Consider the following 57671-nt stretch of genomic DNA (forward strand, 5'->3'; position numbering starts at 1 on the left):
GGCTCTGGCTCTGGCTCTGGCTCTGGCTCTGGCTCTGGCTCTGGCTCTGGCTCTGGCTCTGGCTCTGGCTCTGGCTCTGGCTCTGGCTCTGCAGCAGTGTCATCAGCGTCTGCTACAGGCTCAAGTAAATCTTCCAGTGAACTGGGTTGTGAGACAGGTTCGGCTTGGGCCGTATCATCCGTTTCATGTTCGCCGCGCCCTTCGAGTTCGGCCAACAACTCATCAGCCAACGCATCCACTTCTTCGGGCTGATAATGTTCATATTCACTATCGGCGGCTTGAGGCATGTCTGCCGATGGCGGTGTGACATCGTCACTTTGCTCAGCTTCTTCTGCATCTTCCGTGTCGGCCTGTTCTGGCTTTAATTCTGGCTCTGCCTCAGGCGCTAGCTCTGATTCCTGCTCTGATTCTGCCTCGGGCGCTAGCTCAGGTTCTTGCTCAAGCTCTAGCTCTGGTTCTATCTCCGGCTCAACTTGCTCTTCCACTTCGGCAAACGCTTCATCTTCTTCAAGCGCTGGAGCGGCGTCGAAACGGTCTTCGGCTTCGGCTTCGGCTTCGGCTTCGGCTTCGGCTTCGGCTTCGGCTTCGGCTTCGGCTTCGGCTTCGGCTTCGGCTTCGGCTTCGGCTTCGTAGTCAGTATTCTCCTCGGTAACCGGCGAATCAACCTCTTCGGCTACCAATTCATCTTGTTTCTCTTCAGGCGCTTCAGATGCCAGTGCGTCGAGCTCATCCTCTGGTTCAACGTCATTTTCTGGTGTCGCGGTAGGCTCTTCCGCTGCGGCTTCAATTTCCGCCATCAATGCATCTGCATCTAATGATGTGTCTTCAGCTAGCGCTTCATCTTCATCGGAATCCGCTACCGAATCACTTTCAGATTCATCCGTTTCTACAGCGAGCGCTTCGGTATCACTTCCAAGTTCATTTTCATCGAACTCATCTTCATCGAACTCGACTTCGTCGGTCTCACCGGTGTCTAAATCGTCTGTATCGCCTTCGAGTTCTGCCAATAGTTCGTTGGTAAGATCATCGTCAAGCTCGGCGTTGAAATCTTCTTCATCGTCGCTGGATTCCAGCGCATCCGTGTCGGCGTTGATGTCATCATCAGCCGATTCTTCGGCTTCAAGTTCAGCGAGCAGTTCGTCAGACAACGAGTCCATTTCGTCATCTTCTAATTCAGCTAATAGCTCGTCTGAAAGATCGTCTGAGAGGTCGTTAGTAAGTTCGTCAGAGTCATCGAGGTCAGTTAACCCGTCCTCTTCTGCGGTCTCACCTTGTAATTCCGAGATTAATTCGTCTGAAAGTGGATCGGTGAATTCATCCGCATTTTCCATATACTCAACATCGATTTCGTCCAAATCTTCGCTAAAGGCGTCTAAATCCTGGATGGCCTGAGGCGACGGTGTGGTCTGCGTTTCAATTTCCTCTTCGGAAGCCTCATCGTCACCTAACATGTCAGCCATCTGGTCGAGCTGATCCATCTCGTTGATAATGTTGTCTGTGAGACGGTCGAGCTCCTGATTCTGATCGTTGATTTCGCGATCAAGCTTTTCGAGCATTTCCTCATCTACGCTGCCATCGGATGAGGTAATGTCTTGACCTGGCTGGTTATCCTCTAGAAGATCATCAATGTCTATTTCAGGTTTTTCGTCTTCATCGGCAGTCGCGGCACTGAATTCAGAGAGAATATCGTCAGGGTCAACCATCTGATCTTCTTCAACAATGGCATCCGCCTGAGCGCTTTCTCCGGCTTCATTTTCACCATCACCCAAATCAGCTGCATTGGCGTCTAGCAACGCATCTACGTCGAAATCATCGTCGTCCGCACTTGCAGCAGGTTCGTCAGGCTCAGGCGCGTTTCCTGCCAGCAATGCATCGATGTCGTCATCACTGACAACATCAGACGTCGCTTCGGGTTCAGGGGCTTCGGTTTGCGTTTCTTCAGTTTGCGGTTCAGGTGTTTCTTCATCGCCGGATAAGTCGATGCCATCCATTTCATCGGTTTCTGGCACCAACGAATCATCGGCTAACAAATCATCGTCAAACAGGCTGTCGAGTTCGTCCTGCCCTAATTCGGAATTTCCGTCTTCAAACGCAAAGTCCTCTTCAGGCACCAGCATGTCATCGTCAAGATCGGCAAAACTCTCTAAATCGTCATCGAGCGACTCTTCCAATTCGTTAGAGAGCACGTCATCGAGGAGTTCATCATCATTGAAAAGCTCATCGTCGGACAATTCTGGCGTGTCATCCAGATCAGGAATGATGGCAGCTGAAGCGGCTGCCGCGGCAACAGGTGCGGTATCCGCAGGCGAAACCTGGGCAACAGGTTGCACCGGTTCCACATCGTTGTTTTTATTGCCACGCTTTAAGAACCAGGCAACTAAACCGCCCACTAGCAACAAGGTAAGTACGCCTGAACCAATGATCAACGACATGGGTTGCATCAGGGTATTCATGAACGAAGCATCTTTTTCAGCCTGTCTTTCGGCTTGTTCCTGCTTCATCATGTCCAGCACTTGCATCAATTGGCTGGTTTGCGTGTCCATTTTACTCTGAACATCACCTTCGACCTGATTTCGCAAAGAGGCCAGATCTTCATTCACTTGTTCGACACGATCGTACAGCTTGCGGTTTTCATCCAGAATCGCCTGCACACTATCGAGGGAGGCTGCAAATTGTTGACGAAGCTCATCAAACTGCTCAGTTTGCTGACTGTCAAGGCGGGTGATCTTATCTTCAATCGCACTGCGGGTGGTGGTGAGGTCTTCTTGATTAACCAGTGGTACCGGCGGTTTGATGTTATTCGTACTGCTGCCCGGGCGATTTTCCATGCGGGCAAAATTGTCGTCATCTTGCTCGGCACGCATTTTCGCGCGCTCAGGGTCGATGCGGGCAATATAACGCTCTGATGGTAATTGCAGCATGGCGCCATTTACCAGCAGATTGAGATTTTGCTGTTCGAAGGCATCGGGATTAAGTTCATAAATCCCAATCATCACCTGGTAGACAGAGAGGTTCTTGTTTTGTTTGTAGCGGTTGGCAATACGCCACAGCGTATCGTTATCATCGATGGGGCCATACACATTGCCGGAATACTGACTGGTGGCATTTTTTGGCCCACGGATCGGCATTTGCCGTTCCTGCGCGTCACTGAATCCCGGCGCGGCTGCCAGTAACAATAAAAAAATTAGCAAGCCCGTAACATGCGATTTCATAGCGTTCCTATATGCCCTCAAGCGTACACCGGAAGAGATATTCCAGTTGGCCAGGCCAGGTGGTGTAACCAGTACACGGACAAGCCGGCACACCGCTGCCTGTTATTCTTATAATGTCAGAGCTCGTTTGCTCGTAACGTGCCAGTCCGACTGGCGAGTCAGAAAACCGTCACTATCAGAAATATTCCTGTAGATTCACGGTTTTATGCAAACTTCAATCCATGATGATAATTTGCACTTAACAGTTACCAAAACTATAAACCAGTTAACGGTAACTATCTAGAAAAACGCAAATTTCAGTGCAGACACGTTAATTTGCTTTAGAAAGGTTATCGGCAGGCCGGCGCAGAAGTTTACCCCTGCGCCGGTTTGACTTACAGGTAGTCTTTTATAAGGGTTTCAGCAATTTGCACGCTGTTAGTGGCAGCACCTTTGCGCACATTGTCCGATACCACCCACAGGTTCAGTCCGTTGGGGTGAGAAATATCATCGCGAATGCGCCCTACGTGCACCCAGTCGTTGCCGCTGGCACTGCTTACCTGAGTCGGAAATTCTTCACGGGCATCGTACACCTTCACGCCAGGGGCATCGGCAAGCAACTGCTTCACCTGCAGCGCATCTACTGGCATACGTGTTTCTAAATGAATGGCTTCTCCGTGGCCATAAAATACCGGCACGCGCACTGCCGTGGCATTGACCAACACGTCACTGTCACCCAGGATTTTCTGGGTTTCCCACACCATTTTCATTTCTTCTTTGGTGTAGTCGTTGTCCATGAAGGCATCGATTTGCGGTATGGCGTTAAATGCGATCTGGCGGCTGAAGGCTTCCGGCGTGATAGGACGGGTATTCAGCAGATTGGCCGTTTGGAGTGCCAGTTCTTCCATGGCTTTCTTGCCACCACCCGATACCGACTGATAAGTACACACGTTAATGCGCTCGATACCAGCCACATCATGAACTGGCTTCAGTGCCACCACCATCTGAATGGTTGAGCAGTTTGGGTTAGCGATGATGTTGCGATTACGAAAATCAGCCAGCGCCTGCGGATTCACTTCAGGTACAACTAGCGGTACATCGGGTTCGTAGCGGAAGTGCGAGGTATTGTCGATAACAATACATCCCGCTTCAGCAGCTATTGGCGCGATACGGGCCGAGACATCCCCACCAGCAGAGAAGAAACCAAACTGCACCAACGTCCAGTCGAAGTCATCCACGTTTTGCACTTCAATTTCTTCGCCTTTGAAATTAATTGTGCTGCCGGCAGAACGTTCACTGGCCAGCGCGTACAGCGTGCCTATGGGGAATTTTCGCTCTTCGAGCATTTCAATCATCGCCTGGCCAACTAACCCCGTTGCGCCCAGTACGGCTACATCAAAAACCTGTGACATGTTCTGTCCTCTTACTTACTCTGTTGTCACTGAAAATGGCTATCGCCATTTCAGCGTACAAAATTAAATTGAAATCCTAAACCCGACAATTGCTCAACAATCCCCTCGGATACCGGTGCTGGAATACGAAGAAAATGGGAGCCGCATTCCCGTCTTACTGGATAGTGCTTGCGCATATGCAAAAAACCGTCTCGGGAGGTATCGTGCTTGAACAGTTGATCATCTTTTCTGATGTCGTAAATACTTAACAATAATGTTGCCAAACTGTCCCAGTCCAACGCTTCTGCAGTGCGGTCTGATGGCGCAAATGGCAACGCTTCCGGTATTTCAAGGAAGTTATCCATGGCAAGTGTCGGCGACACGTTAATAGCTTCACAAACCTGCTCATACGCCATCTGCGTACCGCGCAGTTTACCTTCCACAGAATGCCCGGCAATGTGCGGTGTCGTCAGCCACACCAGTGGTAACAGCGCCTGATTAATTTCCGGCTCACTGAAAAACACATCGAGCACCACTGTAGGTGCGTCAGGTTGCCCGAGACGATGTAGCAAAGCGGCTTCATCTACCACTTCACCACGGCAGGCGTTAATCAACAACTGGTTCGGTTTAAGCGCGGCAATACGCTTTGCATCTAACAAATGAGCCGTAGCATGCTCCCCGGCTTTCACAAATGGAACATGCAGGGTAATCACATCACACGCCATGATTTCATCCATAGCTACAAAATGGCGGTGATCGCCGGCTTGTTGCAATGGTGGATCGCAAAGTTTGTAGGCAATATTCAGCGCATGCAGACGCTCGGCAAGTGCCGTTCCCACGTGACCCGCACCGACAATGCCTACGGTTATGCGACTGAGGTTGAGCTGCTTATCTTGATAGGCGCTCATAAGTGCACTCACCACGTACTCAGCCACAGCCACGGCATTACAACCACCGGCTGATCGCCATGCAATACCGGCTGCATCCAATGCAGATTTATCCATATGATTGGTACCGGCCGTAGCGGTGGTAACCAACTTCAACTTGTCGGCTTTTGCCAGCAGAGACGGAGTTACCGCCGTGGTAGAGCGCACCGCCAGATAATCTACATCACCGAGTTGCTCTGGCGCTAACGAAGGACCATTAAATGACGTGGCGTCGCCAAGCGTAGAAAAATATGCTTCGCCTTGAGGGATACTTTCTTCAAAAAAGATGCGAGTCATGTGTCAGTGTTCAGCCGTTTTGTCCGGGGGGCGGTATGATACTGGAATCGAATAGATTAAACAAAACGCCCGCGCCGACAGAGCCGGAACGGGCGTTTTATCAAGGCTGCATCACAGCCACGGCAATTGCGTATTAGCCGTTGTAGCGCTGCATTACCAGTGTTGCATTGGTACCGCCAAAGCCGAAGCTGTTTGACATTACCGTATTCAGTACCGCTTCACGGGGTGAAGTCACGATATCCAGGCCAGCAGCCGCTTCGTCCAACTGTTCTACGTTAATAGATGGCGCAATGAAGTTATGCTTCATCATCAGCAGGCTGTAAATCGCTTCGTTAACACCAGCGGCACCCAGGGCGTGACCGGTCAGAGACTTAGTCGCACTGATAGGCACACCTGACTGACCAAATACTTCTTGAATTGCAGCCAGTTCTTTCACATCACCTACTGGTGTTGATGTACCGTGGGTGTTGAGGTAGTCGATTCCGCCTTCAACGTTCTGCATAGCCATCTTCATACAACGCACCGCGCCTTCACCAGATGGCGCTACCATGTCGTACCCGTCTGAGGTTGCACCGTAACCAACAACTTCACCGTAGATCGTTGCGCCACGTGCCAGAGCATGTTCCAGTTCTTCAACCACAACCATACCGCCACCACCAGAGCTAACAAAGCCGTCACGATTCGCATCGTAGGTACGAGAAGCAACAGAAGGATTGTCGTTAAACTTAGAAGACAGCGCGCCCATGGCGTCGAACTGGCTCGACAGCGACCAGTGAAGTTCTTCACCGCCACCAGCAAATACCACGTCTTGCTTGCCTAACTGAATAAGCTCTAACGCATTGCCGATACAGTGTGCGCTGGTCGCACAGGCAGAAGCGATTGAGTAGTTTACACCTTTAATTTTGAACGGCGTTGCCAGACAGGCTGAAACTGTTGACGCCATGCAGCGTGGCACCATGTATGGTCCTACGCGTTTTACGCCTTTTTCACGCAGAATATCTGCCGACAACACTTGGTTCAGTGACGATGCACCGCCCGAGCCAGCAATGATACCGGTACGTTCATTTGAAATATCTTTCTCTTCCAGACCTGAGTCTGCAATAGCCTGCTGCATTGCGACATAAGCGAATGCAGCGGCGTCACCCATAAAGCGCATTGCTTTACGGTCAATATGTTCGGACAGCTCGATATCCGGCTTACCCCAAACCTGGCTACGCAGGCCCATTTCGGCAAACTGTTCAGAAAAAGTGATACCAGACTTGCCCGCTTTCAGCGATGCCAGTACTTCATCCTGATTTACACCGATGCTGGATACGATGCCCAGACCGGTAATAACTGCTCTTCTCATAACTAACCCTTTATTTTGATGGGGCATATGGTAACGATTTTCGTCGGTAAACTGGTCTGCTCTTTTTAGTTAACCATTATTATGAGCAGAACCAAATCTGTTCCCGGCCATACCGGGAACGCATATTCACAGGCTTCGAGTGCTGAATGTGGCAAACGTTCAGCTTTTAATCGAGGAACTTAGCGAAACCTTTTTTCAATGTAGCATGCAAGGTATCATCGCCCCAACGTTTGTATGCATGAATTTTGTTTGATGAAATCCCAGTCAGCTCAGGTCCATTTCAATGATAGCGGCACCCCAGTCGCCGATCACTTTGATGATGTTTATTTTTCTAACGACAGCGGTATCGACGAAACCCTGCATGTCTTTATCGGAGGCAATGATCTGAGTGAGCGCTGGCAGTCACATAATCGCCGAGACTTTGTCATTGCAGAAACCGGATTTGGCACAGGTTTGAATTGTCTGGTTGCCATGCAGGCTTTCAAGCAGTTCCGCGACGCCAACCCCGCGCACCCGCTAAAACACCTTTTTATACTCACCACTGAAAAATTCCCACTGAAAAAAGCAGACCTGCGGCAGGCATTAAACGCCTTCCCAGCATTAACTCAGGCAGCCGATGCATTGACCGAGCAGTACCCCATTGCTTTGCAAGGGTGTCACCGCATGCATTTCAGTGACTTTTCCTGCACGCTGGATTTGTGGATGGGCGACGTACATGAACTGCTCCCCCAATGGCATTGTTCTCGTAGCGGTTTGATTGATGCGTGGTTCCTCGACGGGTTTGCACCAAGTAAGAACCCGGAGATGTGGACCGATGCGCTGTTTTCGCAAATGACGAGATTAACCCGCCAAGGTGGCACGTTTGGCACTTTTACCGCAGCAGGCATTGTTAAACGAGGCCTGAGAGATGCTGGCTTCGTGGTGGAAAAGCGAAAAGGTTTCGGCCGTAAGCGAGACATGCTAGCGGGCTATTTTGACAGTGAAAAAGGCAAACAACCTGCGCCTCCCTACTCCCGCTATAACAATGCGTCACTAGGAGATGGTGAACGAATCGCGATTGTGGGCGGTGGTTTGGCCGCAGCCACGTTTGCCCATGCCCTGGCAGAGCAAGGCGTGGCCTCGAGCGTTTTTTGCGCCGATGAAACACTGGCTACCGGAGCCTCGGGAAATCGTCAGGGAGGATTTTATCCGCAGCTTCATAGTGAAGCCAGTATTGCCAGTCAAATTCAGGCACACAGTTTTCTGTACGCCAGGCGCTATTACAATGCCTTACCGGCAAATGATTATCGTCATCAATGGTGCGGAGTGCTGCAACTGGGATTCAGTGATGCGGTGATAGATCGTCAACAAAAACTGGCCGATGGTGAAGTATGGCCTGATGAACTTGTTCGCCCCGTAAGTGCCGAAGAAGCCACTTCTATTTCTGGGTTACCCTTGTCTGACAACGGCTTATTCATTTCCCTCGGCGGTTGGCTAAGCCCGCCGGATTTGGTACACGCCTTGATTAAGGCATGCGGTGATAAAGTGGCACTGCACCTAAATGCGAAAGTCTGCAACATCAGCGAGACATCCACAGGCGTCACGTTTTCTGTGAACGGCGAGAGCCACACCTTCGACCGCATCATTATGGCGACTGGCGCCGGTAGCGTATTGATTGACACGATGAATGCGTTGCCATTACGCCCTGTGCGCGGGCAGGTGGAAGCAATAGCAACCCAAGCGCCTATTAACCAACTCAACACCGTACTTTGCCACAAAGGTTACATGACCCCTCAAATGGATAGTCGTCATGCGCTGGGCTCTACGTATGGCAAAGGCGATACCGCAACGGATGTACGTGAAGCCGACACCCAGACTAATTTGGCAACCCACCAGAAGGCGCTAAGTAACGAAAGCTGGATAAGTGAACTGGAGCATGATGGCGATGCCCGCGCATCTGTGCGCCTGTCGCTACCGGATCATCAACCTGCCAGTGGTCAGCTCACGAGAGTAAACGTGCTTTGGGAACGTTATCAGGATCTCACCAACGGCAAACCCATAGACGGACAGGCTGAATTGCCTGAAGGCAGAATTTTTACTTTAACCGGATTAGGTTCAAGAGGATTAACCACGGCACCACTGATGGCGCAGGTTTTAGCATCGCAATTACTGCATCAGCCAATGCCGATGCCTGAGAAATTACTTCAAGCTGTAGCGCCGCAACGCTTCATGATTAGAAATTGTATTCGAGGGGAAGCGCCCTGAACCATCAATAGCATTATGGAGATGGTATAACACAATGCCATCCAGGCCCAGGGCAGCAAGCGTTATACAGAATATCCCTTATCCTGAATTTATCAAATAATATAATGCATTTGGATTGATTTACTTGTCAAAATCAACCATTTCGCTCAAAAATCATACTACCCGATTACACTCACACGGTCAAAGATCTTATTTACCCTTAGTGATTGTTCAGTCTTGCTACCATAAACGCTGGCACTACTAATGTAGAACTGCCCACTACGCGACCGGTTTTTACCGACACAATTCGCGCATTAACACGCACGCCACGGGGCTCTTCAATTAACGTTCCCGTGAGAATATGGTCCATTTCCATTTGTCTTGAAAGGGCTTCACCATTGCGAGTCATTGCCAAATCGCCATGAGGAGTAACCGTTAGTCCGCCGGCCATTTTAAAGTCGACGATACTCATACCCGCGCCTTGCAGTTCTGCAATCAATAACTCCGACAATTGATTTCCCATTATGGTGGTGTCTTGTAGACTGGTATTTAATCTCACAAAACTGGCTACACCAATTAAATCATTAGTGCTCAGCGTTTTTGCAGAACGCATTAATTTCATTGCCAGTTGAGCGGCGTAATCGTTTAACGCTTTGTGTGTACTATCGGGTTGATAACCGGTAATGAGCGGGTCTTGCCACACTCGGCCTGTGGTGGTTTCTGTGGAAGCCTCTTGCGCAGCCAGGTATTCGTCACGAGAATCGGGATGATACTCCCAGTCCCCCGTTTTAGCTGGCGTTGATGTGTTAATCGCCTGACTGGTGGTTGCTTTAAGCGCTATGCCGTCTATGGGAGCGTATTTAACAGGTTCACGCTGGGTTTCTGCCTGTTTATCCTGCGCTACAAGCCCAGCCTCAGGCATTCCTTCACCTTGAGTGGCATCATCAGCCTTCATGAGTTCGGGATCGTGCTCATGTTTGTCGGTAAACGCGTGGTACTGGTTATCCAAAGCAGTACAGCCAGACATCACCGAAACAGTCACGAGACAAGCCAGCGAAAGTGATTGCGAACAAATCGAACGAGACACGGCTTATCCTCGGGTTAGTTTAACGCCATCTCGAATACCACTTTTCCCGTTGCTATCGCTCGGGATAAGGGCATCCACTACATAGAATGGAATTAGTAACTGGGCAGAAGCTACTACCGCGCGGCTTTCAATCCCAAGAATACGCGCATTAACCAGCACGCCCCCCTGGTGTTTGGCCATGGTGCCAGTTAACACATAGTCCACTGGCAGGCTGCTGCTTAAATCAAGGTAATCCCGACTCAGCAGAAAATCGCCGTCGTCAGTCACGCGAATGTAGTCTGTGGCTTTGAAATCCACGACTGGAATGCGGTATTTATGCAGTTCGTGCATAAACGATTCCGCCATCTGGTGACCCAGTAAATTGGTATGCTGCAAGTCTGAATCCAGCAGTGCAAAGTTAGTCACTGCAACGGGGGTTTTGTTGCTGACGTACTCCATATTAGACACCAGATCCTGGGCCATATTGCGGACATAATCCCCGACATGATGAGTGAGCGGCCGGCCCTGATAGGCGCCCTGCACACTGCTATAAAGCTGTGGCTGCCCTACCGCGCCGAAGCTGTCTGTGCTGTCTGCGTCGGCTTCATTGGCCGCGGGTGAAGGCGCGCGATCTTCGGCGCGCACATCAATGACATTCATCACCGGCAGTGACGGAGTATTTTCTGCAGTTTCGGTTTGTTCATCGCTTAGCAAGGAACAGCCTGACAAACAGGAAAGCAGCACCGCAGTGGCGGTGAGGTTACGGCGGAAAGTCATTGGTGTTACCCCTTATCTTCGTTTCTGTACAGCCGCCCATTTCGGGTGGTCACCTTTTCTTCATCCCAGAATAGACCTTCCGGGAAAAAACGAGTGGCGGCTGCAACAACATCTTTGGTGCGCGCGTTGATAACCCGGGCATTTACCATGGCGCCTGATTGTTGGCGGATCACCGTGCCAGTGATATAAAAATCGACCCGCTCAATGCCTGGCAATAAATCAACATCACGGGTTAGCACGCGGTCTGCACGCTCTCCCATTATTATATCGTCCGTGAGTTTGAACTCTTGAGTGGTATAGCCCCGTTTTGTGGCTTCCGTGATTAACCCTTCTTCCAGTTGATGACTCAGCATCATCAGCGGATCTTGATTATTCGGGTTGTATTCCATTGAATCAGCAGGCACGAAACCCACAACGGCGTACTTGGCCTGCCGCGATGGACGGAGGTTAGCAAACAGTTCATTTGCCAGTACGTAGGTGTGGTATTCCATGTTGCCCAGTGCCGGCACGGCCATATTTTCTTCCTGCAGCACGGTGGCACTGTTTTCACTGGCGCAACCACCTAGCAATAGGGCTGATAATGCTGCCAGCATGGTAAGCCGGCGGGCATGAGGGATTACCTTCATAGTCAAATACCTGTCAGAGACGACGTTCTTATCCGACTGTTCGCAATATTCGTACCATAAAGCTAGGTCAGAGACATGACGCTGGAAACACGCAGAAAATGACGTTTTGCCATTATTGATGAGGGTAATACCGATAAGAAAAAGATAACGAAAGCGGCAAGGCCCTGCCGCTTTCGGATGATTGAAGACCTTAGTTGGCCGATTGAGATTGGTGTAGCAAGCGTTGCCATAAGGCTAAGACTTTTTCCTGATCGCCATCGTCCAGTTCTTTATTGTCGAACGCAGCCTGAAGGCTACCTTGCATCGCATCATCTAACGATGACAACGTTGCGTCTGATTCCATTTCCTGCCGACGGGCGATGACAGCAAAATGCCCTTGTAAATAACTGGCAATAAACAGTTCATCATCGTCACCATGGTCTACCACACCGTCTAGTGCTTGTTCAATTTGTCCGATTTGTTCAATAAACGCGGTGGAAGCCGCTGCCGGATACTGCATTTCTGCTCCTGTTATAAAATTCGCTGATAAGTCATTCTGCCGGATAAAGTACTTTGTCCCGGTAACCGGTGATCACAGAGAAATATCCTGCAAGACTGCTGTCGAGTTCACCGTCGCCGGTATCAAGACGCAGCGGGCGCCCTTCCAATGACTGTAATTTCGTTTTTGTGGCACAAATTAACATGTTTTCTTTGCTCATTTTGCGCAGGAAAGCCGGAGATAGCTGCTGATTGCCGCGGCCAAATATGTGGCCTTGCCCGCCAATCACGGTGATCACAAGTTTTACCGGCTCACCGTCAGTGAGTGAAAGAAGTTGCGAAGCCGTGACATCCGAAGCCACAAGCGCGCCGCCTTTGACGATATCCACCCCTAGCAAGGTGTTATTCAGACCGAGTCTTTCCATGATGTAGGCAACGGTGGAACCTGAGCCCATGACGAAACAGGTTTCTGGCTCGTCATCCATCATTTCACTGACTTCTGCGGCAATATCTTCAAGGACTAACTCATCGCTTTCTTTGCCGCCCATTTTCACCGCCTGTACATAGGTCAGTGCATCTGGCACCCGCATTTCACCAAAATGTTTAGCCAATACTTTGCCGTTTCGAAAGGCATCTTCATCGATGTCGCGGACTTCTGCGTCGGTTTCGCTCACCAGTTCACCACGCACCATCATCGCCACCACTTCCCCCGCCGCCACTGGGGTAACCGCATAAACGCCGGAATGGATTTTACAGCCTGCTGGCACACCAAGCACTGGTACTCGCTGCTGCGCAATACCACACACATTGCGTGCGGTGCCATCACCACCGGCAAACAATAGCAGGTCGATACCCGATGCCAGCATCGCATTCACCGCGGCTTCGGTGTCTTCGGCTTCTGTTTGTGGATTTTCTGGTGTGAACACCACGGTGGTGTTCAGTCCGGCCTGCTGACAAATATCTTCGCCCATTTCACCTGCTGCCGTTACCACTTGCACGTGTTCGGCAAGTGGCTCCACAAGCTTCAGCGCACGGGCCATTTTAGCGCCAGCAAGTTTCTCTGCACCGGCTGACAACGCTTGCTCACGGATTTCCTTGCCGTCGCTTCCTTTAAGTGCCAATGCACCGCCAATACCGGCGTAAGGATTTATCAAAACGCCAAGGTGAAAATATTTACTCATCGTAAGTTCCTCACCAATTCTGCGTTAACGGGGGCGGTGTTAAAGTGCAATTGTAACGCTTTCATCAAAGTCACTGCCCGTGGCGGGAAACCAGTTTCGGCGTACTGGCAAAGCTGCGCATAGACCGCCTCGGTAAACCCTTCACGATCAGGCTCTGCGCCATTCAGGTTGTCGGTACTCACGCGAAAACGGCGCCCTGCACTTAACGTTAGCGCCCATTCCACGGCTTGGGGTTTAATTTCCACCTGTTCAAACGCTTTCTGCTGAGACTCGTCCCGTCCATCGGGACAGTACCAGTAGCCGTAATCTTCCAGTAAGCGTCGCTTTTCCCCCGCGATGCACCAATGGGCAATTTCGTGCAGGGCACTGGAAAAAAAACCATGAGCAAATACGATTCGGTGGTAAGGCGTGTCTTTATCTGCAGGCAGATATATCGGCTCATCTTCACCGCGGATCAGGCGAGTATTGAAGGTGTCGGCGAAGGTATTGTCGAACAACGCAATGAGTTCATCGACCTGTGGGTCGAAATCTTCATCAAGCGTGGAAACCGTGTTGTTCGCTTGAGCATTGGCGACAAATATCTGCTGCATATATCCTGATAGTAACCGGGTGACTGAAAGGTGGCGAATAGTACCAAAAGCCACACGTTCCGCCAAATGGTGAGACAAATCACTGTTCCCCACGTATGGTATGCTTATCCACATTGAGTGAAACTAACAGGGGACTATTTTGGCGGCCACTCAAGACATTGTCGGGCACATACATCGGGTAAACGCACTTAAAAATCTCGCGGAAAAAATGGGCCAAATGCCTGCAATTCATCAACTGCAACAGTGGCAGTGCGAACGATTGCTGGTGACCCACAACGACCTGGCGCAGCAACCCGCCTATCAACAAGCGATGGCATTTTTCGTAGAAGAATTGTATGGCCCCAAAGATTTTAGCCAGCGTGATGCCGACATTGCCAGAGTGGTGCCCAAGCTTGCAAAGGTACTCCCCAGTACCGCCATGAATGCGCTAAACGATGCCTTAGCACTCAATGCATTGTCCTTCGAGCTAGACCAAAAAATGGTTAGCGCGCTGGAGGGAAAGTCGCTTAATGATGAGCCCCGAAATAACGACATATACGCCATGGCGTACCGACAAGTAGGTGAACAGGAAGCCAGAGAACGGCAGATAGCCATCATTCGCGACCTGGGTCACCAATTGGCAGACGTGATTGATATTCGCGGTATCGGTATGCTGATATCCCTCTCTCGTCGTCCAGCAAAACTAGCGGGGTTATTGTCGTTACATGAGTTTTTGCAACGTGGCTACGAGACGTTTAAGAAACTGGGAGACGTGAACAGCTTTATCGACCCGGTTATTGCCCGGGAAGAGCAAATAATGCTACAACTGTTCCAAACCGACTTTGAACTAGAAAGCGATAACCCGATCCCTTATGTCCCAACGTTGTGAAACTACCGTCAGCTGGTTGCTGCCCTCGCCTTTCGTGCAAACCTGGAAGATAGAGCCGCAACACATCGATCATTATAATCACGTTAATAATGTGGCTTATCTTAGCCGGTTAGAATCGCTCGCCTGGGCCCACTCGAATCACTTAGGCCTTAAGTTTGCCGACTATCAGGATGTGGGCAAAGGGATGGTTATTCGCCGTCATGAACTGGATTATTTACAACCCAGTCATTTGAATGACGAGCTCTTGTGCGCCACCTGGATTAAAGAATGCGATGGCAAAATTACCCTAACCCGACAGTTTCAGTTTGTTTGCCCACGTCGCAGTAAAACAGTATTCCAGGCGAGAACACAGTTTGTGTGCGTTAACATGCAAACCGGCGCGCCCGCTCGCATGCCCGCTTTGTTTCGCGATATCTATACCACTGCCGCGGTAAACGCATGAAGAAATGGCTGACAGGTGCGTTATTTGTTTCTCTGTCATTGAATGGGGCGCTGCTATGGTTTATCACTCAGACACGTCCTTCCAACGAACTCACCGAATTGACGTTTACGTCGTCGGCAAAGAAGCCAAAAACAGAGCCTGTTGCAAGCGCCCCTTCATCAGCGGCAGTGTATTCCCGACCCACTTCGGCATCTGTTAGCCCAATTCCCCATCTTAGACAATTGTTTTCCGACAACGACCCGAATTTTTATCCGGCGCTTAGTGCTGCATTACGGGCAGAGCCTGACAACTGGGAGCTGCTGATGCTGGAAGCAGAATGGGTAAAACAGGAAAAACCGCTGAGCGACGCCATCATTCACTACTATGGCCTGCTTGAGCGCAATCCACCCGCTGAAATCGACAGAGAAATACGCAGTATCATTCCGCCGCTTGTCGATGACGCGCTGGACAAGCTTCGTCTGGCCGGTCAGTGGGATACGCTTGCCCAGTTTATTGAGCCGTTGTTTCAGTATGCGCCGCAGAACCGCACATTTATCATGCAGCTGGCAGAAGCTTACGGTCGTCAGAACAAGCTGACACTGATGGAAAATGTGCTGGCTTCGGTGCTGCCCGACGATCCCCAGGCGGAAGCCATCCGCGCATCGGTTTATAAAAAACTGGCTACCCGGCAGGAAAACGATAAGCCAGTGTCTTCCCGGGGCGCTGCTGTTTCCGAACACGCTTTTGTGATGGATCTTGAACAGACTGGTGATCATTATCTTGCTCCGGTTAAACTCAACGGACGTCATTCCCGACTGCTCGTGGACACCGGCGCGTCGATAACGACTATAACTTCAGACGTTTTCAGTCAGCTACGACAGCGGGGGCACTATCGTGATCTCGGCAAGTTTGCCCTGAATACCGCCGGAGGGCGGGTAGAAGCCCGCATGGTTACTCTCGAAAAAGTGGAATTCGGGCCGTTCAGACTGAGTAACGTAACCCTGATGGTGTTGCCGGAGGATACCCTCACCGGTGCTGAAGGACTGCTGGGCATGAATATTCTCAAGCGATTTGAGTTTCGCATCGACCAGTATCAGAGCGCGCTGTTGCTGGATCCCATTCACTGATATCTCGAATATCAGTCACTTCGTATTAATTCAATACGCCTTAAAAACTGAAAATTCATGGATTGCGTATCTACGCCATGAAATCCAAAAACAGGGACTACGCCATGAGCCATCGTCCAATCAATGAAACCCAGCTCAGAAAGCTCATCACCAGCACGCCGGTAGAAGGCTCACCGGAAGCCATGCGTAAAGCGTTTGCACACATTGCCGGATTACATGACACCAGCGACGTGGAAGAAATTGACCGCGGCGGTGTTCGATGTCTTGCAATTGGAGTAGGCCCAGAACTTATCTGGTTCCATGGAGGCGGCTATGTATTTGGCAGCCCGGAAACCCACCTGACTCTGGCTCGTGAACTGGCAAGTTATGGATTAAGGATTATATTACCCGCCTACAGAGTGGCGCCCGAATACCACTGGCCAGCGCCGCTGGAGGATGCCGTTGCTGTTGCAGAAGACACTATTGCCACCACAGGCTCGCTCAACTTAGGTGGTGACAGCGCCGGCGGACACTTAGCGATTTGTGTTGCACTCAGACAGCAGGCTGACTGTCTTGCGCTCGTGGCGCCAAACACCGACCGGTCGGGAAAAAGCACTACCCGTAGACGAACTACCGACATCATGAACGAAGACAGTGCCGATGCTGCGCTGGCATCGATGATCATGCCGAATGTTAACCCGACTCACCCAGACGCATCACCGCTGCTGGGCGACCTTAGCAAGCTGCCGGCTATGCACCTTGAAGTCGCTGCCACTGAAGTACTACTGGATGACAGTTTACTGCTGGCACGGCAAGCAGCCCTTGCTGGCGTGGCAACATCGTTAAATGTCACACCAGGACACTTTCACATGTTTCCACTTTGGCCAGATTGCCTGCCAGAGGGCGCGCAAGCCCTGCAACGACTCGCGCATTTTGTGCTGGCTCACGGCGATGAACTGAAAGCTGGCTAGATGAAGCCTCGCTATCGGGGCATTTACAGCGACGCTGCCACCTTTGTGCCCTGTTCAATAGCCCGCTTCGCATCAAGCTCCCGGGCTTCATCGGCACCACCAATCAAGTGACAAGGCTTTTTCAGGCCCTCCTGAAGTGCGCGCAGCGGCTCCTGACCGGCACAAACAATCACGTTGTCTACCTCTAACACGGTGGATTCACCATCGATAATGCAGTGGATACCGTCGTCGTCAATGCGTTGGTATTGCACACCGGGGATCATTTTCACCCCTTTCATCATCAGATTAGCACGGTGTGACCAGCCAGTGGTTTTTCCGAGACCTGCACCAATTTTTGAGGATTTACGCTGCAGCAGAAAAATTTCCCGTGGCGATGGCTCCGGCTGTGGTTTCACACCTTCCACACCGGCGCGAGCCGTCATGGTCATGTCAATGCCCCATTCTTTCATGAAGAGCGGAATATTCAGACTTGGGGAGTCTTTACCGTGAGACAGGTATTCCGCCACGTCGAAACCAATTCCACCAGCACCGATGATAGCAACCTGCTTACCCACGGGCTTTTTCGCTTTTATCACATCGAGGTAAGTCATTACGCTGGGGTGGTCGATACCGTCGATGTCCGGCACCCGTGGCTCAATACCTGTAGCAAGCAGTACGCTGTCGGCTGACGAGTCGTTCAGCATTTCAGCCGTCACTTCAACACCCAGTTTTACTTCTACACCGTAAATCTCAAGCTGCTTGCTGAAGTAGCGTAGCGTTTCACTGAATTCTTCTTTACCCGGGATCTGGCGCGCTATATTGAACTGACCGCCAATCTCGCTGGCTTTGTCGTACAGGGTGACACGATGCCCACGGCGGGCTGCCGTTACTGCTGCGGCTAATCCGGCTGGCCCCGCGCCGACGATGGCAATATGTTGCGGCGCATCTGTGGGAGCAATCTGCAGTTGCAGCTCGTGGCATGCTCTAGGATTGACTAAACAACTGGTGAGCTTGCCGTTAAAGATATTATCCAGACAGGCCTGGTTACAGCCGATACAAGTATTGATTTCATCGCTGCGATTCTGTTCAGCCTTGGCGACAAATTCCGCATCGGCCAGAAACGGCCGCGCCATAGACACCATATCGGCATCGCCCCGGGCAAGCACTTCTTCAGCAACTTCCGGCGTGTTAATTCGGTTCGACGTGATCAGCGGCACGTTCAGCGCGGCTTTAAACTTCGCCGTCACCCAGGTGAACGCGGCGCGGGGAACACGGGTTGAAATTGTGGGAATACGGGCTTCATGCCAGCCGATCCCGGTATTAATAATGGTGGCACCGGCTTTTTCGATTTCTAACCCCAGCGTAACCACTTCATCATAGGTAGAACCGCCTTCGACCAAATCCAGCATGGACAGGCGGAATATAATAATAAACGCGTCTCCCACCGCCTCACGAACACGGCGAACCACTTCCACAGGCAAACGAATACGGTTTTCATAACTGCCGCCCCAGTCATCGGTACGCTGATTGGTTCGCACGGCGATAAACTGATTCAGAAAATACCCTTCAGAACCCATGATTTCGACGCCGTCGTAACCCGCTTTTTGCGCCTGTGTGGCGGCAAATACGAAATCAGTGATCTGCGATGCTATTTCGTCTTCTGTAAGCGCTTTTGGCTTGTACGGATTAATAGGTGCCTGGATAGCGGAAGGAGCCACCAGCTTTTCAGAATACGCATAGCGGCCAGTATGCAGGATCTGCATACAAATTTTCCCACCCTCGGCATGCACCGCATCGGTGACTTCTTTGTGGTGTGCTACCGCTTTATCGGAATCTAAGCGTCGGGTCATCGGGTGAGTAGAGCCTTCTTCATTAGGCCCAATGCCCCCGGTCACGATTAGCCCCACGCCACCGCGCGCGCGTTCTGCGTAGAAGGCGGCCATGTGTTTGTGTCCACCGGGCATTTCTTCCAACCCAGTATGCATAGACCCCATAATGATACGGTTTTTTAACTGAGTGAAGCCCAGTTCCAGTGGACGGAAAAGATGGGGGTAATGTGTGGTGCTCATGACTTGCCCTCTGTATATCCAAACGTTGATATTAGTTTAACAAATTGTTTACTGCACAAACTTGACAGCGTCAAGATAACATCAAAGTTGACAGTGTCAAGATTAAAAAGGACACTTCCCTCACTTTAGCAGCGATACGGTGACTTATGGCTAACAGCTCAAAATATCATCATGGAGATTTGCGTACGGCACTGCTTAATGCCGCCAACGCGATTATTGAAGAGCATGGCATAGATGCCCTTTCACTGCGCAAGCTCGCAGAGGTAGTGGGCGTTTCACGTACTGCCCCTTATCATCATTTCAAAGATAAAAACGCCTTGTTATGCGCTATTGCCGCGAAGGGTTTTGACGATTGGCACACATCAGCAAAAACCATATTTGAGCAGCAGGATAAAGCGCCTGGATTACGCTTTAGAGAATTCATTCACCAGTATGTTGGCTATGCTGCCCGCCACCCGCAAGTGTATGAACTGATGTTTGGTCGAACACTTTGGCATAGTCATCAAGCCACCGACCAATTAAAAGAAGTGGCCTATCCGTGTTTTCAATATCAACTTACGATGACCCGCACTTGGCAGGAATTCGGCTTGCTGCCTGACGATCAAGATGCCTTGCGCTTGGCCCAAGTTACCTGGAGCACCCTCCACGGTATTGCCCGGTTATTGATTGACGGCATTTATGCCGATGCCAGCCATGTGGCAGAAATGTGTGACTGTGCTGCAGAGGTCTTTATGCGTTCTGCCACAAGCCGCGAAGAATAAGATCTGCCATCCGCTCAGCAATCATGACAGTAGGAGCATTGGTATTGCCGCCCACCAGTGTTGGCATTATCGAGGCATCAATGACCCGAAGTCCGTTAACCCCCCGTACCCGACACTGATTGTCTACCACCGCCATAGGGTCATCGTTCTGGCCCATTTTGCAGGTACCCACCGGGTGATAAATACTTTCAGCATGATCACGAATGAACTGCGTAATTTCTTCGTCTGTAGACGAATGTGAAGCCGGCGATACGGATTTTCCTCTCACCGAATCGAATGCGGAACAGGACACAATTTTCTGCGCTTGTCGTACGCCGTCTATTAATACTGTGAGGTCATCGGGATGAGCGAGGTAGTTCGGATCGATGAGAGGATGGTCATCAGGGTGACTACTTTGCAACAGCAGTCGTCCTCTGGATTTTGGGTACAGTGCACATACATGTACGCCAAAACCATAGCCATGCACCATGCGTCGTCCGTGGTCAGCGAGAATGGCAGGCAGAAAATGAAACTGTAAATCTGGTAAACCATTTGAAGCAAGTGACGAACAAGCAAAGCCTCCCGCCTCGGCAATGTTTGAAGAAAACGCCCCGCGACGTCCGGTTAAATATCGCCAGGTGGCACCGGCATACTTTGGTACTGCCGATAGCGCCACACCATAACCGTGATGTCCTTTCGCCCGATACTGCACAATGGCATCCAGGTGATCTTGTAGGTTACAGCCCACGCCAGGTAAATCCACCTGTACGTGAACTCCTTTGTCCGCCAACATTTCACCGGGGCCGATACCAGAAAGCATCAGCAAGTGAGGAGTGTTGATTGCACCGCCGCATAACAGCACTTCCCGGGTAGCAAGAATTCTGCGATTTTTGCGTTTAAACCGCACTTGCACACCCGTCGCGGTGCCGTGATTAAACAAGACTTTTTCTGCACTGGTTTTGGTGTAAACCGTAAGATTCGGTCGGTTCAGCACCGGTTTAAGGTAAGCCTGTGCAGTAGACCACCGACGCCCATTTTTTTGAGTAACATGGTAGTAGCCAAGGCCACAACGCTGCTCGCGATTAAAATCATCCCTCTGCGTATACCCAGCTTCTTCAGCGGCGGCGATAAATCTATCGGAGAGCGGGTCGGTATGCTTTAACGCTTCAACTCGCAGCGGTCCGCCGACACCATGATAGGCATCTGCGCCTCGGAAGAAATCTTCAGCCTTGCGAAACCATGGCAATACATCATGATAGGCCCATCCTTGTGCTCCTTCCTGATGCCAGCGGTCGTAATCCTCTCGCTGCCCTCGAATGTAGCACATGGCGTTAACCGAACTGCTGCCGCCTAGTGTTTTTCCCCGGGGCCAGAACAACTCGCGATGGGATAAAGCCTGCTGCTCTGCAGTAAAATAGCCCCAGCCGATGTTGTCGAACCGACTAAGTAAAGCAAGGCCAAAAGGAATATGAATAAGCGGATTAGTGTCGGCGCCTCCCGCTTCAATCAAACACACTGACAGGGATGGATTTGCTGACAAACGGGCGGCCATGACGGCTCCGGCCGAACCACCACCTACAATTACGTAATCGAATTTCTCTTCATTCATTGTTCAATCCGTCAGCGCCAACTGCTCGTACCAGTTTAACAAATTTAACGCCGTTGTCTGTTTTATTTATGTTACTGTTGAACGGTTAATTTGAAACGCGTCATAAATACACGTCACAGCTAAAGGACAGTCGACACCATGAGCTGGCAGGAGCTAAGCAAAATATGGGTATGTGGTATGCTGATAAAAATTGGCCGACTCACCCATGATGATTTCAGCCGCGACGAACTCAACGCGTTAATTCAGCCCCATTTCCCCCGCCTGTTTCCCATTGATGTGCCCGCCGGCGCCGGTTCAGTGCACGTTACTGAAGCCCGGGTACAATTTAACGCGCAACAACAGCGTTTAGCGTTGGAATGCTTTGCCGAATTAGAGCTGAACGTTCTCGATGCAAAAATTTACCGCGCCCATGTCATCTTGGTGGTAAGTGCAGAGCCGGTTTACGCTCCCGCTGAGGGCATTGTGCGATTAACCGATGTGGATGTTGATGTGATTCAATTGGTTAACGATAATTTTAGTTTTATCAAAGACACACAAGATCTCATTTCACAAATTTTGCCTGGCCTCACGTTAGGGAAAAGTCTTAGTAATCTGCTTGCGCAACCCTTGATCAGCGTTGCCAGTGTGGCAACTACGGGGCGCAGCGATAAAATCGTGAATTACCTGCAACTTTTTCTCAGTGCCGATAAGCAGAAAATTCTCGACCACCATAAACCGGATATCTCCCGCCGGTTACTTTCCCTGCTTGATGAAGATGCCTTGTACTATCAACTTAGCGAAGGGTGGCGTGAGCGTACCTTTTTACGTTGGGGGAAACAGGTCTCAGTAGAAAAAGACAGCCTACGATTTAGCTTTTAGCCGTTAATTGATGACTCCTTAAGTCGCTGACACTTTCTATTCGCTAACGATAGAGGGCGGATAACGGTGAATTTGTTCGCCAATATCATCAATACCCACAGTAGGATCATCGACAGATTGCTCAAGTTTATTCAGCGCTTCCTGGGCATATTTTGCCAGTGGGTTTAAATCTTTCACGTGACGATTACAACACACCAGACCAATGTTTGCTTTGCCGCTGTATGTCATCACCGTAATGTTTACTCCCCCGCCCGGCGTCATGGTCGATACCGGATAGCAGGCTAGCAACTTACTGTCTTTTAAGTACCTGTATTCCACAGGGCCAGGCAGATTTGAGATAAGAATGTTAGCGATGGGTTTTACCCAATCGGACAGACGTAACCACTCAAACACCAGTGATACCGCTTGAATAGCGATTGTATAACCGCTGAAGGCCCTCGGTGTGGCCGACTGAGCAGCATTTTTGACAATTCTGTGGTTCACAATAATCTGCCGTAAACGAAGATACGGATCTCGCTCGCCGTGAGCCAGTTCAATGGGCACAATGGCAATTTTGTTGCCGGTGGTTTTCTCACCCGGCTTGCGAAGATTAATGGGAATGTTGGTGTAAAGTGGTCGGCTAAAGGTTTGCCCGTAATCATGCAGAAATCGATGAACGGCAATATCAAAAATACAGAGCAATATTTCATTGGCCGAAGACCGGGTTCGTTTGGCCAATCCGCGCACACGAATAAAATCAATATCCATGGTCGTTACCGCCCTACCCGGCTTTAACTGACCGGTTAGTGGGGTTTTCGTTCCGGTAAATGGCACAGGCATATAGTGGGTGTTGATGCGCATGATTTTCATCAACAGCCGCACAACGATGCAGCAACATTCCCACGCCGCCTTTAAAAACTGTAGGCTGGCATAAGCGCGGTCGCGCCAACGCACCAGACTTTTACGTTTGTGCCGCAACCGTTTAAGCGCCCACACTGGCACGAAGTCATCGTGGTTTGGCTTCGCCGTATAGCCGGCCTGAAACCAACGTACCAAGGTGGCGCCATCGCCGTACATGTGGTGAACCCGGGCGTAAATCACAAACTGTCGGCTCTTGCTGTCATGCATAAATACGAACTGCCACAGTGGCTTGTTTGGATCTAACCGCGAAGCATGCAGGGTTTCAACAAGCGCATCCAGCTTCTGTCTGTCGTGCACATCTTCAATACGATGGCACTGCACATGGTAATCCATGTCCATCTGTTTAACCGGTTGTAACCCCAGCGGATACGATAGCCACGTTTTTATCCGGCAATTAAACGGCGGGGTAACTTTATCGTGCGCTTTCACTTCCCGAAAAAGTGCATCGACATAGGTCGTCGGGTCTGCGTCGTCAGGCATTGCAAGAATTTGCAGACAACCCACATGTTTAGGGCTGGCGTCAGATTCCGCCAACCAAAAGGATTTATCAAGAAATGACAAAGAACGAGACATCAGACTGACTCGCCCGGTAGTTCGCTTTGCGTATTCTGTAAGTGAGGGCGTCTAAGATTGGCCAAACTATGGCTATCGATGCCTTTTTGCAGAGACCACAACTCTTCTTCCGGTAAACGTAAACGAGGTAGCAGACTGGTAAGCACCAACGATAAACAATGGTAGCGCTGCGCATCCTCGTCGAGCGGGCGGCTCAGCTGATCATATTGGAATGATTGGGTAAGAATGAGTGACAACAGTTCTGTAAGCAGAAGCAATTCGCTTTTACTGGCCAATAATTCATTTCGTTCCGTCATTTGTTGCAGCAGTCTATGCAGCTGTGACTCCAATGCATCTATTACGTTGTTTCTTATTTTGTGACTATGCGGGTATTTCTCTGCCAAATCCCCCGGACTGCGATAGAAAAAACGGAACACATGCATTTTTTCGATAATCAGGTACAGGTAGTAAAAGGCCTCTGCTCCCTCCACTTTGTCGAGCAAATCACGCCGTAATACCTGCAACATCTGGCTTTTATGCAACGCGATCAATTTTTCCACCATCACTTCCTTGCCTTTGTAATGGTAGTATAAATTCCCCGGACTGATATCGAGCTCCAAAGCAATATCGACACTGGTTACACTGTTTTCACCGTGTTCATTAAACAAGCTCAATGCGGTATACAATATGCGCTCTGCGGTTTTCATAATCAGAATGGCGCTCCGAATATCAAGGTTAGCTGGGCAATACCGGCGGCCAACCCTAACAGTGCCCCGGTAACAATGAGTTTCCACTCATCCTGCTTATAAGCCGGCCGCAACACCCCTTCAAATTCTTCGGGCGAAAGCGCCTGCATGCGCAAACATAAATCATCGCCCACCCGTAGCGCACCATGGGCGTAATCGTAGGCATAGAACAAGTACTTATCGGAATTTTCAAAGATGCGCTTCACCGCGAGTGACTTCATGCGGAAATAGTTATCCGACCCCACGCCTAATGCGAAATACGGCTGGGCAACGGCGACATACCGCTCAATAGCATCATTCACATGCAGCTCTATGAGCTCAAGCAACTGCGCCGAACCTGAACCATGCAGGATCACATGAGTAATATTTTGTGGCGTGATCAGTTTTCGCTCTATGATATCGGCATAAACCTTCGACACTTCCTGCTGTCGTTTCAGGAACATGCCCTGCAACGTAAAGGGGCCAATCTTGATAGGACGCTTTGGCTGAAAAATAATCTTGATGGCAATCCAGTTAGTGATATATCCCACCAGCAATCCGCCCAGAGGGAGCAGCCACCAAGCCTGAAAGTAGTGCCACAACAACATGGTAGGTAAGCCAAACAGAAAGCCAAAATAGAACCCCGAACGAACAATGAAAGGGAACTCTTTTTCACCAGCAGTAAGAAAGATTTCATTAATGAGCTCAGGGGATTTCACCAGTTGCTCTACCACCAGCTCCTTAATATCTAAGATTTCGTTGATATTGAGCTGAAAATCGGTGACCAGCTTTTTCACCACGTGAGGCATGTCGTTTTCGATGCGACGATAAACCAGATTTTTGCCTTGCACAGGAATGGCAGCCCATAAATCCGGTGCAGACTCTTCCATGACCTCGTTAACCACGGCCCGTAACACCTGTTTGAGCCTGCGCTCGATAGACAGCGCCAGCACGTCGCCCTCTAAGCGCCCCGCCAATTCCTCAACACTAAGCAGCTTGCCGAGCACCAGCTCGACTTCAATTTCAGCCATTTCCCTGCGCTTGGCCGGGATCAGGCCCTGCCAACCAAAACAAGGGCGGTAACCCACGTACTCGATAGGATAAAACATCATCCTCACGGCAAGGTAGTTTGTTAACCAACCAACTATCGCACTGATCAGCGGGATAGACAGCAAGCTCAGCGTTTCAGCGTTCCATTCCATGCAAGCTATTGTGTTCTGGTTATTTTATCAACATAGGTTCAGGCTAAAGGCAGAACCGCGAATTAGCAAACATTTATCAGCAAAACATGATTTGGATGGCGCAGCGGATAAATCCAGGGGGTGAAATTAGGGTGTAATTTCAAATCAGGCTTTCTACACTCTTAATAATCCTGCTATCAGGCTTGTACTCGTTGCTTGCAAACCGTTACGAAAGTGGCATAGAGGAAGATCATGCGTATGAGCAAAGGCGAGCTTGGGTAGCATCGTTAAAGAGGTAAAGTATGGCCATTTTCCCCCCTGGACTATCTGCAATTGAAAAAGAAATAGCGAATGCTGCAGATTACCCCACTTACCGTGAAGCCAGTCTCGCTCACGACGCGCTGTCTGGCGCTGATGAGTGGAAAAACGAAGACGTAAGTCAGCATTATGATTACCGCCTTATCCGCAAACGGGTAGAAAGAATGCAGGCAGCAAGAAAGCTGCAGGATGTGTACGGCCTGATGTCCATCATTCATGAGGGGCTGCATGGGAACCTTGGGAATATCGCCAATCCCGCTCTGCTCGGCCATTGCCGAATAGGGACGAAAGATCTTATCCAGACTTTTATCGATGAAGTTGTCACCGCCCTTGACACCATTTATGAAGCCGACGAATCATTGGTGGATTTCTATGAGAAAAAACGCTTTTTTGAAGAGACAACGTACGCGTTTGGTCAATCATGTCTGATGCTGTCTGGCGGTGCCGGACTGGGTATTTTTCATGCTGGAGTCGTAAAATCACTGAACCAGCAAAACTTACTGCCCGGCGTGATTTCCGGTGCCAGCGCAGGCGCAATTATCGCCGCCCTTATTGGCACACGAAAACAATCAGAATTAGAAGCGTGTTTAGCCCCGGAATTTATTCTGGAAAAATTCAGATACTGGCGGCACTGGTCGGGATTCGGGAAAAAATCACTGTTCGACAGTCGGGCGCTGGAAAACACGTTAATTGAACTGTTCGACATTATGACCTTTGACGAAGCTTTTGCGCTTTCCGGTAAGCACATAAACGTAAGCGTATCTCCTGCAGATTTACATCAGCAGTCAAGAGTGCTCAATGCAAAAACATCGCCCAGAGCTGTTATTACGCAAGCGGTGCGGGCATCAACCGCCGTGCCGGTATTTTTCAGCCCAGTGCAATTAAAAGCAAAAAATCTTCAGGGCGATATTGTGCCTTACATTCCAAATCGCCGCTTTGTCGATGGTTCGATGATGGCCGATTTACCCTACAAACAATTATCACGCCTTTACGGCGTTAACCACAGCATTGTCAGCCAAACGAATCCCCTTGCTGTCCTTTTCGTACCCGCCAACCGAAGCGAAGAAACCAGCATTACCGGGCTGACATTCCAACATTTAAGGCAACTGGCGAAAAGTAACAGTGTGTTTGCGTTTGATATTCTGGAGAAGTGGGTCAATCACCGAGGCACCAAACTCGCAATCCATAAGGTGCGGTCTATAATAGATCAACAGTATGTGGGAAATATCAACATTCTCCCGCAACGGCAGTTGCGAAGTCTGACGCAAATTATGGCGAACCCAACTTTGGAAAGCGTTACCAACCTTATTTCAGACGGTGAGAGAGCCACGTGGGAACACATTGATATTATTGAGAGAAATACAAAAATTAATGAGACTTTAAGGCGTTTATTAGCTAAGCTGAAAGAACGTGAAGCCAGGGTGTCGGGTCACGCAACATCATCAGCTAGAACGGAATCTACTTAGATGGAACGTCATTCAGAAGGTTGTTGTGAATAGCAAACTTGAACAAGCTGATAGTCCGTTAGTCGTTAGAATTAAAAATCTGACAGAGCTTGTCGACGCTAACGGGAAAACCAAACCTACCTTAGTCTCACTTGCTCAACATTACTTCGAGACAGCGCCGGCACTCACTGCTGAGATCAATACCCTTGCGCTGGAAATAAACGAAGTAAAAACCCACCGTGCAAATCAAAAACTGCTCGATGAACTTACTGAAAAATACAATCAAAAAGTCGCTGCATACGACAAAGCCCTGCATGAACGCAACCAGCATTTGCAGCGTGTAGTTCGCATCATTTTAGACCTCTGTGAGGGTGAAACTTACTTCGAAACGCAGAATTCCACGGCACGTGTACTCGGGACCTTATTCCTTCTCACAAGGGAGAATAACCCTGGTTATACCCGCCAACATCAACGCCTAAGACCCCTTTACAAAGCGATTCTTGCACTGCGTTTGGTTGATAAAATACTGGCGGACGATGCCCTAAAGCACCCTTATCTGCTAAAGCATAGAGGATTACTGGGACGATTTGATGACCACGAGAAGATGTATGAGTGGACGCAGTACATTGCGGTTCCTGTTATTACGGCTGCGCTTCTGCAAGATATTGGCCTCAACCATAAAGCCGCGCAGGATATCCTGATTGGCAAACAAGGTAAGCTTGACCCCTTCAGAGAAATCAGCGATGCCGAAAGAAAACAACTGCTGCAATTAAATTATCAATACACGGTGACCTACCTGAAGGATGCCCTCACCCCAGAAGAGGCTTTTGGCAGCAAGGAAGGCCACGCTTTCGCCCTTGAAATCATTCAAAATACCTTTATTGGTAAAATCGGCATTGGCGACATCATCAAAATTCCGCAAGTGTATGCCTCCTTTGTGCTATCAACAAAAGCGGCTTACAGCCGAGCCTCTATTCCGAAAAGCTATATTCTCATCGAGCAATTAGCTAAGCAGCAAAATGTGAGTCGACGTCTCACTGAATATTTCATATCCATGGTGGGACATTTCCCCATTGGATTTGGGGTGTGTTTTATTCCTGTGGGTGACGACGGTAAAGAGAAAAATCATTATGAATATGCCATCGTAACAAGACTGAATCCGGAAAAACCGGATGAGCCTATCTGTAGGGTCGTTTCCAGACAGCAGCAGTTCTGCTCGCCCACAACAGAGGTGCGCATTCCTGCCGAACGCAACCTCTATTACGACAAAAGCAAACAAAAGCTGATGACCATGGACCGGGAGAGAATGGCGGAGATCATGAGCTTGCTTCGCAAGAACTTCACCATGGACGATGTGGATAATCATATTCCGGCATATTGGGAAGCCCATGAGTTCTATGCTGATAAGAAAAACCAGATCATTTGGCGGTGAATATGTTGAAAACGCCGACACCTAGCCGGCGTTAACTTAATTTCTTGTTGGTGGTTTTGCCGTCGACACTGAGCGTGTTTTCACTTTCGGCGTCGTCGCTACCGTTTTCTTGCGGGTAGAAGGTCGACGAGTGGGTTTCTCCGGCGTCGCGACTTTATCGTCGTCAGGTTTTACAACCGTCTCTGTGGATGCTGATGATACGGCTTCCGCCTCAGCTTGTTTTAGCTTTTCGGCGGCCAACTTTTCTGCTTTTACTTTAGCTTCTTTCGCAGCAAGCAGAGCCACCTGCTCGACCAACAGATCCACTTTGGCTGACAGTGCATCAAGCTGCTCTGCCCTTTTTGCGCCCTTGTTATTAAACGTAGGCACCAACGACCAAAGCGGATTCGCTTTAACCATTTGTTCAACGTTATCTAAAACGGTTGCCGGTGAAAGCGCTTGCTTTATTTTTGCATCCAGCACCGCGCCTCTAGCTTGAAGCTCATCGATGGTGCGTTGCTGATTTTCAATATGCGCATTAACCTGCTTGGTCACACCGGCTAATTGCTCTGCCACAAGCTCACTACCCGCTTCTAACCAACCCGTTAATGGACCATTAGGTTTATTTCTCGCTGTCATGATAATGCCCTTTGTCAGTAAATTACGTCTCGAGTGCGCTGCTAACGGCGTGTTACCAGCGCCAAATCGACTTACTTACTGGCAGCCAGCTTTGCTACCGCCTCGGTGAGGGCGTCGATCTTCGCAGACAATTCTTCGATGCGCTGATCGGTGTTGTCGACATCGAGACCAAGCTTTTTACGCACATCGCTAACACGGTTTTCAACATCGTCGGATGTTTCTTTGAACTTGGTACGGGCATCGTCTTCTAACGATTCACCTTTTTTCACTAAGTCATCGAATACTTTCGACGCTTCTGTGCTTAGCTTCTCGTAACGGCCCTGCGCTTCTTCCACGCTTTTGCCATAAGCGCCTAAGCCTGCAAGCCAAACTTTACGGGCAAAATCTTCAGCGTCATTCAGTTTACTTTTGATGGTATCTGATTTGGACATCACTCTGTCTCCTTTAACAAGCTATTTAACTACTCGTTAAACTAAGACATAAAGTTAGAAATCACATACTAAACTACAGGAATAAAAAAAGAGGCATAAGCCTCTTTCTTTTAAATCAATCGACCAAATCTTTTGGCATATCTTCGCGGATCTGCGACCACACCTTGCCGGATGCGATACCGTACTGACGGATAAGATTCGGTACACTCTCATGTTCACCGGATTTTGCCGTTTCCAGCAACTTGCTGTAAAAGTCTTTCGCCACATCACGGGCTGTTTGGTGTGAGAAGAAGTATCCACCAATACGGGAATACAACCCTCTGAAACCATTCATCATCAGCACGAAGACTTTATTCCCCGATGCCAACGCTAAATCGTGGTTGAGTTGGTAATCGAAGTGCGCAAAGGCTTTACCGTCTTCTTCCACTTCCAGATAACGAGCAATGATTTCTGCCGAGTCTTCAGGGTTGTTCCGAATAGCCATACGAATGAACACCGCACTCAAGTTAGTGCGTGCTGCTAACAGGTTATCAACCAACTCGGGAATACCATCTTGATCAAGGCGAGCCAGGGTTTCAAGAATATTCAGGCCGCAAGTTTCCCAGAAATTGTTTACCTTGGTCGGCTTGCCATGCTGAATAGTCAGCCAGCCATCTCTGGCTAAACGTTGTAGTACTTCGCGCAATGTGGTGCGAGTGACGCCAATCAGTTCGGACAGTTCTCGTTCTGCCGGAAGAATCGTTCCCGGTGGAAAGCGGCCGCTCCAAATTGACTCAACAATGTACTCCTCAGCAAAACCTGCCGGGCTCTGGGCTTTGTATATCATCGGTGTCTCGTCTGAATATCTCTTATTATCGAACTGATTGTACCAGAGGAATTTTCTTCAAGACAATTTTTATGTGTTATTTGTGGCGATTGTTAAGTGAATCGAGGATCTTGCATATTCTGGCGGATTTCGGATCGCCTCATGAGCTTTAAGCTCCACCGTCACTTTTATGAGCCATTGTGGTCGCGTAGTCAATTTGACCACCTGAGTAGAACTACTATGATAGCAGCAAAACAAAATTAGGAGACAACATGGCAAAGGAGAAAGGTACAAATTTCAGTCCTGATGAATCGCCACTAATTTCCTAGACGCCTCTCAGTTAGATAAACTAACTGAAAAGAGAGGTGTATATGAGCGGTAAACGCTATCCAGATGAATTCAAAATTGAAGCGGCCTAGTATCAACTTCCAAGTGCAACATTGATCATACATGCTCATTCTTCATCTCCCACGGCGATTTAAAGCCATATCGTTTTCTTGGGCGGCTGTTAAGCCGCCTTTCTATTGCAGTACATCCTTCCTGAGTCAGTTCCTTCATGGATGTTCGCTTTGGGATATATTGTCTGATTAAACCGTTCGCATTTTCATTGCTTCCTCGCTCCCAGGAGTGGTGGGGCGTAGCGAAGTAAAACAATGTACCGGTCCGTTTTTCTATTTCTTTGTATTGGTGAAATTCGGTACCGTTATCCGCAGTAATTGTTTTTACCGGAAGAGGACTATTCTTAATCAGCTTTATCGTCACCTTGTTTAGCGAAGCTGTTGTTCGGTCGGGTAGTTTTCCAATGAGCAGGTAACCTGTAGCCCGTTCCACCAGTGTTACTATGCAGTCTTTCGAGCCGTGACCGATGACCGTATCTATCTCCCAATGTCCCACTTCCTCTCGGTCTTCCACCGAAGATGGACGTTCTGTGATATGGCGTTTATCAGCCAGTCGGCCTCGGCTGTCATAGGCTTTGTAACGTTTTCTTCTTCGCTTGGGAGACTGCCTGAGGTTCTGCCAAAGCGCGCCGCCTGCAGCTTTGTCACGCCAGATATACTGGTAAATGCTTTCGTGACTAACGCATTTATGACCGTGTCGTTTCATGAACCCTGATATCTGCTCAGGGCTCCATTCATGACGCAGTAATACCTTCACTAGGGTAAAATCAGATTCTTGGAGCTTGATACCTTTGCGGCTCTTTCTTCGTCTGACGCGCGTCCGCCGCTGGGCGATAGCAGGACGATACGCGCCATCAATTCCCCAGCAGGAATTTCTTTTTACTTCACGCCAGATAGTTGAACGGTGTCTTGATAGTGCAGCCGCAATATCCGGTACAGTCAATCCTTGCTTTCTGAGCGCAGACAACATATACCTTTCATTCTCGGTGAGCTGTTGATACTTCATGACATTTACCTTCTTGCCGGAAAGAAAATGGAGAAGTAACGATAGCTCACCGTTTTAATTTTTGGGCCCGGTGCAGTTAGTATATGAATTCGGCCATGGCGCGAACATTACAATAACGTTCGACCACATAGATCACTGAATTACCTGCCGCCTGTTGAGTGTGCAAAACGGGCAGCATAATATGAAAAATCTCATCGAGAGATTGGTGCTAATTCAGGGGGAAGGTCAAACCATCAGTATCCAGTAGTAACCACACTAGTACACTTTAAAAAATCGCAATGACAGATAGAAAACTCCATCGAAGGTATCACTGTGAAACTTTATCAGTCAAACGGCTAACTGGCGACCAAGATTTTACCAGGGTTTAACCGAACTATAGTAGTTTCCAACTCTAATATCATCGTATTGAACTTCAAAATACTTTCCAGGTTCATTACCTTTGTAAATCCCGAGCTTCAAACGAAACCCCTGTCTAGGCTCGCCGCCACCGTCACATTTGCCGTCAGTATAAAATCCGAAAGCTCCAGCAAAGCTAGCTGGCGTACCATTTTCATCCTTCCAAACAGTAGCACTGCCTTGACCTGTTGGGTCAACGTTAACTTTAAATACAAAGTCATGCCACACATTAGGCAATAGATCATGTGACACGAAACTGGCACCGTTGCCGCTATCACGACGAGTCATAAAGTTAATTTTATGGCTATATCCATTGTTCACTCGGATACCCGCAATCGGGGATTGTGGGGAACACTGCCAGAGTTGCATGAGATAATATGATTTATCGGAGATGTCTACATCACTGGGGATCATCATTCTAAAGCCAATGTATACGTTTTCGTTGAACGGGAAAAAACGGTCTGTTATCGCGAGTTCTGTTCTATCATTGCCTGAATGTGTAACAGCAGGATCGGTAGAAAATTTAATATATTTTTGATATTCATGCGTTCCAGCAATCTCTGGCGATTTTCCGGCACCGTCGCATTTACCTCTGTACAAATACCCGGCTTCTATCAGATCGCCATTGCCATCTGATATGTCACCATCGCAGTTCGCGGGGTTTCTGATCATTGCACCTTCCGCATCTTCTGCGGTGATTTTGTAATAAGTTGCAGCATTAGAAAACGAAGATGATACGCAAAATAGTAAAGCAAAGACTTGATAAAACTTATTATTTAACTTCAATTTTAAATTCCTTTTAATATTAATGATTAGTAACTCTATTTTATTTTAAATTTAATAAACTCGTTTAGTTAGGTATAGTATTTTGAAAGCGGCCTCGCTATTTATAACCATTTCTACTTTCGAAATAAATTCTCACTTGTCTATTTAGAGGACTATGGTGAATATAAATTTTACCATCATATAATTTGTCATAATAACCTATCTTTTCTTCTAAGGATGGATCATTAATTGAAGTGTCCATATACCCATTTAAAAGACAGGTTGAATAGTTTTTTTCTAAATCAATATACTTTTCACTTGGAACTATTTCCATCACGGTCCAATCGCTAAAGATACTAGGAAATGAAATCCTTGAGACTTTGTTAACACTCCCTTTATACTCTAGAATACCCTCAACACACTTTTTCCAGCTTTTGTGAACTAGGATAAGAGCACTTTGCGGATCTGAAACAACCTTAAAATAAGTGGATGTTATTCCTGATGCTAAAATTGCTCCCAATGAAAAAAAAATTAAATTTTTATTCAACATGATTATCTCTAATTAATTTTTACAACATATTTTCTAATTTTGCCACCAATATCTAGCATTAGAAAATTCTAATTTACTATCTATGACAAATCGCTGTGAATAATCAATTTCCGTTGTAAATTGATAGTCTACACCTATCACTTGATTGGTATTTATATCGATTTTATCGAAAGTATAACGATATCTATTTTCTGCATACTCTACAGTTTCAACCATCGTCACATCAATAGTACCTATCCCATCCATAAACTTGACGATAGTTGATGCTCGACCAAGTGATCTTAGATAAGAATTATCGGAAATAAGCTCAATATCAGGAGTTATCACTTTTGCTGCTGCACTAAATGGCCCGATAGATTCAGTTTCACCGAACTCTTCTTTAGGAAAAGTTCTACTTACGTCAACCGCCATAAGTTTTCTAGATCCGCTCTGCATTTTGAATCGAAATTTTTGAGCTTGATTAAACAAAAACTGGAATGCCCCTGTCTGAGCGCCATTTGCAAATTTACCTCCAGAGATTACCGAGGCAGTACCTCCGATAACAGCAGATACAACAGTCCCTTTTGCGATTTCTCCACTGGTCAAGTCTGAACCTCCGGGTAGATATGCGCCACCAATTCCTTTAGTAACACCAGCACTAAAGAAGCCGTGCCCAAATTTACCACCTGCTAGCTCGGCAGCAATACCACCGACAACAGCATGAGATGCTATTTGTTGGGTTATCTGTCCCGATGTCAGTAAATTACCACCGAAACTATGCAACTTGTCGCCAGAAAGAGTATACCCATATCGATTTCCAGTTTTATTGAATATCCCCTTGGTATTGAAATGCTGACCTATTTGTTGGAATGCAGCGCCAGTAAATGCTCCTATTAAAGCTCCCTTCAAACTTCCGCTGGCTATACCGCCAGCGGCAAATCCTACAACAGCTGCATTCCACATGCTAGCGGCAGCCCATTGCCCAACACCGGGTATAAACATTAGTGCCACTGCAACAAATGGTGCAAAGTCACCCAGCAGTTTATTGAAACCTTTGAATATTTTGTCAATAAAATAACCTGAAGGATCGGTGTAACTCAATGGGTTATTCAACACGTAAGAATAGCGATTATAACTCTGGCTGTTTTGAGGGGCCTGGATAAACGGATCAGCCTGCAAGAACCTACCCAAGGTTGGATCATAGATCCGACCATTCATATGGATAATCCCTGCATGCACTATCCCTTCATGACCAGTGAAACCTCGCTGCGTAATATCCAGCGCTGAAATCAGTGACGGGGCCGCCAGGCTCTGCGTGGTCGGCTCCCAGTCGCTCTTATTGATTGACCGCTGTTTGCCCCATGCGTCGAAGTAAAGCTTATCAACGATTTTGCCGTTTTCATCTACCAGTGTGTCCGTGCTGCCCAGGTGGTCTTTGAGCGCATAATGTCGCTTGGTGATACCGGTGCTGTACGTTGTACTCATCCCACCCGGAATATACCGGATGGTCTTGTTGTACTGACCGTTAATGTAGATTTTTTCAACGTTACCGGCATAGTATGTCGTAGTGACTTCGCCATCATTGGTGGTCTCACGCTTAAACCGGCGCCGTGCTGTATCATAAGCAAAAGTCGTCGTTTCCCCCGCGGCTTCAATGGACAGCGGTTTATCAAAATAACTGTAATCGATGTCGCGACCCCGGCCAGTGAGCATATTGCCGTTGTTGTCATAATCGTAAGTATTGTTCGAACAGTTTGCTGAACTTCCTATACCGCTTACGGCATGTGGGCCTGAGCCTGCATAACAATAGTAGCCAATTCCTCGTTTCCATTTGATATTACCGTTATCGAAGTACCGCACTTGCTCGACATTATTAATGTGCGTCAGTCGATTCAAGCTGTCGTACTTAAAGGCTTCCTCATGGTAAGCCGATGTACTTTTCAGAGTGTCCCGGGTACGACTTCTTAAGTTTCCAATGGCGTCAAACTCATAGTGATTATCCTGCAGCAGTCCGGACCCGTTGACACTCGTCAGAATGTCAGTGAGATAGCCGGTTTTGCTGTCATACAGCTTACTGGTCACCGTTTTGCCATTGTTGAGTTTAAAGGATGTGACGTTACCGTAAGCATCCATGGACTCAATTTCCTGATAGACAAGCGGATTACCTCCACCGCTGCTTCTCGCCTCAGAAACTTTAAAGAGATACCCCTGGGCATTGTAATGATTGCGAGTGCCCTGGAATGACCCACTGGCATCAAATTGCTGGAACGTTCTGCCATACTGGTCGTAGGTCACTGAATCGAAGAAGAACTGGTCATCAACAATCGTGATGGTCTGCTCTACTCTGCCGAACGTATCGTAGTAATAGTTTTTTTCTGGGATTGCAGCTGAATTACAGCTCGTACTGTCAATAGTTGAACTGGTTGTTACACATTCTTTCTCAAGTTGATGGTTATCGAATGCATAATACGTCACCTCACCGCCCTGCTTACGGAAAACGGTCCGGCCGATACTGTCACGATAGAACTCTGTGACGACCTGGTTTGCACTGGTCTGTTTAATCAGTTCACCCAAAGCATTATATTCGTAGGTCCATGTGCCCTTGTCAACGTCATCCATCCGCTCCTTCTGACCCAGACTGTTGTAAGTGTTGACGACCAGCACGTCAGAAGTATCTTTAACTTTCGTGAGGTTTCCTGTGGCGTCATAAGAATAGGTCAGAGGATTGACACCGTCATTAACAGCCACCGTTTGCCCTAAAACGTCCTTCGTCTCTGTTTTAGCCTGTGTTTTCATACCCTGATTAAGGGAATCGAACGTCACAGAGGTCTCTGTTGTCAGGCCATTGTAGGTAATTTCAGACACGGAGCCATCGGCACTGGTAACAGACTTAATACGGCCGAACACATCGTATTCCGTGTTCGTCGCCTCAAGATTCCAACTGAACACGGCGCTGCTAAGTCCAGAGACTTTAATCGGAATAGTCTGGCTGACAGCACGGCCATAGCTGTCGTACCGAACATATTGGTGGATCCATTCGTTAGAATCAAAACCTTGCTTAACCGTCGCTACCTGTCGCCCCATCTGGTCATAATATTTATATATAGAAGGAGCGCCCGCGGTCAGTGTCCGCTCAGCATATTCAAACGGCTCGCTGATAGCCGGCGTACCGCCCCACAGGTTACTTGCCAAACGACGGTGAACCCGGGTATAGCCTCCGGCACTATTACTTTGGGCATACAGAACCCCAAATGAATCGTAAGCAAACCGCGAAACAACCCCGTTTATATCCGTTGACTTCGTCACCTGCCCCGCGGCATTTCTGTCAACAACGGTATTGAGCGTGAACTTATCGTTACCACTTTCATCAACAAACTGACCATTGCCGTCATAAATTTGCCACTCACGTCGGAAAACCGTAGTTAATGTTGTATCTGTATCTACATCACTTGCAGAGCAATCTTTGGTACCCATTCCGTCAAATTGAATTTTCTGCTTAACATTACCAAAACTGTCATAACAGTAGCGTGTTGACAGGCTCGATGCGTTATTCGGTCCGGATATTCGTTCATACTCCAGCATGCCAGCAAATGCACCGCTGGAGTAATAATCAAAACTTGACTGTCGCGTAATATTATTATTCGGGAAGCTATCCGCTTTGCTGTGCGTAACAGAAGTCGACGTGACACGTCCAAGCCACCAATCAGCAACACTCTCTGAACCGTAGCTATTTGTGGTAACTACGCTGCCCTTCTGTGTGCTATTAGAATCATAAGTTTTAACGGTGACTTTCGTCAGGTTGGCATGATTGTCACTGTACGTTTGATAAGTGTTATCCGTCACTGTATGAGCTATTTCAAAGCTACTGGTGCCGGCATCATTCAAAGCGTAACTGTAATCTTCACTCTTAGTCAGGTAGGGATAAACAACGCGGCCGCCTTTAAAGGTCTTCTTATCGTACGTGCTCTTTGCATAACTTAACGTGATGGAATCAGGGACCAGCTTGTCGCCATCCTCGTCCAGGCCATTATCCGGCGCGCCCATGTAACTGACGCTGGCCAGCGGCATCCCCGTAAAAGGAAAGTCCTGACGATAGCGTGTTTCTGACGTCACGTCGGTTTGCGGGTCATAGGTCGTCAGCTTCTCGAAGCCCAGCATGCCGCGACCGCCAGCCTGAGCGCGCAAGCCTTCATAAAAGTACTCAACCGATAGTGTGTTATCTGATTCGTAAACCGTGCCTGCGTAGCCAGGGGCTGATGAAAGAACCTCACTGACAACTAAGGCTGAACTAATTAAATCAAAGACTGGTGAACCGGCACCATAGATAAAATCAGATGCGCCAGTTCCTTTTGTATACACACTAGGGTCGTTTAATCTCTTGTATGATATCGTTGTAGAAAGCCCATAACCATAATCGATACTCCTTAACAAGTTTCGATTGTTGAGTGCCCCAGAAGTGCCATAATAAGGTCTGATTGTTTCTGACTGAATATCAGCCCGCATGAAATCTAAATCAGAATCACCATCGAAATTTGCCAGATAAGAAACGTAGCGATATTCATCATACAGTGCACTGTAAAGTTTCACTGGCGTTTGAAATATGCTTCCATCGAACAGATGATAATACCAATCGCCATCAGACTTCTTTTGATAAACAATATCACCTAATCCGTCCTGGTTGACATCTATAACCGACGTATTAACAATTTCATCGCCTTTGACAATTGACCCGTTATCATATTTTAAAACTTGTGAGTCGACGAGTTCTATAGTGCTACTGTGGCTTTGATATAAATTCCACCCGTCACTACCGTTGTAGCCATTCTTAACTAAAATATCAGTAAGGCCATCACCATTAAAGTCACCATATACGGTCTTCACTTCATAACCGCTACTTAATGGTATTTGACTATTTTCATCTAAAAGTGCGGCTAATTCGTAAGCGTTTGTAGTCTCATTTAAAATAAAATTAAAAGCATTCCAGAATTGGGTTTGTATTGTAGCGCCTCGCGCTTTTGTGCATGAGTAGACAATTTTTGCCGTAACGTCTCCCCTACCATCACCGTTAAAGTCTGCGACAATGCTATTTTTCTCAAGGATTATTTGCTTTTTACCTATGGGGTGTTCATCATCACATGTGAATAGGCGTTCTCGCGTGTCTACTTCATATGGCGCAGACAGTGTTCCATTGTCATTTATATATAAAGTTAGCGAACCGAGAGTTTGATTTTCATATATAAGATCAGGAAATCCATCCGCATTGACATCCATCCATTTATTGTAAACAGCCGTTCTGTCAACATCGTGCCCGAGAGCATGCAGTCTCCGAGAGGAGAAATCATAGTAATACCATGCCGGGGTGCCTGAGCTGTAACCGTAGGGAATAACAAGTTCCACCTGGCCATCCGCATCAATATCTAGAGGAAACATTTCAAACGAATTGTTTGTATTTACAGATTGAGTTAGATTCTGAGGAGTTGTAAAGGAAGCTCCCTCTTCATTGTATGATATGTATACCTTAAATGTGTCTCCAGACTTCATAACTAGAATAACATCATCAAAACCATCCGCATTAACATCAACTGGAATACTTCTGTAGTATTCTCCTGCTAAGGAACTGTAATCGACTTCATCGGCATACCACACAGTATTCCTTAACGTAGATGAACTCCAGTTGAAGCTAATAGGCTCTTTACATATTGAACCGCCGTCGCAATTTTCTATAGAAGCCAATCTCAAAGGAGCATTGTTATCGCTGTCAAAAACAGCCTCAGTTGCCACTTCATATGAAAAAATATAATTACCATAGGATACTGTATCCTGATAAAGCTTGATTTCATCAAGTCTAGCCGTCTGCTGTAAATTGGTATCAGATACATAAAAGCTTCGTGGAAGGATACTTGGGTTGCTGGGGTTAGAATCATAGAGAAACTCAATCGTTGATGACCCAGTAGTTATTTCCTTAACAGCTACCTCATTTACCCCAAACTCACCATTGTAATAGTCATATTGAATAATATTTCCAACGTTATCTTCTATTTTGGATAAGTACCAGAAAAGGACCGTTTGGTCAGATTTCTTCAATCGACTTTTCGCATCGCTTCCGTAGTATGATGTAGAACCATCCGCTTGCTCAACAGTGAAACTCAACGGGCCATTCCCACTCGTTCCGGATGCGGAAATTCGGGTTTGCGAGTCAATTTCAGTCCGGTACTCACTACCGCTTTGACCATATTGACCAGATACTAATATTAACCGTTGACCATTAAGACAAAATCTATCTTCGATATCACCAGAGATGGTAAGGTCAATTCCGTCAGTTTCGAATGTCTGTCGGCATCTTGAAATCACGGATGTCGCATTCAAACTCCAGCCAATTCCCATATTAGAATGACCCGAAGTCGAATTGTAACTAACCAATACTTGAGGTTTGATACCACCAGGTCCTGCGATAATATCAATAGGAATTTGATACGTTGCAGAGCCTGATTCATCCACACGAAATTCGCCGGCCAAAGTCCCGACTCGGGCAGATGCATTGTCCTGAGGAGGTAATCCCGCTAATGACGGCGCAACGGGTGTTTCAACTGAGGGCGCTTCATTTCTGGCATAAAAACTACCGCCCCCCGAATTTGCTATCAACTGAACAAGCTCATCTCCCGCTGCACTCCCGAGTGTTACACTTATGTCAGCCAAACCATTTCCGTCCAAATCGGTGTAGCTTACCACTGCGTCCTCAACTAACGCTGGTGATATAGAGCTGAACTCGTTGGCTGTTATCTCCTCTACACTCCAGAGCCCACCCTCTTTAACAAGCTTAAGGATTTCGCCCTCTGCATAAGTCGGCACGACAATAAAGACACTCCCTGCGATAGGTATCCAGTTAGGGTCTGTTTTCAGATAGTAGTCGCCATCCTTTTCATAAACCTCGTAGGATTCATCCAATGCAAATGCAGAAGAACTAAGAAAAATCAACGCAAATCCGAAACAAAGACTGACGAGTTTTTTTATGTTGAGCGTAGTAAAGTCTGACATAAGCTTTCCGTTGCTAATAGCTTGGTTATTCGTTATTTAATTTTGAGGGGTAATCATTTCAGAGCAGGCATTGATGGCTTGCAAACTCAATTAAAATTGACATCGATTCGATAGGCCTTCACGTTCTCCTGAAGACAACCACCAACACCAAATCCAACATCTAATCCTTGCGTAGCTGCGAGTAAGGCTACGCTGTACATCTCTTTTCCTTCAGTGTCGCTCAGTGTGATAGCGACAACATCTTTTCGTGGAGAACCACAACCCTGTGCCATTGCATATTCAGGTGAGAAAAAAATGAATGCCTGGTTTCCATAAGTGCTCATTCGGTGAATTTTTCTGTCAGTCGGGATTTGCTGTGATTCTGCAAAAGAGGAATGCGTGAGGACGAGACTAGGTATGCAGAAGAAAATAGTAAGTAATAATCTGTTCATTTAACATTCCATTGCTGATAGCTACGCTTATTGTTATTAGTTTATTTTCAAAGAAGTTTAGTAATCTTCCCTGTCAAGTCATCCAGACCTGAAGTTCATTATAGTCTTAACATTTAATTAAGGATTTTAAAAGCGCGTTCTCAGCTTAACTTTAAATAACTGCCTAATGAAAATTAAACATGACATGTCGGCAAGCCTGTGCTAACGATAAATAAAAAAACATCACTAACAGGAGAACAAAGTACAGATGAAGCACCGTCTAATACTCGTCCCAATTGCAATGCTATTCGCATTCAGCGCCAATGCGGATACTGTCATGTATGGTGTTAATATTCAGAAAGTCTATGCTCAGAGTAAAGCCGGTAGCACAGCCCATCTCATCAAAATTGATAAAGAATTACCTGAAACTTGCAGTGCTAACCGGCTTTATATCGATTTTGAAGATACAGATTTATTCGCCGCTGTGCTCGCGCTCTATATGGCTGAGAAACAGTTTGATATTGTTTATAACGTCGCGAGTCCGAGTCGTAAGGCCCGTCGCCATGCGACGACAACTTGCAAATTGATAGGAACTTTCTGAGTTACCAAAAGTACACAGGAATGTGCATGAAATTTTTATCGCTACTATTTACTCTTGCCTTTTTGAGCATCAGTAACGCAACGGCTGACACCATTGCATTTGGGAAACTTAGGGGCATTAAAACCTATGACTTTTCAAACAACAAGGTACTTAAACTGTATTTCTCCGAAAACGCCACTCTCAAGCAGGTCGAGGGTTGCAATGGTGTTGCCACCCTGACCTATTCCCAGCATTCAGAAGCGTTTATTACTCAGGTCACGAGTATTGCTCTGACCGCTTATACAACCGGGTTGAAAGTTAGGGCACATTCCAGCGACGACACCTGTGAACTCGATTTCCTATCACTTCAAGAGGCAAACTTCTGATGAGAGTAAGAAGCGTTTTAATTATCAGAACTTGATTTTATCCACATGTAATTAATTTCGCACAGTGCTGTGTCTTCATGGATTCGCAATCTCACTTCGGCATTGGTTGTCACTGCGGTCAGCGCCATGGAATAGATTTCTGAAAATAACGGGTGACTTTTGGCGAGTGTCACATATCTGCCTTCCGGTGGTGTGCAGTTAAGATTAGAAAGACTCGCTTCGTTGGGGATGATTAATACCCTCCCGCCACCTTGAGATGTTGCGGTGACGCGAGTGATAGTGGTATCACAGGCGTTTACGTTATACGTGGCCAGAGCGGAAAATCCAGCTGAAAACAGAGAACAAGCAAAAAGAAGTTTTAAGTAATTCATAATTTTGCATTCGGCTAAAGTTTGAGAATAAATAGGTTGCGTAGAAGCATCCAATATAGCAACATAAAATTAACGGATTAAAAAGAGGCAAGGATTACGCCCGTGAAATTAGTTTATATCTTCATTAGTCTGACATTTCTGTCTACCGCACACGCGGCCGTTCAAAGCACCGAAAAAGGTAAAATCCAGTTTACCGAAGGCCACATTGCGCCCCACTGCCGAACTATCGGATTTAAAGAAAACAACACGAACACGACGCATCGATTCAGAATTAAACGCATTGATGGAAGTGATATCTCAAGTGTTGTTCTCGCCGCCCTGACTACAAACGCCGATGTACAAATCTGGTACGACGAGAATGTAACCACCGGATGCGGAACAGAACCGCAAGTTAATTATATTAGAATTTATAAAGACTAGTTTTGAGTTTTATGAAATTTATCATAAGTGTTCTCACCTGTTTTGCAACTTTAAACGCCATGGTTGGTGCAGCAACTGGAAAATTTTTCGAAACCGAGGCTGGCCCTATAGAGAAGGTTCACCATTTGTTTATTTAAGGAACAATTAGCGATGAAAAAACTAATACAGCTTGCATTATTAGTTTCTCTTTTGATGGCAAATCTTACTGTAAATGCCGCTGACTCAACTCCAGGAATAGTGAAAGAAATAAGACGTGTAGGCTCTGTGATTATAGACTTTGAAGAAGAGATTGGCTGCAATGCAAAAAAAGCCGTCGTAGATGAATCTGATGAGCTCGAAAAAGATGCGCTCAGTATGGCCATGATGGCAATGGCGAGCGGTTACAGATTAAAATTTAGGTATATTGAGTGCAAAACATCCCCCTGGCCCCACGTAAATTCAAAAGATATTGCAATCGTTAAATGATGAGGCGGAAATGAAACGTACTATTTATTTAGCTTAGTGATTTATCTTTCACCCTGCCCATCTAAGTCCGATGTGTATGAGCAATGAAGGATTTATAAAATAAAAATTGACGGCAGCTCAAGCTCAAAATTAGGAAGTAAAATTACGTCACTTAACCAGTTGGGGTTGCGGAACACTGGAGTCAAAAAAGTTTACTCAATTGAAATATAATAAAGTGTTTTTTGCAATATCGAATATTTTGGATACTTCGTTCTCAAAATATTCGTATCGACAAACTAATTCACAAAAAGGATTTTTTTATGAAAAACTATTTAAGCATATTGCTTCTCATCTTAGTATCTACGTCAGCTACCGCAGCTCCTAGTTGTGAAGGCACTGTAATTTCAATTTTGGACTGGCCTAAACAATGCTCGGGGCTTATCGCTTATAAAGTTTCTACAAATGAAAACGCGTGGATTTGCGCAAAAACAGAAAAAAGTGAATCATTGGTTTTGATGGCCTATGCTGCCAAAGCAAATATTTATGTTAGATTGAATGATAACGTTCAGTGTTCAGAAATTGAAAACTATCACATTCCAATGTATATCCGTATACAGTCATGATTTTTAGCATTTTCTAGGTAAACCTTAGTTCAATTTTATAAAGCTAATCGGCAACTATACTAACTTACGCGAAAGATAGAATAGCGATAGAAAATTTAAAGCAATAATTTCAGATAAGGCATTAGCGCTAGCAAGCGTTGAAAAAAGAGGTATTAGTAAAGAAAGAATACCGATAGTGCTCTGATGTAAAAACGTATAAAAGCAAATCCAAATGGAGGAGCTGACGTTCGTCTCTGCTTTGAGTTTTGAATTTTGTTTAAGGAAATTTTATTGTGACAAGCTGTGTTTATAATTGCAGCTACGGATTAAGGATTAAAGGAACTTAGATTTACAAAAAAAGATTAATTCGTACCACTAATAAGAAGGAGTAGTTGAATGTTAAAAAATTTTTTTTGTTTGTTCATTATGGCATTTTCTCTAGATGCCTTTTCTGCTAACCAGGATGTGGAAATAACCGGAGTAGGGGTTAGTGAAAACACAAAAACGGTTTACATCACTGTCACACCAAATATTTCAGGAACTGTTTGTGGTAAAAAATATCAGGTTAGAATAGCTATTGATAGCCTTGTGGCAAAAGAAGTATATTCTGCAGCACTAACTGCACTTGCGAGCTCAAAAACAGTAAGTTTAGGCTATGATAGCTCTAGCTCCGCCCGATGTTTATATAACAATCCTATAATTGAAACCTTCTACATAAAAAAATAAATGAAAATCAAAATATGTCTATAAGGATTATTTAATGAGACTTCTTACCTTGATACCATTACTTTTTCTTTGTTTTTCTTCGCACGCAGATTGGGAAACGAAGTGTTCATCTGTAAAAGAAATTGTAGCTTGGCCGAACGGTGGCGACCAGTATGGATTACGGTTTATTTTGCAAAATAATCCAGATAATTGCGCTGGATTTTGGGTACCGCAAGACAGCAATAATAAAGCAGCTGTGCAAAGTATCTTTTTAACAGCCTTAGCAACAAGTTTACCTGTATGTGTCCAGTTTGATGCGAATCGTACTAAATACAATGGCGCTTGCAAGCTTAACTATGTAAAAATAAAAAGCAATTAGTCTAAATACACAAATAGTATATAATCGAATTCTATGAAAGCGATGATTAATCGCCGAAGTGCAACTCACTAATACCAATAACAAAACTCTCTAACCACACACCTACTAGAATGAAATAAATTAAACAACTCTAATTTAGGAACTTTATGTCCAAGCTAACGTTAGTATCTCTTACCACTCTCTTTTACTTATTTGCTTCCCCAAGCGAAGCTTCGTTTCATTATTGTACAGGAAAAGTAATTGACATTATTACCCGAGCGACACCAGAAGAAACCCAAGTTAGAATCGAAAATATGCAGGGATGGGCTAGTTTAAATTATGGAGATTCAGGACTTAGTGAAATGCATGAACGACAGTTTTCTATGCTTCTATCTGCTTTCATGGCAGAAGAAAACGTTGTTATTGAGTTTGTCAGCAATGAAACAGTAACAAAATGTTCTGATAACCATGATCATTTCCCTATTCGATATGTGCGCGTCAGAAAATAATTTTAGAAAAGATCTACATTGAGATGTCCATTTTTTTCAGTATATTGGAGATCTCATTAATATAATAGTTTTATTTTTTAGGGGGGAGAGGTCACGGGAAATTCGATTAAATTTAATGTTTTATTATTGCAATACGCAAACATGGTTCCAATAATTTTATCAAGCTAAGTGTGTAAAACGCCAATCCAAAGACCGCGAGATGTCTAAGCCAATTGTGGTAATTGATTTTTTCTCCTAATTTATTAAGCACTTTATCAAACTAAAATTTTGTCATAACATTAGCAAATCAAGAGACAAGTGCACTTAATGTAAGTGAAATTCGAAATTTGGCCTCGCACAATGGACTATACGTTTGGACTACGGAATTGACAAAAAAAAACCTACCAATTGTACATATAACGGTTCATATTCTCTTTCAGCAAATGCATCTGAAATATCTAAGAGTATGCTTCTTACCGCTTTTACAACTAAAACCCCTGTTAAATTCGTGATATATAGTGGGTCGTGTGCTAACAATCGGCCTAGCATTGTAGTAGTGAAACTTGCCAATGACTTAAATTATTTATATGAAACATCATAACTTCACGGAATTTATGTCATTGAGATCTTTCTCGAAAAATATCTTTGAAAAGCCACTAATTTTCAACGAATTTTATCAGACCAAAATAATTATCCGCTAATCTCACCTAACGTATAGCAAACTGCCATAGTAGTAGTTGCTCGATATCGGTTTCAGGTTTGCTGAGGTGCTCCAGGCAGTCCATGACATTTTCGAAGACACTGGGTCGTTAGCTTTTGCTGTTTTGATGATTCTGTAAAGAGTGGCGCCTGTATTAGTACCTGTTATTGTCTGGCTTAGCAACTAGTTTTTTCTGCCAATACCGAACAGTTTTATGGTTCGTTATGCGCGGTTGTTGTCGATGGTGAGATGGCCATTGAGTGTATAACGATCCACCTTCATCTGGCAGGCCAGCCAATGTAGGCTGATATTGGCTGGTAAATACAATGTCTAAGCTGCGCATTCCAGAGAAAGTTGCCGCGTGCTATCTTCAATACGGGATTCAAACGTGGTGACTTCGAGCGTAACGTGAACAAACTTGTTACTAGTTCGCTGAAGCCGGATGTCACTGCGTCTGGCATAAAGTTTCTGAATATTTACTGATGCTTACGGCTAAACGCCACCGCCAATAGTCCACTTTGTTCCTGCCATTCGAGAAGCTCTAACCAGGTATTCACGTCTCGTCGTTGATATCGAATGCATGACCTCCTTAGTAAAAGGATATAATTCTGTAGAGACGTTACTTTTTGAACGAGGTAATTAACGGACGCTTAGCTATATTTGGTATTACAAGAAAATGGAACGGTATAGTAAAACCTGGTTGTTACAAGCTCAGGTCATTTATGCTAAATGGATTAAATTTTACGTTTACTATCCGGATGGAATAATTTTTAAAAAACAATTAAAACAACCCAATTCAAAACTGATTTATTTTAAAAAGTTAAAATCTATACAATAGAAAAAATAAAGGCGGCTTATCCGCCTTTATTTTTGAAAATACTCAGTCGCTAAAACCAATTTCATTAACTTTAGCCATATTAGAAACGTTACATCCATTTGCTTCATCGCTGCCTGAAGCTGTACTCTTCGTATACCAAATAGCGATTTTCTTTTTCGACATATGTGCGGCTAGAAGTATTGAAAGTATATTTTTATCCCGTTCCGTCGTTGCATCAAAGATAAACTGCCGCCCAAAATAATCACATGTTGAGTCCTCTGGAGCACTGTTTACTCCAAATTTAACCGTTGATGAACCAAATATCATTGATACTGTTCTTTCTCCGATATATTCCGCACTAACCCCCTGAGTAAAAAGAGCTCCAATAAACAACAGGACAATCCTTCTCATAACAACCTCCAACTCGCTGCCTTTAACTTAGAAAATAAATAGTTCTACCTAAGATCATGCATCTTTATCAATCTATATAAATTTATTTAAATATAAGGTACTACAGTGTCTGAATGTATGAAACACCTTCGGAATCACTATGGAAATTACAGTTGCCGCTTCCAACTACTCGGATAGTCAACCCTGACGCTTTAGCAGTTAAAATAGCAGAATAGATCGCTTTACCTTTATCAGTTGTAGCATCAACCACATAGCGACGAGTAACGTTGCAAGTTACTTCCAATTCATTTCTAGGAGGCATTGAATCTAACTGGAACCATACTTTCTGGTTGACCCACATAGTAGCTACTCTACCTTGCACAGTGTCAGCATTTGCCTGGCCCTGAATTAAGAAAATTAGATTTAAAAATATATATTTAAGTCGCATAACAGATTCCATATTCTTAGCTAGCAGTAAATTAATTTCACCTATTAAACAGCGAAAAACCATCCTTGTCTACATCACTTAACTTCAAAGGTAATTCCAATCATCATCCTACTTAAATTTATCACTACATTTCCTCCCTTACCTCTTTATTTCAGTTTATGAAATTTCAGAAAAAGCAACTAAAATTAAAGATAAGCGCGAGGAGCAGCAAAAAAGAAAACAAGAATCACTTGAAATTTATAAACTCGGCGTTTTATAAGTTAATTCAAGAAGTGATTTCACCTGATTATTGGGGTGATCCCCCTGCTCCGAGTTACCAACAGTATGAATATTTTAAGGGCTATCTGCAGGACTCATTCTATATCGACGACGTAGTTGAAATGTCAATGTTAATTGTTATGGTGTTTCGCTAAGCGTGTACCGGTGAAAACGGATGGCGGATTGTTAATTTGTCTTCCGACAGCCTTTCATTCTTATAACCACTGAAAATTGCCGGTAATTATGTTGCCAGAAACGACACAGATAAATACTTCATCTACACCGTACTCACTCACTTGAAATTTGTAGATTTAACAAATACTAACACAACGGTTAGTGTCTCGCCCCCCCCACCAGCAGGCCAGGGAAAACTGCTTATTAACTAGTAGAGCGAAGTAAGTCCCTTTAAGCCAACAATTTTTATTTACGTTACGACAGACCACTGCTCGCCAGTCAGCTTGAACAGACTGTTGGTTTCAAATGAAGGGCGTTAATCACGAAATTCAGTGATGTAAACTAGGTAATTTTTTATTAAAATCGATGCATAGTGCTATGCATTAGACAGTAGCCACAGCCTGAACTTTTTCAATGGTGTCCTTACGAGCACTACTCGTTTAGCGGGTCGGGCTGGGACGCGGAGGCAATAAGCAATTGACAATTTCCGCGCAAACACTTCATTGCAATGTCCTGCAAACCATGCCGATTACGGTTGCGTAATGTCATTTCTCTCCGAAGAGTACTTTTACCATTTTGATGTAAAACGTATTTGCCACTTCGAACACGGGCCTTTCGGTGTTGATAAGGTCAAGTGTTTTTTCTATGTCCAGGGCATGTTGATGGTGCACTTTCAGGACTCGCATTTCGACATTACAGCGAAAACCTTAATTGACTAGATACGGTGATGAAGCAGAGGTATATGAAATATTACAAACGCAGTGATTTTACTAATGCGGAATTCCAGCAAGTCCCTGAAGATGCAGCCGTAAACCAGGTGTCAGATTTTTGAATATGTATCAATCATGAGGTCGCTCAACTAAAAAACAACTCGGTTCCCTCTGAATGATCTATTCGAAAGACGAGAGCCATTATGTCATCTCAAATTTCAAAAAAATGTGTCACTGAACAACTTTAAAAGAGGGTTATCTAGCTCGGCGGCAAGTAACGGATGAATTACTTTCACCTAGTTTATATCAGGCAAAATATTTCTTAATACCCCATAACGCTATTGTGTCGCCCTGCCTGCCTTACAGGCGGGCTGGACTGAGCCTTAACTTTAAATTAAGACTGTGTAAACCCAGTTTGTGTTGCTAACCCAATAACGGTAACTTCGCGTATCAGGGACTAGCATTGATAGTCGACTGGTGACATTCTGTACTTGCTCGCGGGAGGAGCTTTCAACGGCATCGCCTTATCCCCCTCAGTGATCCCTCTACGCATCAATAAGCTCATCTTTCGACATGCTCGAACGCCCATCAATATCAATTTCCTGCGCACGCTCATAAAGTTCATCTTTGGTCCACTCTTCATATTTTTTGGCTTTACCGCCCTTCTCAGACGGATGCTGATTAGGATTCGCCTGCGCGTTAGAAATCCGCGCGGCTTTTTCCTTGCTGTAGCCTTTGTCTCTTAATGCTTCGTAACGATCATCGTTTTTTATCTGATTACCGTGGTCAGTGGCCATTACCGTCTCCTCAAACTTGAACTTAAGAACGTTGAATTCAGATTTGTTACGCAAGATAAGCGGCGAAAGATTAGATAAATTAAAGGGGATTTATGACCTGCTCAAAGTGCTTGAGCAGGCAAAATGTAGGAAGAACGAATTGAAAATTTGAGGGTATCTTACTTTCCGCTGGCAACCCGGTTGGCGTCAAAAATTTCAATCCAATAGCCATCGGGATCTTTAATAAAAGCTATATTGTTCATCTTGCCGTCGGCTAAACGCTTCTGAAACGCCACACCAAGTTCTTCGAAGCGAGCACATGCGCCTTCGAGATCGGGGACGTGAAAACCGATATGGCCGAAGCCCCGAGGTTCGCTGTTTCCATTGTGGTACGTTTTATTCTCTGCGGTATCGCCCCAGTTGTGGGTAAGCTCTAACATGGCAGGACGTCCGAAGGTTTGCGCCGTGCGCTCAGCTTCATCGCTGCTGATATCAGAAAAGTCTTCTCCGTGCGTCAAAAAATACAAACTGAACGCCATGTCTGGAAAATCCAACTTTTTCAATAACGTCATGCCCATCACCCGAGTGTAAAAGTCCAGTGACCGTTCGGGATCAGCAATACGTAGCATGGTTTGGTTAAACACGAAGCCGTTCGTTGCCGGATCTTTCTGTTCACATAAACCGTCTGCTTTTTCGAAATGGCGAGTCATTCATTTACCTTTGTAATAACGAGTTGAATTAATCGAATTGGGGGCAAAATATGCCAACGCAACCTTTTTACTTACTGCGCGTTATTTGTTGCCGGATAAGGCTCGAGAAGCTCACGGACTAAATCTGACAGTGCACGCTGTACACTAATATTGTCGCTGGCATCCAGTTCTGCGCTACCGGCCGCACTATAGATAAAGCTGCCATTTTTTATGACATCAATCTGCAAGTTTTGATATTCAGAGACCTGCTCACCCACAGGCACACTGAAGATACTGCCCAGCGAAATACCGGTGGTACGGCCAAATACGCCGGTGCCCAATCCCAAGCTTACCGATTTACCATCTTGCTTTCGCGCTGTTGTCGGCAAAAATGCGACTTCTATGTCGGCATCAGCCTGACCAACTGGGCTTAAACCTTTACCCCGCATGATGGAAGTAATGGCGGATTCGAGTTGATTTTCAAGAGTGAGGTTAACGGAGTTCAGCGGAGGCTTCACATAGAAGGTTTTGATGGCAGCAAAGTTTTGTTGCTCATCCATATTAATTTGGGGCTTATTAGAGGCACAGCCTGATAACAACATGAGAGACATGACGGCGAACAGAAAAAATCGCACCGGCGCTGAAGACATAATCGCTTCCACCACTTAAAAGTATTGATGATATGAGTTAAACGAAGTGAGACCGGAAAAAGGATCGCTTTAGTTCACTGCCGTTTGAAAACGCATTTCCACTTGCAAGCCACCTTTGTCAGCTCGGCGGAACACGAGTTTACCACTGTTCAGTCTCACCGCCTCTGCAGTTATGGCCAAACCGAGTCCAAGGCCACCAGTCTCACTGCTTCTCGCGCTATCTGTTCGATAAAATGCGTCGGTAAGTCGCGCTAAATCAGACTCTTCCACTCCGGGACCGTCGTCATTGATCACAATAATGACTTCATTATTCTCAAGAGCACAACGTAATGATACCGATGATGCTGCATATTTGAACGCATTGCGCACTACATTCTCAATCGCGGTGATAAACGGCTCTTCATACACGGTAAGAGTGGCATCACATAACGTATGCTGCCACTGCATGTCCAGCCCTTCAGCTTCAAATGCCGCGTCTTCACAGAGCGCTTCGAGCAACGAGGAAACACTCAAGGTTACCATGCCCTGCTGAATCGCCCTCGCCTCCATGGTGGTTAGGTCGGATAGCCGCTGAATATGCAAATTAAGTAGTTCATTTTCCCGCTCAGCGCGCTCTAGCAGAGGGAATAATGCCGGATCTTCACATTTGCGGCGTACCAGCGCCAGGGTCATTTGCAGTCGGGTTAACGGCGTTCTGAGTTCATGTGAAATATCGGCACTCTGACGTTTTTGATTTTGAATAAGGGCAGCAATTTTTGCTGTCATTTCATTAAACTGAGCAAAAAGCCGGGTGAAAGGCGCAGAAGATGCATACTCACTGTCTTTACTGCTGGCGTTATCGAACTCAATACGATGAGACAAGCCGCCATTCCCCACGGTCGAGAAAGCTGTGCCTAGCCGGTTTAACGGGCGGGCAATTGAACGCACGAGTAACCAACTCATTACAGAAGTCACAAGCACAAAGATAGACGCCATTAACCACCAAGGCATCGCCTGAAAAATATCTTCTGGGCGTGGCCGTTCAGGACGCCATAAAATGAGCTTCCAATCGGGGCGAGAACTCAGTGTTGCGGGTCCGATCATGCGTGTCCATTCCATGTTGATGTCGCGAGGATGTTCACCGCGGGCGAACAACCAGAAACGTCGGCTATCAAAACGGCTCTTTAGCGAATCTCTTACTGGCGCACTGCTGACAACGATCTCAAGCTCTTCATTAATGATAAACCATTGGAATGGCATTCTTTCATCCAGATCTCGATACCGTGATCGAATCTCCCGGCGGTTATCCCCTGTTTCTGCCACCACGGCATTCATTTTCTTCGCAAAATTTTCCAGCAGGTGGTTTTCACGGGAAGTGAGATGAGAGTTATCTGAAAGTTCCTGCATGATGTAAGCAGGGATGGCAATAGAAAGTAAGCACACCAGAATAGTCAGCCAAAACCAACTCAGCACCTTGAGATTAAAATTACGAATGGAGCGCATATCAGACGAAAATTCCGTAACCACGGCCGCGTTGGCTTTTTATATCCACCGAGGAGTTCACAGCATTGAGCTTTTTGCGCAGGTTACTGATGTGCGTATCAATACTGCGATCGAACGCTTGTAGCCTCCGGCCAAGACAAGTTTCTGATAGCACATCTTTGCTGATAAGTTCGCCGACCTTGCTTCCTAAATACTTAAGTAAGGCATATTCGCTGCCCGTTAGTTCCAGCTCGCTACCATGACAATTGACTGACATTTTTTGTGTATCAATTTCAATGTCACCGACTTGAAGTAACATTTTTTTGTTTTCGCGCGCCGCCTCTGAGGATGTTGATGGCTTATCGCCGGTCCGTCGAATAATGGCCCGAATTCTTGCCAACAGTTCACGGTCGTTGAACGGTTTTGCCAGATAATCATCTGCGCCCAACTCCAAGCCAAGTACTTTATCTAAGTCATCCCCTCTTGCCGTGAGCATAAGTACTGGCAACTCGCTCTGCTGGCGAATGCCTTTAAGCACATCCAGTCCATTCATTTTCGGTAGCATCACGTCTAACAGCACCAAGTCGATGTCGGCAGAGGTAAGCGCGGCCTGCAAACCAGCTTCACCATCGGCACAATGGACAACATCGTAGCCAGACATACTGAGAAACTCAGTAAGTAACTCGGCAAGACCTTTATCATCTTCAATTAATAGAATGCTCATTGGCGCCCTGTTTTTACTCTAACATGGCTAATAATGCCTGACTTTTCATATGTTCACACCAGATTTGCACTTCTTAACGTTTCGTGACATTCAGCGCGCTAGTATGAAGCTGTCCTCAATAAGAGGCTGAACAAATTTCCAGGAGAACATTATGAAACGTTCACTTAAAAAGATTGGTCTGGTCAGCATCGCAGCAGTGTTCATGGGCGCAAGTATCAATGGGCTAGCGCTGGCTGCAAATAGTGCCGACGATAAAGCGGATCGTATGGAACAAACCATGCCGCCGATGATGCACAAAATGATGAAAGACATTGAGCTAACCGACGCGCAAAAGCAAAAACTTGAGACACTTAAAGAGAAACAAAAGGCGCTGCGCGACGAATTCTGGACGGTATTCACTGACGAACAGAAAACGGCCATGTTACAAAAAATGATGTCTCGTGAGAAAAGAGATATGCGCGGCGGTCCACGTGGTGAAGGTCGTCATGACAAAGGCCCACGCGATAAAGGCGAGCGTAAGCGTTGGCGTGATGCGGCGCCAGAAGACACGCCAAAAACAGATGCAGAGCAGTAAGCTCAGCCCTCATTAAAAGTGAGATGAAACTAACGGGTCACCTTGGGTGGCCCGTTTTTTTTTAAATTGCACGCTCATTTGCTCCAAATCGCACGCAGTTCATTTTTTGTTCTACACTAAAAATTCTCCTTCTATAACCGGACAATTCTGAAAATGGATTTGGCACCTATCGATATCCTTTGGGTTCTTATTTCTGCTGGACTCGTGATGTTTATGCAAGCAGGTTTCACCATGTTGGAATCAGGCTTTGTACGAGCAAAAAACAGCTACAACGTCGCAATAAAAAATGTCAGTGATTTCATCGTAGCGGTCATTGCCTTCTGGTGCGTGGGTTATGCTCTCATGTTCGGCAGCGACGGGGGAACATTTGTGGCGTTTTCCGGCTTTATGGGCAGCGAAGTGACCACCCCTTCCACGATTGCGTTTTTTATTTTCCAGGCTACTTTCGCCGGAACGGCTGCCACCATCGTTGCCGGCGCGGTGGCAGAGCGAGCGAAATTCAATGCTTATCTTATTGTTACCATTGTGATAAGTGCCATTATTTACCCTGTGTCTGGTCATTGGGCGTGGGGCAGTATCGCCGGTGCTGAGCATGTAGGCTGGTTGGAAGCCCGTGGCTTTGTTGATTTCGCTGGTTCTACTGTTGTGCATTCAGTAGGCGCATGGGTCGCCCTGGCAGGTGTTATTGTACTTGGAGCACGAAAAGGCCGGTTCAACGAGAAAAAAGAACCGCAACCTATTGCCGGACACAATTTGCTTCTTTCCACCTTAGGTGTCTTTATTTTGTTTTTTGGCTGGTTCGGTTTCAATGGCGGTAGTCAATTAGCAGCCGACGATGCTGTTCCTGGTATTATACTCAATACAATGCTCTCTGCTGCCGGCGGTGGCCTTGCCTGCATTGTGATGGCGGCGGCCTTGGGCAAGGGTAAAATTGCCGTCGAAAAAACGCTGAATGGCGTATTGGGAGGCTTGGTTAGCATTACCGCTGGCTGCGCGCTTATATCACCGAATTATGCACTCATTGTGGGTGCGTTAGGTGGCATCATAGTTTATTTCGCTGAAGACTGGCTCATCTATCAATTTAAGCTCGATGATCCTGTGGGAGCCATTGCAGTTCATGGATTTGGTGGCGTATGGGGCACACTGGCACTCGCATTCTTCGCCGATCCGTCAGTTTTGCCTGCAGGCAGTGCCCTTTCTCAAGCAGCAACGCAAGTCACCGGTATTGTCGCTTATTTTGTCTGGGCTTTCGGACTCGGATACCTGGTATTTTTCATTCTTAACAAACTTCACGATTTGCGTGTTTCAGGTGGTGATGAAGACTTAGGCCTGAATGTGGTAGAACATGGTGCCCGCACGGTGTGGCTAGATACAATGCAGACCATGGACAAAATCGTAAAAGAAAAGGATTTATCACTTCGTGCCCCAGTAGAATACGGCACCGAAGCCGGAGAAACCGCGCTGGCATTTAATCAGTTACTCGGCGATTTTGAACAAAGTATTCGCATGATGTCTGCTACGGCCAGCGATATTCTCAGTCATGTTGAAAAGGTAAAACCTGAAGTCGATCATGCGGAAACGACCAGTTCGGAACAAAAACACAGTACAACTTCTGTGAGTGCTATGACCAGCAGTATCCTGGAAAAAGCCAATCAAATTCATGAACTTGTTAATCAGGGGGTAGCAAACACCCGTAACAGTCATCAGCAAGCCTCTTCAAATATTACGCGAATTCAATCATTTATCGATGAGTTTCATACCCTTCACAACGAACTAATGGCATCTAGCAAGAGTGCACAAGCCTTGTCAGAACATATTGTATCAATCGGTAGCGTGGTTGAATTGATCCAATCAATTGCTGAGCAAACGAACCTGTTGGCGTTGAATGCAGCCATAGAATCCGCCCGTGCGGGCGAAAATGGCCGGGGGTTTGCGGTCGTTTCCGATGAAGTGCGAGAGTTGGCAATGAAAACCCACGACGCGACTGAAAAAATTCAAATGGAAATTGAACAATTGCAACGAGAAAGTTTGAATAATGCTCAACAATTGTCCAGCTGCGCAACCATTGCCACACGCTCATCAGAAGATGCTAGCACTATGATTCACTCGTTTCGCCAGCTGGCGGAAGACATTGATGCGATAACCTTACTCAACCAAAAAATTGTTGAATCGACGCACTCGCAATTGGCATCGGTTGAAAATGCAGAGCAATTACTTCGCTCGATTTCTAATGGTAGTGATGAGAATCACCATCATTGCCTGGCGATAAAACAGGAAGCTGAGGCACTATCCAGGGCTGCGGTTACTTTTGGTAAGGTATCTGGTCAATATCGTTTTGCCTAACATCAACATGACTAAATTGAAACGTACACAAAGTGAGCGCGGACAACATAATCCGCACTAATGAGCTAACGATCGATGTTATTCTCACATTTGTAACGCCCCCCGTTACAAATGTGAGAGCTGGCGGGGACTGCGCCCCTTTTACGGCTACATTTTCACCAGTAAATGAATTGTTATTAAAATTATCCGAATTTCTTTTTAATTTTACATATCTAGCGGGCTGCTGGTTCGTTAACCAATTGGCTTTCATTAATTTTTTTGTAACTTATTGATGTTTAGATAATCTTACGTTTACTAGGTGCATTTTGGCCAACCCACCACTTTCTCTGCTGCACTGCAGCATGCCAACATCGATATCTGGCCCGACTTTCTCAGGGTTAAAATTTGATGTAGAGTCAGATGTCAGATAAGTCATGGGTCACAAAAAACCACTAAAAACCATAACTTGTCTTTTAAAACGGCTACACTGAATAATTATCAATATAGGGCCAGGCACACCGCCAACTTGTTGTTAAAGGAAAATTAACTATGCAAACATCGCTACCAATGGCGCTTTATAAGAACTTTCTGGGACATGCGCCGGACTGGTACAAAAAAACGATTGTAGCGTTTCTGATCATCAATCCCTTCCTTTTCATGGTGGATCCATACGCCGCTGGTTGGGTGCTGGTAATCCAGTTTATCTTCACATTGGCGATGGCGCTGAAATGCTATCCTTTGCAGCCGGGTGGTTTGTTGCTCATTGAAGCCATGTTCATAGGCATGACTTCGCCGGAACACATGATGCACGAAATCGAGGTTAATCTTGAGGTTCTGTTGCTGCTAGTGTTCATGGTTGCCGGTATTCACTTCATGAAAGACCTGCTGCTGTTCCTGTTTACCAAATTGGTTATCAGGGTAAAAAACAAGTTGGTCTTATCGCTTTCTTTCATTATCGCTTCAG

Annotated in this window: 52 protein-coding genes and 1 pseudogene (1 of these 53 running past the window's edge); 21 read left to right on the top strand and 32 right to left on the bottom strand. The window is 46.5% G+C overall.

Features of this window, described 5'->3' with window-relative positions:
* From ACXAGX_RS19750 to fabB, 4 genes are all read right to left on the bottom strand, one after another.
* A partial coding sequence (locus tag ACXAGX_RS19750; RefSeq protein ID WP_474840496.1) for a FimV/HubP family polar landmark protein occupies window positions 1-3212 on the bottom strand: 3212 nt, incomplete at its 3' end.
* A 374-nt stretch (window positions 3213-3586) separates the two neighbouring features.
* Window positions 3587-4603 carry an aspartate-semialdehyde dehydrogenase gene (locus tag ACXAGX_RS19755; RefSeq protein ID WP_474840498.1) on the bottom strand — a complete coding sequence of 339 codons (1017 nt, stop codon included), beginning with the start codon at window positions 4601-4603 and terminating at the stop codon, window positions 3587-3589.
* A gap of 50 nt (window positions 4604-4653) precedes the next feature.
* A complete protein-coding gene (locus tag ACXAGX_RS19760; protein ID WP_474840500.1) occupies window positions 4654-5805 on the bottom strand; it encodes a 4-phosphoerythronate dehydrogenase in 1152 nt (383 codons plus the stop codon).
* 133 nt (window positions 5806-5938) lie between these two features.
* The gene (gene fabB, locus ACXAGX_RS19765; protein WP_474824994.1) at window positions 5939-7153 is read right to left on the bottom strand and encodes a beta-ketoacyl-ACP synthase I; all 1215 of its coding nucleotides are present in this window, start codon (window positions 7151-7153) and stop codon (window positions 5939-5941) included.
* A gap of 252 nt (window positions 7154-7405) precedes the next feature.
* Between fabB and mnmC the strand changes: the two genes are divergently transcribed.
* Window positions 7406-9397, top strand: a complete 1992-nt coding sequence (gene mnmC / locus ACXAGX_RS19770; RefSeq protein WP_474840502.1) for a bifunctional tRNA (5-methylaminomethyl-2-thiouridine)(34)-methyltransferase MnmC2/FAD-dependent 5-carboxymethylaminomethyl-2-thiouridine(34) oxidoreductase MnmC1 — start codon at window positions 7406-7408, stop codon at window positions 9395-9397.
* Between the two features lie 199 nt (window positions 9398-9596).
* Here mnmC and ACXAGX_RS19775 read toward each other — a convergent pair whose 3' ends face one another.
* The 6 genes from ACXAGX_RS19775 to ACXAGX_RS19800 form a co-directional block, all read right to left on the bottom strand.
* A complete protein-coding gene (locus ACXAGX_RS19775; RefSeq protein WP_474824996.1) occupies window positions 9597-10463 on the bottom strand; it encodes a FlgO family outer membrane protein in 867 nt (288 codons plus the stop codon).
* Between the two features lie 3 nt (window positions 10464-10466).
* Entirely contained in the window at window positions 10467-11219 is a 753-nt protein-coding gene (locus tag ACXAGX_RS19780; protein WP_070125378.1) for a FlgO family outer membrane protein, read from the bottom strand.
* Between the two features lie 5 nt (window positions 11220-11224).
* A complete protein-coding gene (locus tag ACXAGX_RS19785) occupies window positions 11225-11845 on the bottom strand; it encodes a FlgO family outer membrane protein (RefSeq protein WP_070125379.1) in 621 nt (206 codons plus the stop codon).
* Between the two features lie 190 nt (window positions 11846-12035).
* Window positions 12036-12344 carry a YfcL family protein gene (locus tag ACXAGX_RS19790; RefSeq protein ID WP_474840504.1) on the bottom strand — a complete coding sequence of 103 codons (309 nt, stop codon included), beginning with the start codon at window positions 12342-12344 and terminating at the stop codon, window positions 12036-12038.
* Window positions 12345-12375: 31 nt separating this feature from the next.
* On the bottom strand, window positions 12376-13503 hold the full coding sequence (locus tag ACXAGX_RS19795) for an ATP-NAD kinase family protein (RefSeq protein ID WP_474840506.1): 1128 nt from the start codon (window positions 13501-13503) through the stop codon (window positions 12376-12378).
* The gene (locus tag ACXAGX_RS19800; RefSeq protein WP_474840639.1) at window positions 13500-14093 is read right to left on the bottom strand and encodes an elongation factor P hydroxylase; all 594 of its coding nucleotides are present in this window, start codon (window positions 14091-14093) and stop codon (window positions 13500-13502) included. The genes ACXAGX_RS19795 and ACXAGX_RS19800 overlap by 4 nt, the downstream gene beginning before the upstream one ends.
* Before the next feature lie 139 nt (window positions 14094-14232).
* Between ACXAGX_RS19800 and ACXAGX_RS19805 the strand changes: the two genes are divergently transcribed.
* The 4 genes from ACXAGX_RS19805 to ACXAGX_RS19820 all read left to right on the top strand — a co-directional run bounded on the left by ACXAGX_RS19805 (window position 14233) and on the right by ACXAGX_RS19820 (window position 17459).
* Entirely contained in the window at window positions 14233-14961 is a 729-nt protein-coding gene (locus ACXAGX_RS19805) for an FFLEELY motif protein (RefSeq protein ID WP_474825000.1), read from the top strand.
* Complete coding sequence (locus ACXAGX_RS19810) at window positions 14945-15403, top strand: acyl-CoA thioesterase (protein ID WP_474840508.1); 459 nt, start codon at window positions 14945-14947, stop codon at window positions 15401-15403. The genes ACXAGX_RS19805 and ACXAGX_RS19810 overlap by 17 nt, the downstream gene beginning before the upstream one ends.
* Window positions 15400-16509, top strand: a complete 1110-nt coding sequence (locus ACXAGX_RS19815; RefSeq protein WP_474840510.1) for a retropepsin-like aspartic protease family protein — start codon at window positions 15400-15402, stop codon at window positions 16507-16509. The genes ACXAGX_RS19810 and ACXAGX_RS19815 overlap by 4 nt, the downstream gene beginning before the upstream one ends.
* 104 nt (window positions 16510-16613) lie before the next feature.
* Window positions 16614-17459 carry an alpha/beta hydrolase fold domain-containing protein gene (locus ACXAGX_RS19820; RefSeq protein ID WP_474840512.1) on the top strand — a complete coding sequence of 282 codons (846 nt, stop codon included), beginning with the start codon at window positions 16614-16616 and terminating at the stop codon, window positions 17457-17459.
* Window positions 17460-17482: 23 nt separating this feature from the next.
* Here ACXAGX_RS19820 and ACXAGX_RS19825 read toward each other — a convergent pair whose 3' ends face one another.
* Window positions 17483-19507, bottom strand: a complete 2025-nt coding sequence (locus ACXAGX_RS19825; RefSeq protein WP_474840514.1) for an NADPH-dependent 2,4-dienoyl-CoA reductase — start codon at window positions 19505-19507, stop codon at window positions 17483-17485.
* A 146-nt stretch (window positions 19508-19653) separates the two neighbouring features.
* Here ACXAGX_RS19825 and ACXAGX_RS19830 point away from each other — a divergent pair, with 146 nt between their 5' ends.
* Window positions 19654-20268, top strand: a complete 615-nt coding sequence (locus ACXAGX_RS19830; RefSeq protein WP_070125393.1) for a TetR/AcrR family transcriptional regulator — start codon at window positions 19654-19656, stop codon at window positions 20266-20268.
* On the opposite strand, the gene ACXAGX_RS19835 is transcribed toward ACXAGX_RS19830, so the two are convergent.
* A complete protein-coding gene (locus ACXAGX_RS19835; protein ID WP_474840516.1) occupies window positions 20237-21856 on the bottom strand; it encodes a GMC family oxidoreductase in 1620 nt (539 codons plus the stop codon). The genes ACXAGX_RS19830 and ACXAGX_RS19835 overlap by 32 nt on opposite strands.
* A 138-nt stretch (window positions 21857-21994) precedes the next feature.
* Here ACXAGX_RS19835 and ACXAGX_RS19840 point away from each other — a divergent pair, with 138 nt between their 5' ends.
* Window positions 21995-22714, top strand: a complete 720-nt coding sequence (locus tag ACXAGX_RS19840; RefSeq protein WP_474825007.1) for a DUF1439 domain-containing protein — start codon at window positions 21995-21997, stop codon at window positions 22712-22714.
* Window positions 22715-22750: 36 nt separating this feature from the next.
* On the opposite strand, the gene ACXAGX_RS19845 is transcribed toward ACXAGX_RS19840, so the two are convergent.
* Genes ACXAGX_RS19845 through ACXAGX_RS19855 form a run of 3 tightly spaced genes read right to left on the bottom strand, consistent with a single transcriptional unit; the run spans window position 22751 to window position 26093 of the window.
* Window positions 22751-24187, bottom strand: a complete 1437-nt coding sequence (locus ACXAGX_RS19845) for a wax ester/triacylglycerol synthase domain-containing protein (protein ID WP_474840518.1) — start codon at window positions 24185-24187, stop codon at window positions 22751-22753.
* The gene (locus ACXAGX_RS19850; protein ID WP_474825009.1) at window positions 24187-24873 is read right to left on the bottom strand and encodes a TetR/AcrR family transcriptional regulator; all 687 of its coding nucleotides are present in this window, start codon (window positions 24871-24873) and stop codon (window positions 24187-24189) included. The genes ACXAGX_RS19845 and ACXAGX_RS19850 overlap by 1 nt, the downstream gene beginning before the upstream one ends.
* A 2-nt stretch (window positions 24874-24875) precedes the next feature.
* Complete coding sequence (locus ACXAGX_RS19855; protein WP_474840520.1) at window positions 24876-26093, bottom strand: DUF445 domain-containing protein; 1218 nt, start codon at window positions 26091-26093, stop codon at window positions 24876-24878.
* A gap of 281 nt (window positions 26094-26374) precedes the next feature.
* On the opposite strand from ACXAGX_RS19855, the gene ACXAGX_RS19860 reads away from it, so the two are divergent.
* On the top strand, window positions 26375-27856 hold the full coding sequence (locus ACXAGX_RS19860) for a patatin-like phospholipase family protein (RefSeq protein ID WP_474840522.1): 1482 nt from the start codon (window positions 26375-26377) through the stop codon (window positions 27854-27856).
* 25 nt (window positions 27857-27881) lie between these two features.
* Window positions 27882-29267, top strand: coding sequence for a hypothetical protein (locus ACXAGX_RS19865; RefSeq protein WP_474840524.1), 1386 nt, complete (start codon window positions 27882-27884; stop codon window positions 29265-29267).
* Window positions 29268-29303: 36 nt separating this feature from the next.
* On the opposite strand, the gene ACXAGX_RS19870 is transcribed toward ACXAGX_RS19865, so the two are convergent.
* From ACXAGX_RS19870 to ACXAGX_RS19885, 4 genes are all read right to left on the bottom strand, one after another.
* Window positions 29304-29885 carry a hypothetical protein gene (locus ACXAGX_RS19870; RefSeq protein WP_474840526.1) on the bottom strand — a complete coding sequence of 194 codons (582 nt, stop codon included), beginning with the start codon at window positions 29883-29885 and terminating at the stop codon, window positions 29304-29306.
* Window positions 29886-29956: 71 nt separating this feature from the next.
* Window positions 29957-30316, bottom strand: coding sequence for a phasin-related domain-containing protein (locus tag ACXAGX_RS19875; protein ID WP_070125402.1), 360 nt, complete (start codon window positions 30314-30316; stop codon window positions 29957-29959).
* Window positions 30317-30431: 115 nt separating this feature from the next.
* Window positions 30432-31142: a fatty acid metabolism transcriptional regulator FadR gene (gene fadR / locus ACXAGX_RS19880; RefSeq protein WP_070125403.1), complete on the bottom strand. Its 711-nt coding sequence runs from the start codon at window positions 31140-31142 to the stop codon at window positions 30432-30434.
* A gap of 423 nt (window positions 31143-31565) precedes the next feature.
* Complete coding sequence (locus tag ACXAGX_RS19885; protein WP_474840528.1) at window positions 31566-32525, bottom strand: IS30 family transposase; 960 nt, start codon at window positions 32523-32525, stop codon at window positions 31566-31568.
* Between the two features lie 87 nt (window positions 32526-32612).
* Here ACXAGX_RS19885 and ACXAGX_RS19890 point away from each other — a divergent pair, with 87 nt between their 5' ends.
* Window positions 32613-32705 carry an integrase core domain-containing protein gene (locus tag ACXAGX_RS19890; protein WP_474840641.1) on the top strand — a complete coding sequence of 31 codons (93 nt, stop codon included), beginning with the start codon at window positions 32613-32615 and terminating at the stop codon, window positions 32703-32705.
* A 174-nt stretch (window positions 32706-32879) separates the two neighbouring features.
* On the opposite strand, the gene ACXAGX_RS19895 is transcribed toward ACXAGX_RS19890, so the two are convergent.
* The 4 genes from ACXAGX_RS19895 to ACXAGX_RS19910 all read right to left on the bottom strand — a co-directional run bounded on the left by ACXAGX_RS19895 (window position 32880) and on the right by ACXAGX_RS19910 (window position 41681).
* A complete protein-coding gene (locus ACXAGX_RS19895) occupies window positions 32880-33707 on the bottom strand; it encodes a heparin lyase I family protein (RefSeq protein WP_474840530.1) in 828 nt (275 codons plus the stop codon).
* Window positions 33708-33804: 97 nt separating this feature from the next.
* On the bottom strand, window positions 33805-34236 hold the full coding sequence (locus ACXAGX_RS19900; RefSeq protein WP_474840532.1) for a hypothetical protein: 432 nt from the start codon (window positions 34234-34236) through the stop codon (window positions 33805-33807).
* Between the two features lie 33 nt (window positions 34237-34269).
* Window positions 34270-41250, bottom strand: a complete 6981-nt coding sequence (locus ACXAGX_RS19905) for an FG-GAP-like repeat-containing protein (RefSeq protein ID WP_474840534.1) — start codon at window positions 41248-41250, stop codon at window positions 34270-34272.
* A gap of 86 nt (window positions 41251-41336) precedes the next feature.
* Window positions 41337-41681, bottom strand: a complete 345-nt coding sequence (locus ACXAGX_RS19910; protein ID WP_474840536.1) for a hypothetical protein — start codon at window positions 41679-41681, stop codon at window positions 41337-41339.
* Between the two features lie 247 nt (window positions 41682-41928).
* Here ACXAGX_RS19910 and ACXAGX_RS19915 point away from each other — a divergent pair, with 247 nt between their 5' ends.
* Together ACXAGX_RS19915 and ACXAGX_RS19920 are read left to right on the top strand one after the other, a co-directional pair.
* A complete protein-coding gene (locus ACXAGX_RS19915) occupies window positions 41929-42261 on the top strand; it encodes a hypothetical protein (RefSeq protein WP_474840538.1) in 333 nt (110 codons plus the stop codon).
* A gap of 26 nt (window positions 42262-42287) precedes the next feature.
* Window positions 42288-42626, top strand: a complete 339-nt coding sequence (locus tag ACXAGX_RS19920) for a hypothetical protein (protein ID WP_474840540.1) — start codon at window positions 42288-42290, stop codon at window positions 42624-42626.
* 17 nt (window positions 42627-42643) lie between these two features.
* Here ACXAGX_RS19920 and ACXAGX_RS19925 read toward each other — a convergent pair whose 3' ends face one another.
* A complete protein-coding gene (locus ACXAGX_RS19925; RefSeq protein ID WP_474840542.1) occupies window positions 42644-42997 on the bottom strand; it encodes a hypothetical protein in 354 nt (117 codons plus the stop codon).
* A 102-nt stretch (window positions 42998-43099) separates the two neighbouring features.
* Between ACXAGX_RS19925 and ACXAGX_RS19930 the strand changes: the two genes are divergently transcribed.
* From ACXAGX_RS19930 to ACXAGX_RS19955, 6 genes are all read left to right on the top strand, one after another.
* Window positions 43100-43417 carry a hypothetical protein gene (locus ACXAGX_RS19930; RefSeq protein ID WP_474840544.1) on the top strand — a complete coding sequence of 106 codons (318 nt, stop codon included), beginning with the start codon at window positions 43100-43102 and terminating at the stop codon, window positions 43415-43417.
* 150 nt (window positions 43418-43567) lie between these two features.
* Window positions 43568-43882 (top strand): hypothetical protein, encoded by a 315-nt coding sequence (locus ACXAGX_RS19935; protein ID WP_474840546.1) that lies wholly within the window; start codon window positions 43568-43570, stop codon window positions 43880-43882.
* Window positions 43883-44181: 299 nt separating this feature from the next.
* Window positions 44182-44484, top strand: a complete 303-nt coding sequence (locus ACXAGX_RS19940) for a hypothetical protein (protein WP_474840548.1) — start codon at window positions 44182-44184, stop codon at window positions 44482-44484.
* 375 nt (window positions 44485-44859) lie between these two features.
* Window positions 44860-45189, top strand: coding sequence for a hypothetical protein (locus ACXAGX_RS19945; protein WP_474840550.1), 330 nt, complete (start codon window positions 44860-44862; stop codon window positions 45187-45189).
* 34 nt (window positions 45190-45223) lie between these two features.
* The gene (locus tag ACXAGX_RS19950) at window positions 45224-45547 is read left to right on the top strand and encodes a hypothetical protein (RefSeq protein ID WP_474840552.1); all 324 of its coding nucleotides are present in this window, start codon (window positions 45224-45226) and stop codon (window positions 45545-45547) included.
* Between the two features lie 146 nt (window positions 45548-45693).
* Window positions 45694-46035 (top strand): hypothetical protein, encoded by a 342-nt coding sequence (locus ACXAGX_RS19955; protein WP_474840554.1) that lies wholly within the window; start codon window positions 45694-45696, stop codon window positions 46033-46035.
* A gap of 686 nt (window positions 46036-46721) precedes the next feature.
* Here the strand turns inward: ACXAGX_RS19955 and ACXAGX_RS19960 are convergent.
* The 8 genes and pseudogenes from ACXAGX_RS19960 to ACXAGX_RS19995 form a co-directional block, all read right to left on the bottom strand.
* Window positions 46722-46993, bottom strand: a pseudogene (locus ACXAGX_RS19960) (IS66 family transposase); the annotation flags it as partial.
* A gap of 601 nt (window positions 46994-47594) precedes the next feature.
* Window positions 47595-47942: a hypothetical protein gene (locus tag ACXAGX_RS19965; RefSeq protein ID WP_474840556.1), complete on the bottom strand. Its 348-nt coding sequence runs from the start codon at window positions 47940-47942 to the stop codon at window positions 47595-47597.
* A gap of 100 nt (window positions 47943-48042) precedes the next feature.
* The gene (locus tag ACXAGX_RS19970) at window positions 48043-48369 is read right to left on the bottom strand and encodes a hypothetical protein (RefSeq protein ID WP_474840558.1); all 327 of its coding nucleotides are present in this window, start codon (window positions 48367-48369) and stop codon (window positions 48043-48045) included.
* Between the two features lie 1687 nt (window positions 48370-50056).
* Window positions 50057-50308 (bottom strand): DUF7218 family protein, encoded by a 252-nt coding sequence (locus ACXAGX_RS19975; RefSeq protein WP_474840560.1) that lies wholly within the window; start codon window positions 50306-50308, stop codon window positions 50057-50059.
* Window positions 50309-50466: 158 nt separating this feature from the next.
* Window positions 50467-50997, bottom strand: a complete 531-nt coding sequence (gene gloA / locus ACXAGX_RS19980; RefSeq protein WP_474840562.1) for a lactoylglutathione lyase — start codon at window positions 50995-50997, stop codon at window positions 50467-50469.
* Between the two features lie 71 nt (window positions 50998-51068).
* Window positions 51069-51626 (bottom strand): DUF4136 domain-containing protein, encoded by a 558-nt coding sequence (locus tag ACXAGX_RS19985; protein ID WP_474840564.1) that lies wholly within the window; start codon window positions 51624-51626, stop codon window positions 51069-51071.
* A 69-nt stretch (window positions 51627-51695) separates the two neighbouring features.
* Entirely contained in the window at window positions 51696-53108 is a 1413-nt protein-coding gene (locus tag ACXAGX_RS19990; RefSeq protein WP_474840566.1) for an ATP-binding protein, read from the bottom strand.
* A 1-nt stretch (window position 53109) separates the two neighbouring features.
* Window positions 53110-53811 carry a response regulator gene (locus tag ACXAGX_RS19995; RefSeq protein ID WP_474840568.1) on the bottom strand — a complete coding sequence of 234 codons (702 nt, stop codon included), beginning with the start codon at window positions 53809-53811 and terminating at the stop codon, window positions 53110-53112.
* A 151-nt stretch (window positions 53812-53962) separates the two neighbouring features.
* Between ACXAGX_RS19995 and ACXAGX_RS20000 the strand changes: the two genes are divergently transcribed.
* The 3 genes from ACXAGX_RS20000 to nhaB all read left to right on the top strand — a co-directional run.
* Entirely contained in the window at window positions 53963-54385 is a 423-nt protein-coding gene (locus tag ACXAGX_RS20000) for a hypothetical protein (RefSeq protein WP_474840570.1), read from the top strand.
* A gap of 153 nt (window positions 54386-54538) precedes the next feature.
* A complete protein-coding gene (amt, locus tag ACXAGX_RS20005) occupies window positions 54539-56728 on the top strand; it encodes an ammonium transporter (RefSeq protein WP_474840572.1) in 2190 nt (729 codons plus the stop codon).
* Window positions 56729-57256: 528 nt separating this feature from the next.
* A protein-coding gene (nhaB, locus tag ACXAGX_RS20010) for a sodium/proton antiporter NhaB (protein ID WP_474840574.1) crosses the window boundary here: on the top strand, window positions 57257-57671 show its beginning. Its footprint extends 1163 nt past the window's final position; the window shows 415 of its 1578 coding nt (coding positions 1-415); its start codon is at window positions 57257-57259; its stop codon lies off the right edge, out of view.

The sequence above is a fragment of the Alteromonas sp. ABV4_515 genome, from assembly GCF_056160345.1.

What these genes read in the sequence shown, in the direction of transcription:
- ACXAGX_RS19755 (WP_474840498.1), bottom strand. Translation starts at nt 4,603, where the DNA reads ATGTCACAGGTTTTTGATGTAGCCGTACTGGGCGCAACGGGGTTAGTT.
- ACXAGX_RS19760 (WP_474840500.1), bottom strand. Translation starts at nt 5,805, where the DNA reads ATGACTCGCATCTTTTTTGAAGAAAGTATCCCTCAAGGCGAAGCATAT.
- fabB (WP_474824994.1), bottom strand. Translation starts at nt 7,153, where the DNA reads ATGAGAAGAGCAGTTATTACCGGTCTGGGCATCGTATCCAGCATCGGT.
- mnmC (WP_474840502.1), top strand. Translation starts at nt 7,406, where the DNA reads ATGAAATCCCAGTCAGCTCAGGTCCATTTCAATGATAGCGGCACCCCA.
- ACXAGX_RS19780 (WP_070125378.1), bottom strand. Translation starts at nt 11,219, where the DNA reads ATGACTTTCCGCCGTAACCTCACCGCCACTGCGGTGCTGCTTTCCTGT.
- ACXAGX_RS19785 (WP_070125379.1), bottom strand. Translation starts at nt 11,845, where the DNA reads ATGAAGGTAATCCCTCATGCCCGCCGGCTTACCATGCTGGCAGCATTA.
- ACXAGX_RS19790 (WP_474840504.1), bottom strand. Translation starts at nt 12,344, where the DNA reads ATGCAGTATCCGGCAGCGGCTTCCACCGCGTTTATTGAACAAATCGGA.
- ACXAGX_RS19795 (WP_474840506.1), bottom strand. Translation starts at nt 13,503, where the DNA reads ATGAGTAAATATTTTCACCTTGGCGTTTTGATAAATCCTTACGCCGGT.
- ACXAGX_RS19800 (WP_474840639.1), bottom strand. Translation starts at nt 14,093, where the DNA reads ATGCAGCAGATATTTGTCGCCAATGCTCAAGCGAACAACACGGTTTCC.
- ACXAGX_RS19810 (WP_474840508.1), top strand. Translation starts at nt 14,945, where the DNA reads ATGTCCCAACGTTGTGAAACTACCGTCAGCTGGTTGCTGCCCTCGCCT.
- ACXAGX_RS19815 (WP_474840510.1), top strand. Translation starts at nt 15,400, where the DNA reads ATGAAGAAATGGCTGACAGGTGCGTTATTTGTTTCTCTGTCATTGAAT.
- ACXAGX_RS19820 (WP_474840512.1), top strand. Translation starts at nt 16,614, where the DNA reads ATGAGCCATCGTCCAATCAATGAAACCCAGCTCAGAAAGCTCATCACC.
- ACXAGX_RS19825 (WP_474840514.1), bottom strand. Translation starts at nt 19,507, where the DNA reads ATGAGCACCACACATTACCCCCATCTTTTCCGTCCACTGGAACTGGGC.
- ACXAGX_RS19830 (WP_070125393.1), top strand. Translation starts at nt 19,654, where the DNA reads ATGGCTAACAGCTCAAAATATCATCATGGAGATTTGCGTACGGCACTG.
- ACXAGX_RS19835 (WP_474840516.1), bottom strand. Translation starts at nt 21,856, where the DNA reads ATGAATGAAGAGAAATTCGATTACGTAATTGTAGGTGGTGGTTCGGCC.
- ACXAGX_RS19840 (WP_474825007.1), top strand. Translation starts at nt 21,995, where the DNA reads ATGAGCTGGCAGGAGCTAAGCAAAATATGGGTATGTGGTATGCTGATA.
- ACXAGX_RS19845 (WP_474840518.1), bottom strand. Translation starts at nt 24,187, where the DNA reads ATGTCTCGTTCTTTGTCATTTCTTGATAAATCCTTTTGGTTGGCGGAA.
- ACXAGX_RS19850 (WP_474825009.1), bottom strand. Translation starts at nt 24,873, where the DNA reads ATGAAAACCGCAGAGCGCATATTGTATACCGCATTGAGCTTGTTTAAT.
- ACXAGX_RS19855 (WP_474840520.1), bottom strand. Translation starts at nt 26,093, where the DNA reads ATGGAATGGAACGCTGAAACGCTGAGCTTGCTGTCTATCCCGCTGATC.
- ACXAGX_RS19860 (WP_474840522.1), top strand. Translation starts at nt 26,375, where the DNA reads ATGGCCATTTTCCCCCCTGGACTATCTGCAATTGAAAAAGAAATAGCG.
- ACXAGX_RS19870 (WP_474840526.1), bottom strand. Translation starts at nt 29,885, where the DNA reads ATGACAGCGAGAAATAAACCTAATGGTCCATTAACGGGTTGGTTAGAA.
- ACXAGX_RS19875 (WP_070125402.1), bottom strand. Translation starts at nt 30,316, where the DNA reads ATGTCCAAATCAGATACCATCAAAAGTAAACTGAATGACGCTGAAGAT.
- fadR (WP_070125403.1), bottom strand. Translation starts at nt 31,142, where the DNA reads ATGATATACAAAGCCCAGAGCCCGGCAGGTTTTGCTGAGGAGTACATT.
- ACXAGX_RS19885 (WP_474840528.1), bottom strand. Translation starts at nt 32,525, where the DNA reads ATGAAGTATCAACAGCTCACCGAGAATGAAAGGTATATGTTGTCTGCG.
- ACXAGX_RS19900 (WP_474840532.1), bottom strand. Translation starts at nt 34,236, where the DNA reads ATGTTGAATAAAAATTTAATTTTTTTTTCATTGGGAGCAATTTTAGCA.
- ACXAGX_RS19905 (WP_474840534.1), bottom strand. Translation starts at nt 41,250, where the DNA reads ATGTCAGACTTTACTACGCTCAACATAAAAAAACTCGTCAGTCTTTGT.
- ACXAGX_RS19910 (WP_474840536.1), bottom strand. Translation starts at nt 41,681, where the DNA reads ATGAACAGATTATTACTTACTATTTTCTTCTGCATACCTAGTCTCGTC.
- ACXAGX_RS19915 (WP_474840538.1), top strand. Translation starts at nt 41,929, where the DNA reads ATGAAGCACCGTCTAATACTCGTCCCAATTGCAATGCTATTCGCATTC.
- ACXAGX_RS19920 (WP_474840540.1), top strand. Translation starts at nt 42,288, where the DNA reads ATGAAATTTTTATCGCTACTATTTACTCTTGCCTTTTTGAGCATCAGT.
- ACXAGX_RS19925 (WP_474840542.1), bottom strand. Translation starts at nt 42,997, where the DNA reads ATGAATTACTTAAAACTTCTTTTTGCTTGTTCTCTGTTTTCAGCTGGA.
- ACXAGX_RS19935 (WP_474840546.1), top strand. Translation starts at nt 43,568, where the DNA reads ATGAAAAAACTAATACAGCTTGCATTATTAGTTTCTCTTTTGATGGCA.
- ACXAGX_RS19940 (WP_474840548.1), top strand. Translation starts at nt 44,182, where the DNA reads ATGAAAAACTATTTAAGCATATTGCTTCTCATCTTAGTATCTACGTCA.
- ACXAGX_RS19945 (WP_474840550.1), top strand. Translation starts at nt 44,860, where the DNA reads ATGTTAAAAAATTTTTTTTGTTTGTTCATTATGGCATTTTCTCTAGAT.
- ACXAGX_RS19950 (WP_474840552.1), top strand. Translation starts at nt 45,224, where the DNA reads ATGAGACTTCTTACCTTGATACCATTACTTTTTCTTTGTTTTTCTTCG.
- ACXAGX_RS19955 (WP_474840554.1), top strand. Translation starts at nt 45,694, where the DNA reads ATGTCCAAGCTAACGTTAGTATCTCTTACCACTCTCTTTTACTTATTT.
- ACXAGX_RS19965 (WP_474840556.1), bottom strand. Translation starts at nt 47,942, where the DNA reads ATGAGAAGGATTGTCCTGTTGTTTATTGGAGCTCTTTTTACTCAGGGG.
- ACXAGX_RS19970 (WP_474840558.1), bottom strand. Translation starts at nt 48,369, where the DNA reads ATGCGACTTAAATATATATTTTTAAATCTAATTTTCTTAATTCAGGGC.
- ACXAGX_RS19975 (WP_474840560.1), bottom strand. Translation starts at nt 50,308, where the DNA reads ATGGCCACTGACCACGGTAATCAGATAAAAAACGATGATCGTTACGAA.
- gloA (WP_474840562.1), bottom strand. Translation starts at nt 50,997, where the DNA reads ATGACTCGCCATTTCGAAAAAGCAGACGGTTTATGTGAACAGAAAGAT.
- ACXAGX_RS19985 (WP_474840564.1), bottom strand. Translation starts at nt 51,626, where the DNA reads ATGTCTTCAGCGCCGGTGCGATTTTTTCTGTTCGCCGTCATGTCTCTC.
- ACXAGX_RS19990 (WP_474840566.1), bottom strand. Translation starts at nt 53,108, where the DNA reads ATGCGCTCCATTCGTAATTTTAATCTCAAGGTGCTGAGTTGGTTTTGG.
- ACXAGX_RS19995 (WP_474840568.1), bottom strand. Translation starts at nt 53,811, where the DNA reads ATGAGCATTCTATTAATTGAAGATGATAAAGGTCTTGCCGAGTTACTT.
- ACXAGX_RS20000 (WP_474840570.1), top strand. Translation starts at nt 53,963, where the DNA reads ATGAAACGTTCACTTAAAAAGATTGGTCTGGTCAGCATCGCAGCAGTG.
- amt (WP_474840572.1), top strand. Translation starts at nt 54,539, where the DNA reads ATGGATTTGGCACCTATCGATATCCTTTGGGTTCTTATTTCTGCTGGA.